At 29.0% G+C, this 57,671-nt stretch carries 64 protein-coding genes (1 of these 64 running past the window's edge); 12 read left to right on the plus strand and 52 right to left on the minus strand.

Annotation, left to right across the window (positions count from 1 at the left end; translation table 11 throughout):
- Positions 1–323: 323 nt before the first annotated feature.
- The 26 genes from CRV03_RS12360 to CRV03_RS12485 all read right to left on the minus strand — a co-directional run bounded on the left by CRV03_RS12360 (position 324) and on the right by CRV03_RS12485 (position 22,177).
- Positions 324–1,019: a 5'-methylthioadenosine/adenosylhomocysteine nucleosidase gene (locus CRV03_RS12360; RefSeq protein ID WP_129085452.1), complete on the minus strand. Its 696-nt coding sequence runs from the start codon at positions 1,017–1,019 to the stop codon at positions 324–326.
- On the minus strand, positions 1,012–1,944 hold the full coding sequence (gene fabD / locus CRV03_RS12365) for an ACP S-malonyltransferase (protein WP_129085453.1): 933 nt from the start codon (positions 1,942–1,944) through the stop codon (positions 1,012–1,014). Before fabD ends, CRV03_RS12360 begins: the two co-directional genes overlap by 8 nt.
- Positions 1,945–2,056: 112 nt before the next feature.
- Entirely contained in the window at positions 2,057–2,629 is a 573-nt protein-coding gene (locus CRV03_RS12370) for a peptidylprolyl isomerase (RefSeq protein WP_129085454.1), read from the minus strand.
- 20 nt (positions 2,630–2,649) lie between these two features.
- Entirely contained in the window at positions 2,650–3,639 is a 990-nt protein-coding gene (locus tag CRV03_RS12375; RefSeq protein ID WP_129085455.1) for a tol-pal system YbgF family protein, read from the minus strand.
- A 4-nt stretch (positions 3,640–3,643) separates the two neighbouring features.
- Positions 3,644–4,186, minus strand: a complete 543-nt coding sequence (locus tag CRV03_RS12380; RefSeq protein ID WP_129085456.1) for an OmpA family protein — start codon at positions 4,184–4,186, stop codon at positions 3,644–3,646.
- A gap of 116 nt (positions 4,187–4,302) precedes the next feature.
- Complete coding sequence (locus CRV03_RS12385) at positions 4,303–4,746, minus strand: SRPBCC family protein (protein ID WP_129085457.1); 444 nt, start codon at positions 4,744–4,746, stop codon at positions 4,303–4,305.
- Entirely contained in the window at positions 4,743–5,603 is an 861-nt protein-coding gene (locus CRV03_RS12390; protein WP_129085458.1) for a TIGR01777 family oxidoreductase, read from the minus strand. The genes CRV03_RS12385 and CRV03_RS12390 overlap by 4 nt, the downstream gene beginning before the upstream one ends.
- Positions 5,604–5,615: 12 nt before the next feature.
- Positions 5,616–6,326, minus strand: a complete 711-nt coding sequence (locus tag CRV03_RS12395; protein WP_129085459.1) for a LytTR family DNA-binding domain-containing protein — start codon at positions 6,324–6,326, stop codon at positions 5,616–5,618.
- A gap of 4 nt (positions 6,327–6,330) precedes the next feature.
- Positions 6,331–7,320 carry a sensor histidine kinase gene (locus tag CRV03_RS12400; protein WP_129085460.1) on the minus strand — a complete coding sequence of 330 codons (990 nt, stop codon included), beginning with the start codon at positions 7,318–7,320 and terminating at the stop codon, positions 6,331–6,333.
- Positions 7,313–8,728 carry an NAD(P)/FAD-dependent oxidoreductase gene (locus CRV03_RS12405; protein WP_129085461.1) on the minus strand — a complete coding sequence of 472 codons (1,416 nt, stop codon included), beginning with the start codon at positions 8,726–8,728 and terminating at the stop codon, positions 7,313–7,315. The genes CRV03_RS12400 and CRV03_RS12405 overlap by 8 nt, the downstream gene beginning before the upstream one ends.
- Positions 8,715–10,058: a deoxyribodipyrimidine photo-lyase gene (locus tag CRV03_RS12410; protein ID WP_129085462.1), complete on the minus strand. Its 1,344-nt coding sequence runs from the start codon at positions 10,056–10,058 to the stop codon at positions 8,715–8,717. Before CRV03_RS12410 ends, CRV03_RS12405 begins: the two co-directional genes overlap by 14 nt.
- Positions 10,055–11,008, minus strand: a complete 954-nt coding sequence (locus tag CRV03_RS12415) for a DUF523 and DUF1722 domain-containing protein (protein ID WP_129085463.1) — start codon at positions 11,006–11,008, stop codon at positions 10,055–10,057. Before CRV03_RS12415 ends, CRV03_RS12410 begins: the two co-directional genes overlap by 4 nt.
- A gap of 71 nt (positions 11,009–11,079) precedes the next feature.
- The gene (gene tolB / locus CRV03_RS12420; protein WP_129085464.1) at positions 11,080–12,348 is read right to left on the minus strand and encodes a Tol-Pal system protein TolB; all 1,269 of its coding nucleotides are present in this window, start codon (positions 12,346–12,348) and stop codon (positions 11,080–11,082) included.
- 1 nt (position 12,349) lies between these two features.
- A complete protein-coding gene (locus tag CRV03_RS12425; RefSeq protein ID WP_129085465.1) occupies positions 12,350–13,078 on the minus strand; it encodes a TonB C-terminal domain-containing protein in 729 nt (242 codons plus the stop codon).
- 2 nt (positions 13,079–13,080) lie between these two features.
- On the minus strand, positions 13,081–13,470 hold the full coding sequence (locus tag CRV03_RS12430) for a biopolymer transporter ExbD (RefSeq protein ID WP_129085466.1): 390 nt from the start codon (positions 13,468–13,470) through the stop codon (positions 13,081–13,083).
- 2 nt (positions 13,471–13,472) lie between these two features.
- Positions 13,473–14,033 (minus strand): MotA/TolQ/ExbB proton channel family protein, encoded by a 561-nt coding sequence (locus CRV03_RS12435; protein WP_129085467.1) that lies wholly within the window; start codon positions 14,031–14,033, stop codon positions 13,473–13,475.
- Positions 14,034–14,044: 11 nt separating this feature from the next.
- On the minus strand, positions 14,045–14,422 hold the full coding sequence (gene atpC / locus CRV03_RS12440; RefSeq protein WP_129085468.1) for an ATP synthase F1 subunit epsilon: 378 nt from the start codon (positions 14,420–14,422) through the stop codon (positions 14,045–14,047).
- A gap of 16 nt (positions 14,423–14,438) precedes the next feature.
- Positions 14,439–15,833, minus strand: coding sequence for a F0F1 ATP synthase subunit beta (atpD, locus tag CRV03_RS12445; RefSeq protein WP_129085469.1), 1,395 nt, complete (start codon positions 15,831–15,833; stop codon positions 14,439–14,441).
- Positions 15,834–15,851: 18 nt separating this feature from the next.
- Positions 15,852–16,739, minus strand: a complete 888-nt coding sequence (atpG, locus tag CRV03_RS12450; RefSeq protein ID WP_129085470.1) for an ATP synthase F1 subunit gamma — start codon at positions 16,737–16,739, stop codon at positions 15,852–15,854.
- Positions 16,740–16,749: 10 nt separating this feature from the next.
- Positions 16,750–18,267, minus strand: a complete 1,518-nt coding sequence (gene atpA, locus CRV03_RS12455; protein WP_129085471.1) for a F0F1 ATP synthase subunit alpha — start codon at positions 18,265–18,267, stop codon at positions 16,750–16,752.
- A gap of 21 nt (positions 18,268–18,288) precedes the next feature.
- Positions 18,289–18,819: a F0F1 ATP synthase subunit delta gene (locus tag CRV03_RS12460; RefSeq protein WP_129085472.1), complete on the minus strand. Its 531-nt coding sequence runs from the start codon at positions 18,817–18,819 to the stop codon at positions 18,289–18,291.
- On the minus strand, positions 18,819–19,337 hold the full coding sequence (locus tag CRV03_RS12465) for a F0F1 ATP synthase subunit B (protein WP_129085473.1): 519 nt from the start codon (positions 19,335–19,337) through the stop codon (positions 18,819–18,821). Before CRV03_RS12465 ends, CRV03_RS12460 begins: the two co-directional genes overlap by 1 nt.
- Positions 19,338–19,351: 14 nt before the next feature.
- Positions 19,352–19,774 carry a F0F1 ATP synthase subunit B' gene (locus tag CRV03_RS12470; protein WP_129085474.1) on the minus strand — a complete coding sequence of 141 codons (423 nt, stop codon included), beginning with the start codon at positions 19,772–19,774 and terminating at the stop codon, positions 19,352–19,354.
- 104 nt (positions 19,775–19,878) lie between these two features.
- The gene (locus CRV03_RS12475) at positions 19,879–20,739 is read right to left on the minus strand and encodes a ParB/RepB/Spo0J family partition protein (RefSeq protein WP_129085475.1); all 861 of its coding nucleotides are present in this window, start codon (positions 20,737–20,739) and stop codon (positions 19,879–19,881) included.
- Positions 20,740–20,768: 29 nt separating this feature from the next.
- On the minus strand, positions 20,769–21,545 hold the full coding sequence (locus CRV03_RS12480; RefSeq protein ID WP_129085476.1) for a ParA family protein: 777 nt from the start codon (positions 21,543–21,545) through the stop codon (positions 20,769–20,771).
- On the minus strand, positions 21,542–22,177 hold the full coding sequence (locus CRV03_RS12485) for a biotin--[acetyl-CoA-carboxylase] ligase (RefSeq protein WP_129085477.1): 636 nt from the start codon (positions 22,175–22,177) through the stop codon (positions 21,542–21,544). Before CRV03_RS12485 ends, CRV03_RS12480 begins: the two co-directional genes overlap by 4 nt.
- A gap of 69 nt (positions 22,178–22,246) precedes the next feature.
- Here CRV03_RS12485 and CRV03_RS12490 point away from each other — a divergent pair, with 69 nt between their 5' ends.
- A complete protein-coding gene (locus tag CRV03_RS12490; protein WP_129085478.1) occupies positions 22,247–23,140 on the plus strand; it encodes an AEC family transporter in 894 nt (297 codons plus the stop codon).
- An 8-nt stretch (positions 23,141–23,148) separates the two neighbouring features.
- Here the strand turns inward: CRV03_RS12490 and fmt are convergent, their stop codons facing one another.
- The 7 genes from fmt to dnaG form a co-directional block, all read right to left on the minus strand.
- Positions 23,149–24,069, minus strand: a complete 921-nt coding sequence (gene fmt, locus CRV03_RS12495) for a methionyl-tRNA formyltransferase (RefSeq protein WP_129085479.1) — start codon at positions 24,067–24,069, stop codon at positions 23,149–23,151.
- A gap of 51 nt (positions 24,070–24,120) precedes the next feature.
- Positions 24,121–24,891, minus strand: coding sequence for a glutamate 5-kinase (proB, locus tag CRV03_RS12500; RefSeq protein WP_129085480.1), 771 nt, complete (start codon positions 24,889–24,891; stop codon positions 24,121–24,123).
- Positions 24,891–25,982, minus strand: coding sequence for a GTPase ObgE (obgE, locus tag CRV03_RS12505; RefSeq protein WP_129085481.1), 1,092 nt, complete (start codon positions 25,980–25,982; stop codon positions 24,891–24,893). Before obgE ends, proB begins: the two co-directional genes overlap by 1 nt.
- Before the next feature lie 153 nt (positions 25,983–26,135).
- Positions 26,136–26,390, minus strand: a complete 255-nt coding sequence (rpmA, locus tag CRV03_RS12510; protein WP_129085482.1) for a 50S ribosomal protein L27 — start codon at positions 26,388–26,390, stop codon at positions 26,136–26,138.
- Between the two features lie 16 nt (positions 26,391–26,406).
- A complete protein-coding gene (gene rplU, locus CRV03_RS12515) occupies positions 26,407–26,724 on the minus strand; it encodes a 50S ribosomal protein L21 (RefSeq protein ID WP_129007578.1) in 318 nt (105 codons plus the stop codon).
- Positions 26,725–26,828: 104 nt separating this feature from the next.
- A complete protein-coding gene (locus CRV03_RS12520; RefSeq protein ID WP_129085483.1) occupies positions 26,829–27,212 on the minus strand; it encodes a RidA family protein in 384 nt (127 codons plus the stop codon).
- Positions 27,213–27,271: 59 nt separating this feature from the next.
- Positions 27,272–28,906: a DNA primase gene (gene dnaG / locus CRV03_RS12525; protein WP_129085484.1), complete on the minus strand. Its 1,635-nt coding sequence runs from the start codon at positions 28,904–28,906 to the stop codon at positions 27,272–27,274.
- A gap of 81 nt (positions 28,907–28,987) precedes the next feature.
- Between dnaG and CRV03_RS12530 the strand changes: the two genes are divergently transcribed.
- Genes CRV03_RS12530 through aroC form a run of 4 tightly spaced genes read left to right on the plus strand, consistent with a single transcriptional unit; the run spans position 28,988 to position 32,204 of the window.
- Complete coding sequence (locus CRV03_RS12530) at positions 28,988–30,037, plus strand: lipopolysaccharide assembly protein LapB (protein ID WP_129085485.1); 1,050 nt, start codon at positions 28,988–28,990, stop codon at positions 30,035–30,037.
- A complete protein-coding gene (rnhA, locus tag CRV03_RS12535; RefSeq protein ID WP_129085486.1) occupies positions 30,012–30,461 on the plus strand; it encodes a ribonuclease HI in 450 nt (149 codons plus the stop codon). The genes CRV03_RS12530 and rnhA overlap by 26 nt, the downstream gene beginning before the upstream one ends.
- Positions 30,454–31,131, plus strand: a complete 678-nt coding sequence (rnc, locus tag CRV03_RS12540) for a ribonuclease III (protein WP_129085487.1) — start codon at positions 30,454–30,456, stop codon at positions 31,129–31,131. Before rnhA ends, rnc begins: the two co-directional genes overlap by 8 nt.
- On the plus strand, positions 31,131–32,204 hold the full coding sequence (gene aroC / locus CRV03_RS12545) for a chorismate synthase (RefSeq protein WP_129085488.1): 1,074 nt from the start codon (positions 31,131–31,133) through the stop codon (positions 32,202–32,204). The genes rnc and aroC overlap by 1 nt, the downstream gene beginning before the upstream one ends.
- Positions 32,205–32,303: 99 nt before the next feature.
- On the opposite strand, the gene CRV03_RS12550 is transcribed toward aroC, so the two are convergent.
- On the minus strand, positions 32,304–32,639 hold the full coding sequence (locus tag CRV03_RS12550; protein WP_129085489.1) for a hypothetical protein: 336 nt from the start codon (positions 32,637–32,639) through the stop codon (positions 32,304–32,306).
- 372 nt (positions 32,640–33,011) lie between these two features.
- Here CRV03_RS12550 and CRV03_RS12555 point away from each other — a divergent pair, with 372 nt between their 5' ends.
- Entirely contained in the window at positions 33,012–33,602 is a 591-nt protein-coding gene (locus CRV03_RS12555; protein WP_129085490.1) for a DUF134 domain-containing protein, read from the plus strand.
- A 13-nt stretch (positions 33,603–33,615) separates the two neighbouring features.
- Here CRV03_RS12555 and htpX read toward each other — a convergent pair whose 3' ends face one another.
- Both htpX and CRV03_RS12565 read right to left on the minus strand, forming a co-directional pair.
- The gene (gene htpX / locus CRV03_RS12560) at positions 33,616–34,467 is read right to left on the minus strand and encodes a zinc metalloprotease HtpX (protein ID WP_129085491.1); all 852 of its coding nucleotides are present in this window, start codon (positions 34,465–34,467) and stop codon (positions 33,616–33,618) included.
- Between the two features lie 58 nt (positions 34,468–34,525).
- Positions 34,526–35,452 carry a 5'-nucleotidase gene (locus CRV03_RS12565; RefSeq protein ID WP_258239086.1) on the minus strand — a complete coding sequence of 309 codons (927 nt, stop codon included), beginning with the start codon at positions 35,450–35,452 and terminating at the stop codon, positions 34,526–34,528.
- A gap of 58 nt (positions 35,453–35,510) precedes the next feature.
- Between CRV03_RS12565 and CRV03_RS12570 the strand changes: the two genes are divergently transcribed.
- A complete protein-coding gene (locus CRV03_RS12570) occupies positions 35,511–35,999 on the plus strand; it encodes a histidine phosphatase family protein (RefSeq protein ID WP_129085492.1) in 489 nt (162 codons plus the stop codon).
- An 88-nt stretch (positions 36,000–36,087) separates the two neighbouring features.
- Positions 36,088–36,567 carry a histidine phosphatase family protein gene (locus CRV03_RS12575; protein WP_129085493.1) on the plus strand — a complete coding sequence of 160 codons (480 nt, stop codon included), beginning with the start codon at positions 36,088–36,090 and terminating at the stop codon, positions 36,565–36,567.
- Here the strand turns inward: CRV03_RS12575 and CRV03_RS12580 are convergent.
- From CRV03_RS12580 to CRV03_RS12630, 11 genes are all read right to left on the minus strand, one after another.
- Positions 36,564–37,802 carry an NAD(P)/FAD-dependent oxidoreductase gene (locus CRV03_RS12580; protein WP_129085494.1) on the minus strand — a complete coding sequence of 413 codons (1,239 nt, stop codon included), beginning with the start codon at positions 37,800–37,802 and terminating at the stop codon, positions 36,564–36,566. The two genes, CRV03_RS12575 and CRV03_RS12580, sit on opposite strands and share 4 nt — an antisense overlap.
- 6 nt (positions 37,803–37,808) lie before the next feature.
- Positions 37,809–39,149: a tRNA uridine-5-carboxymethylaminomethyl(34) synthesis GTPase MnmE gene (gene mnmE, locus CRV03_RS12585; protein ID WP_129085495.1), complete on the minus strand. Its 1,341-nt coding sequence runs from the start codon at positions 39,147–39,149 to the stop codon at positions 37,809–37,811.
- Positions 39,150–39,151: 2 nt separating this feature from the next.
- The gene (locus CRV03_RS12590; protein WP_129085496.1) at positions 39,152–40,033 is read right to left on the minus strand and encodes a Jag N-terminal domain-containing protein; all 882 of its coding nucleotides are present in this window, start codon (positions 40,031–40,033) and stop codon (positions 39,152–39,154) included.
- Between the two features lie 9 nt (positions 40,034–40,042).
- Positions 40,043–41,644 carry a membrane protein insertase YidC gene (yidC, locus tag CRV03_RS12595; RefSeq protein WP_129085497.1) on the minus strand — a complete coding sequence of 534 codons (1,602 nt, stop codon included), beginning with the start codon at positions 41,642–41,644 and terminating at the stop codon, positions 40,043–40,045.
- Between the two features lie 4 nt (positions 41,645–41,648).
- On the minus strand, positions 41,649–41,984 hold the full coding sequence (gene yidD, locus CRV03_RS12600; protein WP_129085498.1) for a membrane protein insertion efficiency factor YidD: 336 nt from the start codon (positions 41,982–41,984) through the stop codon (positions 41,649–41,651).
- Positions 41,977–42,321 carry a ribonuclease P protein component gene (rnpA, locus tag CRV03_RS12605; protein ID WP_129085499.1) on the minus strand — a complete coding sequence of 115 codons (345 nt, stop codon included), beginning with the start codon at positions 42,319–42,321 and terminating at the stop codon, positions 41,977–41,979. The genes yidD and rnpA overlap by 8 nt, the downstream gene beginning before the upstream one ends.
- Positions 42,309–42,443 carry a 50S ribosomal protein L34 gene (gene rpmH, locus CRV03_RS12610; RefSeq protein WP_044417745.1) on the minus strand — a complete coding sequence of 45 codons (135 nt, stop codon included), beginning with the start codon at positions 42,441–42,443 and terminating at the stop codon, positions 42,309–42,311. Before rpmH ends, rnpA begins: the two co-directional genes overlap by 13 nt.
- 87 nt (positions 42,444–42,530) lie before the next feature.
- Entirely contained in the window at positions 42,531–45,107 is a 2,577-nt protein-coding gene (locus CRV03_RS12615; protein WP_129085500.1) for an ATP-dependent Clp protease ATP-binding subunit, read from the minus strand.
- 58 nt (positions 45,108–45,165) lie between these two features.
- Positions 45,166–47,301, minus strand: coding sequence for an ATP-binding protein (locus CRV03_RS12620; RefSeq protein WP_129085501.1), 2,136 nt, complete (start codon positions 47,299–47,301; stop codon positions 45,166–45,168).
- Positions 47,294–48,400, minus strand: coding sequence for an ABC transporter substrate-binding protein (locus CRV03_RS12625; protein WP_129085502.1), 1,107 nt, complete (start codon positions 48,398–48,400; stop codon positions 47,294–47,296). Before CRV03_RS12625 ends, CRV03_RS12620 begins: the two co-directional genes overlap by 8 nt.
- Positions 48,401–48,409: 9 nt before the next feature.
- On the minus strand, positions 48,410–49,510 hold the full coding sequence (locus CRV03_RS12630) for an ABC transporter substrate-binding protein (protein ID WP_129085503.1): 1,101 nt from the start codon (positions 49,508–49,510) through the stop codon (positions 48,410–48,412).
- A 73-nt stretch (positions 49,511–49,583) separates the two neighbouring features.
- Here CRV03_RS12630 and CRV03_RS12635 point away from each other — a divergent pair, with 73 nt between their 5' ends.
- On the plus strand, positions 49,584–50,150 hold the full coding sequence (locus CRV03_RS12635; protein WP_129085504.1) for a ribonuclease HII: 567 nt from the start codon (positions 49,584–49,586) through the stop codon (positions 50,148–50,150).
- Here CRV03_RS12635 and CRV03_RS12640 read toward each other — a convergent pair.
- Entirely contained in the window at positions 50,142–50,456 is a 315-nt protein-coding gene (locus tag CRV03_RS12640; RefSeq protein ID WP_129085505.1) for an MTH1187 family thiamine-binding protein, read from the minus strand. The genes CRV03_RS12635 and CRV03_RS12640 overlap by 9 nt on opposite strands.
- Positions 50,457–50,539: 83 nt before the next feature.
- On the opposite strand from CRV03_RS12640, the gene CRV03_RS12645 reads away from it, so the two are divergent.
- The 3 genes from CRV03_RS12645 (at position 50,540) to CRV03_RS12655 (ending at position 54,720) form a co-directional block, all read left to right on the plus strand.
- Positions 50,540–52,249, plus strand: a complete 1,710-nt coding sequence (locus CRV03_RS12645; RefSeq protein WP_129085506.1) for an ankyrin repeat domain-containing protein — start codon at positions 50,540–50,542, stop codon at positions 52,247–52,249.
- A gap of 126 nt (positions 52,250–52,375) precedes the next feature.
- A complete protein-coding gene (locus CRV03_RS12650; protein WP_129085507.1) occupies positions 52,376–54,295 on the plus strand; it encodes an ankyrin repeat domain-containing protein in 1,920 nt (639 codons plus the stop codon).
- An 86-nt stretch (positions 54,296–54,381) separates the two neighbouring features.
- Complete coding sequence (locus CRV03_RS12655; protein ID WP_129085508.1) at positions 54,382–54,720, plus strand: hypothetical protein; 339 nt, start codon at positions 54,382–54,384, stop codon at positions 54,718–54,720.
- Between the two features lie 21 nt (positions 54,721–54,741).
- Here CRV03_RS12655 and CRV03_RS12660 read toward each other — a convergent pair whose 3' ends face one another.
- The 4 genes from CRV03_RS12660 to CRV03_RS12675 form a co-directional block, all read right to left on the minus strand.
- Positions 54,742–55,599 carry a bifunctional methionine sulfoxide reductase B/A protein gene (locus CRV03_RS12660; RefSeq protein WP_129085509.1) on the minus strand — a complete coding sequence of 286 codons (858 nt, stop codon included), beginning with the start codon at positions 55,597–55,599 and terminating at the stop codon, positions 54,742–54,744.
- An 84-nt stretch (positions 55,600–55,683) separates the two neighbouring features.
- Complete coding sequence (locus CRV03_RS12665) at positions 55,684–56,298, minus strand: fumarylacetoacetate hydrolase family protein (protein ID WP_129085510.1); 615 nt, start codon at positions 56,296–56,298, stop codon at positions 55,684–55,686.
- A gap of 10 nt (positions 56,299–56,308) precedes the next feature.
- The gene (locus CRV03_RS12670; RefSeq protein ID WP_129085511.1) at positions 56,309–56,962 is read right to left on the minus strand and encodes a CoA pyrophosphatase; all 654 of its coding nucleotides are present in this window, start codon (positions 56,960–56,962) and stop codon (positions 56,309–56,311) included.
- A gap of 32 nt (positions 56,963–56,994) precedes the next feature.
- A protein-coding gene (locus CRV03_RS12675) for an ABC transporter substrate-binding protein (RefSeq protein WP_129085512.1) crosses the window boundary here: on the minus strand, positions 56,995–57,671 show its final stretch. 1,927 nt of this gene lie beyond the right edge of the window; 677 of the gene's 2,604 nt are visible here — the last part of the coding sequence; its start codon lies off the right edge, out of view; its stop codon occupies positions 56,995–56,997.

Here is a 57,671-nt window from a genome sequence, read left to right on the forward strand (position 1 = left end):
TTGTAAAAGCATAAGCTTTGTTATTAAAATAGACAAGGATATATTTACAATATATTCTTGTTTGTTGTAATTTCATATTCGGTTTATAAAAGTTATTTACAAACCTTCTAAATTTTAAAAGATCTCCTATTCCTTCGCAACTCTTTCAATCATTTTTGATGTCGTTCCTCTGAAATTGGACGGGAATTATAATAGATTTTTCTCCTCTTGTCAAGGGTTTCTTCTTAATTGAAGCTTAAATTTTGAAAGTTTTAGGGTTTTTAGGGTTTTCGCCATAAATATAACTAAATAAAGTTATATTTATGACTTTAATAATAGTTTTATTATTTTTGAAGTTTATTTACTATTTTTACTAAATAGTCAGCTGAGTTTTTTGCAGAAGATTTTAAAAACTCATCAAAGTCAATATCAGCACCACCATCTGCAGTATCAGAAATTGCTCTTAATATAAAGAATGGAATATTTAAAGAATCACATACTACTGCAACACTTGCACCTTCCATTTCTAATGCATCAGCATTAAATGTTTTTTGAATGAAATCTTTTCTTTCAGATGAATGAACAAATTGATCACCAGTAGCGATAGTTCCTTCAATAACATTAATACCATTTTCCTTTGCTACTTCAATAGCAACATCTCTAAGTTCTTTTGTTGTGTCAATTAAAACATTTCCACCTGGAACAAATCCGTGTGGGTGTCCAAATGCTGTAATATCTAAATCATGTTGACATAGTTTATCTGCAATAATTAAATCTCCAATTTTAAGCTCAGGGTTAATTCCACCTGCAACTCCAGAGAATAATAATGTATCACATCCAAATTTCTGAATCATAGTGCTTGCTGTTAATGAAGCAAATACTTTTCCAATCTTTGAATATGCAATAACAATATCTAATCCATTATGTGATACTTCATAATATTTGTTATCAGCATATTCTGTAACTTTAGCTTCACCAAAATGAGCTAATAGAGGTTCAATCTCTTCCTCCATTGCTCCCATAATTGCTAATTTAGTCATTTAATTCACCTAATACTTTCTCTAATGATGCAAAATCACTTACATTTAATGTAGCAGTACCTTTACAAATTTTTCTATTAAGACCTTTTAATACAATTCCATTTCCAAATTCGATAAAACAATCTACTTTATCTGCATTTGCTGCAATTGACTGTTTGTATTTTACTGGGCTTGTTAATTGAGAAGATAATAATTCAACTGCTTCATCTTTAGTTGAGTAAGCTTCCGTAGTTACATTTGAAATAACTGGTGAAAACTCATCTTTTAAATACTCTTCTAAATATGGTTTTAAATTCTCTACAGAACTTCTTAATAATTCGCAGTGAGAAGCAACTGACATATCTAATACAATAGCTCTTTTTGCTCCAGCTTCTTTAAATGTATCAACTAAGCTTTCTAAATCAGCTTTAATTCCAGCTAAAACTAATTGACCATCCATATTATAGTTTGCTGGCCAAACTTTTTTACCTGCTTCTTGTTGTTCTTTACAAATATTTTCAACTGTTGAATCATCTAGTCCTACTAAAGCCATCATTCCTGCATCTTGTCCACTACAAGCTTCAGTCATAAATAAACCTCTTTTATGAACTAATTCTACTGCATCTAAATAATCAATTGCACCAGCACTTACTAAAGCAGAAAATTCACCTAATGAGTGTCCTAATACAAACTCTGGTTGAATATCACACTTCTCTTTGAATATTGCATTTGCAATTGAACTTACAAGTAAAATTGCTGGTTGAGTATATTCAGTTTGCCCTATTTTATCATTTTCTTCAAAAAGTAATTTTTCAAAATCTATATTTAATCTTTGACTAGCTTTAGAAATCATCTCTTTTGCTAATTCACTATTTTCAAAAAAATCTTTTCCCATACCAATAGATTGACTTCCTTGACCTGGAAAAATGAAAGCTACTTTTTTCATTGTAAACCTTTAAAATTAATTTAGTTGTTATTATACTTAAGTTTTTTAGTTAGTAAAATAAAAAGGCTCAGAAGAAACTCCTGAGCCTTTTATATTTGTTAATTTGAGTAAATTAGTGGCTACAACCACATCCTCCATGAGAAGGCTGTTGTGGTTCAGTACTACAACAACCACCTTCTGAACCATGGTCATGGCTTCCACCACCACAACAACCACCGCCCATAGCAGCCATTCCACCAACAACACCAGTTTGAATCTCTTCTTCTGTTGCATCTCTTAAAGTTAATACAGTTACTGAGAACATTAATGTTTTACCAGCTAATGGGTGGTTATAATCAATAGTTACATCAGTATCAGTAAATGATTTAACTGTTACTTGTACAGTTTCACCTTGCTCACCTGTACCATATAAAGACATACCTTCAGTTAATTCAATACCAGCAAATTGCTCTTTTGGTAAAGTTTGAACAGCTTCTTCATTAAACTCACCATATGCATCTTTAGCTTCAACCATAACATCAGCTTGCTCTGATTCTGACATTTCAACAAGTTTAGTTTCTAAACCTGGAATAATTTGACCTTTTCCAGAAACGAACTCTAATGGTGCTCCACCAACATTTGAATCAATTTGCTCACCTGAGTTAGCATCTTTTAAAGTATATTCAATTCCAATTACTTTTGACATTTTTTCTCCTAAATTATTAATTATTTTATACTTGATAAATTTTTTGTGGCAATTTTTGCTTCTTTAGAATCTGGATAAATACCAATTAAAGAGTTGTAAAAATTTGCCGCATTGCTATAGTCTTTTATTTTTTCAAAAGAAATAGCACTATGTAATAAAAGTTTTGGCATATAGTCCGCTTTATCATATAACATAGCTGATGTTTTAAAATATGAAATTGCTTCTTCATATTTTTTTCTATAATACCACATTTCACCTAAATAAAAATTACCCTCTGCAGGTTTAAAGTTTAACTCTACTAGCTCTTCAAACATAGGAATAGCTTTTGTAAAATAATCTTTTTTAAATAGCTCTTTCGCTTCTGCTAACATAGCATCTTTATCTTTGTAGGATAATACCTTGTTAGACTTTTTTTTAGTTGTAGTTTTATTACTAGTTTTTACACCTAAAGATTTTTTTAAGGCTTCAAACTCCGCTCTAGTAATAAACTGATTCATATTAGACTCAAGTTCCTTTTCAGAAACATAAGTTTTATTTAGCTTATTTACTGAATTTGTTAATTTAGAAATTGCTTTCTTTAAATTTGTAATATTCTTTTTATTTTGAGAAGAAATTTCTTCTTGCATAGTTAAAATTTGAGTTGATACTGTTTTTAAACTTTGAATATCTGAACTATTTTTTTCAGATATACTTGAATTTTCTTCAAGTTTTTTAATTACTTCATTTAATTTAATTACTGTTTTATTAAGTTTCTGAGAATCACCTTCATAGATTGATTCTAAACCATCAATTCTCTCACTTAATGAGCCAACTGTATATTTAACATCTTTTACTTTTGAATCGATGCTACCTAAAGTTTTTTTATTTTTTAAGATATTCTTTTCTGCAGAATTTAATCCATATGGATTTTTAGAGTCTAAATCTCCAGCACCAAAAACTGAAACTTCATCTGCTGTTACAGTTAAGGTACTAGAAATAAAAATACTAGTTAATAGTAGTTTTTTGATCATTTAATTATTTTACTAATTTATGCTCTGATCTTCTATTTTTTTGCCAACAAGTAGAGTTTTTGTCAGTACATACAGGATTACTTTCACCGAAACTTACAACTTTAATTGCATTTGCGTCTACTCCATCCATAACTAATGTATCTTTTACAATCTTAGCTCTTTTTAAACCTAATGCATAGTTATACTCATCAGTTCCCCACTCATCGCAGTTACCTTCTACTTTAATAGTAGTTCCTGCTTGAACACCTGATAGTTTAGATGCATTCTCTTTTGCAACATTTTTCATTTCTGTTGTTAAGCTATATTTATCAAAACCAAAATAAATATTTTGAATAAGTTCTTTTTTACCATTAATCATATAGTAATAACCATTGTCAGAACTCTCTACTAATGAGTCATTTACAACCTCATTTTGAATATTTGAGTTGTCGATGTTGTTTAATGCAGATTCAGAATTATCTGCACCAGAAACCTCAACTTCTTTTTGACTACATCCAGTAAATAATACTGCTGCAACTAGAAAAGTATAGATGCTTAATTTTTTCATAACCAGTTCCCTTTTAGAAAATTTCATTTGATTTTACTAAATCTAAACTTAATGGTACATTACTTAGTTTATGTTATTTCTTAATGAAAAATTCATTTATTTTGTTTATGTTGATATTATTTTTCTAAGAGTTTTTTTGTTTTATTATGCCTAAAAGTAAACATAGCATCTAACTCTTTTTTAATAAAAAAGTCAAATAACCCTCCTACTTTACCAAAGGGTAGTTCATACTCTACAACATCTCTTAACTCACACATATTACCTTTTTTAGTAAAAACATGAGAATGCTTCCAATATTTAAAAGGTGACTTTAGTGCCAAGTCAACTAATATATTAGGTCTTTGTAACTTTTCAATCTTTACTTCCCATCTTATCGGAAGGAAGTTTTTTACTGTTTTTATTTTTAGAACTCCGTTTTCTTTAGGAGTAAAGTTTTCTTCTAAAAAAGTTATTTGTATATTATCTGGAGTGATTGCTTTTAAATTATTTACATCCAAATGAAAATCAAATAACTCTTCTAATGTACAATCTATAAATGAAGTTTTTTCGTATTTTTTCATTTTTTATTTACTATACTATTAATTGTTTCATCAATGGTTGTATGTTTAAAAACAAAGCCACTATCAACCAATCTTTTTGGCTCAACACACTGTCCATCTGTTAAAACTTTTGCACCTTCACTAAAGATAAGATTTAACATAAATTCAGGAACTGGTAATAAAGTTGGTCTATTTAGAGCTGTTCCTAAAGCTTTTGTAAGTCCTTTATTCGTTGTTGGCATAGGAGAAGTAAGATTAAACACTCCATTTAAATCTATATTTTCAATTAAGAACTTATATGCATTTAATAAGTCTTTTATATGTATAAATGAAAAATGTTGCTGTCCAGCTCCAATAGTTCCACCTACTCCCATTTTAAAAGGAAGCAGCATTTTTTCTAAAGCTCCACCTTTTCCTAAAACTATTCCAAATCTAAAAATTGCTGTTCTTATTTCTAACTCTTTTGCCTTTAATGCTTCTTTTTCCCAGTCTTTACAAAGGTTTGCTAAAAAATCATCTGAATATTTAAAATACACTTCATCATAGCAGTCTTTATTACTATAAATACCTACTGCTGAAGTTGATATAAAAAGCTCTGGTTTTACTTTTGCTTTTGTCATTGCATGAATTAAAGCTTTTGTTGTATCAATTCTACTGCTATACAATAATTTTTTGTAAGAGTCAGTCCATCTATTTATTATATTTGCACCAGCTAAATTTATAACAATATGAGCTTTTTCTATAATTGATAGTAACTTTGCTTTATTTTTTAAATCTTCTCTTTTGATTGAAATAACTTCAAAATCTTTTTTAGAAAAAAAACTTTTTATATTTGTTCCAACAAATCCACTTGAACCAGTTATTGCTATAGTTTTCATCTAAAATCCTTTTTATATAGTTTTATTATCTAAATATTCTCTAAACTCTTTTGCACCATCTTTTGATGTTGTAACTAAGTCATCTATATCAACAAACGATATTTCTAGTTTTGATTGTTCAATACTTTGCATTGATTTAATCTTATCAACATTAACTATATATGACCTATGAACTCTAAAGAAGTTCTTATCTGAAAGAATCTTTTCCATATCACCAATTTTTTTTCTAACATAGGCATCGGTTTCTTTGATTTTTATAATAACTTCATCTAAATCTGCTTTTATATAGTATATATCATCTAAAGAGATTAAATATATTTTATTTCCTCTTTTTGCAACTATCTTTTTGGTTTCATTAACCTTAGTATCTATATATTTTCCTATTTTTTCTAAACACTTATTAACAGTTTCATTAGATATTGGTTTTAATAGATAATCCATCCCTCCACTTTTAAAAGCTTCTAAGGCATACTCTTCATGCGCTGTTTGGAAGATAATAAAAGTATTTGGATTCATCTCTAAAAGAGTGTTTGCTAAATCAAGACCACTCATTGTAGGCATAGAAATATCTAAAAAAGCAATATCAAACTTTGATTTTGTTGCTTCTTTAATAGCATCAAGAGGTGTTGAGGCCTCAGTAATATCACTAATACCCTCTTCTACTAAAATTCTTTTTAGTCTACTAAGAGCTAATTTTTCATCATCTACTATAAGTGTTTTCAAAACTTTACCTTTTTATCTTTATTATAAAACTCATTTTTTCATTTTCTATCTTATATTCTAGCTTTCCTATGTTTAATAAGTGCAATCTTTTCTGTAAATTACTAAGTCCAGTACCAAATTTTACTTCTTCTGGTAAAACACCATCATTTGTAACTACAATTGAGTTCGCATCAGCTTTTATATCTATATTTAAAGCTTCAGACTTATATCCATGTTTTATTGCATTTTCTACTAATAGTTGAATAGAAAACTTTGGTACTTGAATATATCCTGTATCTTCATCAAAAGAGCTTGTCATTTTTATATTATTATCAAATCTAATATTTTCTATATCTAAATAGGTTTCAACCATTTTTATTTCTGTTTCTAAAGAGATAAGACTATCTTTAGTAATTGCATTTCTTAAAAAAGTTGAAATATCCAGTGTTGCTTTTTCTGCTTTCTTTTGATCTATATATATTAATTCAGAAAGAGAGTTTAAGGCATTAAATAAAAAATGAGGATTAAGCTCACCTTCTAAAGCTTTAATCTTAGTTTCTAAAACTTCACTTGTGATTGACTCATTTCTATATTTCATTGAAATAAATTGATGAAGAATCATACCTACTAAAAAAGTTAAAAAACCTATTGTAATACTAATATAAAACCAATAAGGCTTAATCATGTTAATTATATTGTATTCACTTAGAGAAAAGATATAGTAAGAAAAAGAGAAACCTAAAAAGCCAGAAAAGAAAGAGAAAATAAAACTAATTAGATACCAAAACTTTTCATTAACTCTAGGTAATATATAGTCATTTGAAATAGTAATTAAAATAAAAGCAAAAAAAGAAATAGATATAGCACTTAATGTACTAAAAAAAATTGTAGAAAAGTTTTGTAAGTTTTCATTCATAAAATAAAGGAATAAAGATATTAAAAAACCAAAGCAAGCACCAATTAAAATGATATATAACCAATCAATAATTGATATTTTTAATTTTACACTATCCATCTAATTCTTCCTTCAATATATTTACACCTAAAGCAACTCCTGGCCAACCTTGTCCTGCAAATATTGTATCTCCAACATTATACAAACCTTCAAATGGTGTTCTACAACTTGGCACTTGAATCAAAGTTTTTAAAGTTATAGCTTTTCCACCACAGTTGTTTCTATTTATAAAACGATTAAATGTTTTTGCTGTTCCACTAAAAGAGATTTGAATATCCTCTTTACTTATGTTATCAAAGTTTTCTAAAAAACTATTTATTATAAACTCTTCTGTTATAAATTTCTGTCTTTTGTATTCATCTTTATTTAAATTACTCCAAAATCTTGCTTTAGTATGAGTTGAGATAGTTATATTTATTCCATTTTCAGACATTTTTCTATCCTCACTAGAACTTAGAGATACAAAATAAGAGTTAGAAATAGAATTTGGAATCTCATTTTCTAAAATTATTTGATAATGGTGTAGCAAATCTTCTTTTTTGTTTATTGTCATGTGGATTACAAAAGCACTTTGGTCATTGAATGAAAACTTATTATAATATGACTTTATCTTTTCATCTTCAAATAACTTAGAACTATCATAAACTGTAGAATTTAATATCACATTTTTTGCTTTATACTCAGCTTTTCTTGTTTTTAAAAGATATACGTCATTTTGTTTTGTTATAGACTTTACTTCTTCTTTATTATGAGTCTCTATATCTTTTAAAAGCTCATCAAAAATTGAACCCATTCCACCATTTACATAAAATACATCATGGAAAGGATAAGCTAAACCTAAAGCTAATGATAACAAAGAGATATCTTTTGATTTAGTTTGCAAAGTTATCAAAAGCTGTGAATCTATAAAGTCTTGATACTCCTTTGAAATATCACCTAAAGTATCTTTTATAAAACCACTTGCAGTTTTAAATAAGTCAAATTTAAAAGTTAAAAAAATCTCACTTACTGATTTAATTGTTTTTACATAAGAAGATAATGAGTATTTTGAATAATATACATTTTTTAGTTTCCAAAACTTATCATCTAGTTCTTTTATTGTTTGCCAAAAGACTCTATTGTTTTTATTTGGATAAGCTTTGTCTATCTGAGATAAAAACTTTTCAAAATCTTTTACTCTATCAATTGTTTTACCATTTTGAAGAACTCTTATTGCTATATCGCTTTTTTTTAAATCTAAATTTACATTAACTTTATCAAATATCTTTTTTAAAGGATGATTTTCTTCATATCCAACAAGTGTTGTTGCACCACTATTGTAGTAGTTACCAAATCTTTTAAAAGTACTTGCACAGCCTCCAAGATTAGTATCTTTTTCAAAAACTATTACATCTTTTTGCTTATTTAAAGAGGCAATCATACTACCTCCCATTCCAGAGCCAACAATGGCTAAATCATAAGTTTTCATCTTTAGCCCTTTTGAAGTTTTCTATTGCTCTTTTTCTTGATAAAGATATATCAACTATTGCTTTAGGATAATTAAAAAAAAGATTTGAAGAAAGTGCATTTTCTATATGGAAAAGTTTTGGGTCCACCTCTTCTAACTCTTTAATAACTGATTTTATAAAAAGACCATCTTTATCAAATTTTGAAGATTGAGTATAAGGATTAAATACTCTAAAGTATGGAGCAGCATCAGCACCTGTACTTGCAGCCCATTGCCATGAACCAATATTTGAACTTGCTTCATAATCAAGAAGTTTTAAAGCAAAATACTTCTCGCCCTTCTTCCAATCAACAAAAAGGTTTTTTGTTAAAAATGAAGCAACAATCATTCTTAATCTATTATGCATAAGACCTGTTTTATTTAAATGAATCATAGCTGCATCAATTATAGGCACACCAGTTTTTCCTTCACACCATTTTTGAAAGTCATCTTCATTTTCATTCCAAGAAATATTTATGCCATTGAAGTTTTTACTTTCAGAATTTGGAAAATGAAAAAGTATATAATTATAAAATTCTCTCCAAAAAAGCTCTCTAATAAAAAATTCACAATCATTTACATTTGATTTTTTTACAATATTAAAAATCTCTTTAGGGGAAATAAGACCAAATCTTAGATGAACAGATAGTTTTGATGTGGCATCTTTATAAAAAAAGTCTCTATTTACTTGATAATCATCTATTTCTAATAAAAACTCTTTTAATAAATCCCTTGCATCTTTATATAAAAAAGATGGTAATTCTTGTTTTTCAAAACCTAAGTCTTCTAAAGATATGATTTTTTTATAATTAAAGCTTGTAAGTTTGAGTTTTTCATTTCTTTTATACTCTTCTATAGAAAAAGATTGAGTAATTAAATTCAATGATTTATAAAAAGGAGTAAATACTTTATATGGAGTATTATCTGCTTTAAGATGTTCATTTGGATTTAAAATAAATGAATCATTAAATCTTTTTAAAGGAAGAACCTTTTCAACTTCCTTATCTCTTTTAATAGCATATGCGTCAAAATCTATGGAGCATAGAACTTCATCAAAATCTTTTGCTAAAGTTTTAAAAACATTTAATGGTTCATCATAAAATATTGCTAAGTCTAAACCTAAAGATTGAAGCTCTCTCTTTAGGTTTAATACTGATTCATAAATAAAAGAAACTCTTTTATCATCTTTAGGCAAAGAGTTTAGAATATTTTTATCGAAGATAAATATTGGTAGTACTTCATCTTCTGCATATTGTAATAATGCAGAATCTGTAACTCTTAAATCTCGTCTAAACCAAAGTATTTGTTTCATCTGTAAGCCTCAACTTTAGAACGAAGTGCTAAATCTTTTGGATATGGATTTATAAATACTTGAGTTTTAAGATACTCAATATCAAATTTGTTTGTATAAAGTTTTATTATTTTTATAACAGCAATTAAAGGAACTATTCCTTTTTTGAAGTCTTCAAGAGTCTCTAAAATATCATCTTTTTCCTCTTTTGATATAACTTTTTTGAAATAACCATAAATATGAAGTAAAACATTATAGGTATTATTAATCGTACCTTTTTGAGCAATTGTCTTTAAAAACAACTCTTTATACTCATCAAGTATAGTCTCCAATGGCTTTTTATCTCTATTTGCAACTATATTTCCTAGCTCTTTATATGCATTATGTGATTTTGCATAGATTAAATATTTGTAAGAAGTATGAAACTCAACTAAATCATTTATATTTGGCTTTTTTTCTAAAAATTCAAATAATGATTTATATGCAAATACTTGCATTAAAAAGTTTTCTCTAAGCCATGGATCGCCTAATCTACCTTCTTCTTCAATTGGTAAATAAGGGAATCTTTCTTTTAGCTCTTTTGCAAAAACTCCAACACCTACATTTTCACTTTGACCATTTTTTTTATCAGGATAGATTTTAACTCTTTCCATACCACATGTTGGAGATTTAGATTTTAAAATAAATCCACATAATTGATTATCTTCAATCTTTTTTACAAGCTCTTTAGATATCTCAGTAATAGTATCTGTAACATCTTCATTGTCATTTGATGTTCGAATAGTTACTTCACCATCACTTTTAACTAACCTTATTGCAGGTCGTGGAGTTGGAAAAACTAATCTTTCAGGACAAAAAGCCTCAAAATCAAAGTAGTTAGATAATTCATTAACAATAAATTTGTCTCGTGAATGACCGCCATCATATCGGCACGTAGTACCAAGTAGGCAAGATGATATTCCTAGTTTCATTTTAAACTCCTTTTAGGAAATTATAATAAAACTAGTATATCTTTGTATATATAAAATGTAAGTTTATAATATTACCAGTCGATTGACTGGATTTTTCCATTTGCTAATGGGAAAGTAAATGACTTAGAATAATTAAGTCTAAGGATTCCTATTGAACTTCTATTATTTACAGTCTTTAAGAAGATAATAGATTCTCCATCTTTTGAAAATTTAGGGAATTGATTACTTCCATTTGAAGTAAGTCTTTTCAGGAAATCACTTTTTGTTGACATTAAATAAAGATTGAATGTATAAGAACCAAACTCATTGTTTCTATCTCTACTTGTATATACTACATAATCTTTATATGTAGTTGCAGATGAGTTGTTATTTCCATGGTAAACTAATCTTTCAACTCCTCTTCCTCCAATATCTTTTGCAAAAATATTTGGATACTTTAATCTATCAGATACGAAAACAATTCTTTTTTCATTATCAACAAAATGAGCTCCTACATCAATACCTTTATATGTAGTTAGTCTCTTTTTTGTTTTATTAACAGTATTGTATAAATAGATATCTGGTTGATGATTTGGTGAAGCTGTAATTAAAACTTTCTTTTCATCTTCACTTACATCAGAAGCAACTATCATACCTTCACTTCTCATAATAGTTTCTCTTTGTCTAGTGTAGATATTTGTTTTAATTAAAGTTGGAATTCCACTATCATATGTTGTGTAATAAAATGAGTCTTGTTTACTATTTGCCCATTTAGGGAAAATATTAAGTCCACCTCTTATAACTGGCATTTGAAAAGTAAGAGTATAGTCAGCAATTATAATATCTGCTTTTTTTGCACTTTTATATTGAGAGAAAATTACAAACTTATCCATCCAGTCAATTGGTGGTGCATTTAGATATTTATTAATTCTAATTGCAATTCTATGAGCTACAAATGGATATCTATCCTCTTTTGATGTAGAGAAAGTTCGATTAAATACCATTTTCTTAGAGTTTGAATCATACATTTTAACCATTACAGAATAGCCACCAAAACTACTTACATTTGAACTAACATTTACAAAAAGGTCAGTTCCTTTAATTGATAAAACTAACATGTCTGGATTTGAGTTGTAATCAACAACTTGTGAAGCTTTAACTACTTCAAAGTGTCCACTTACCATTAAATCCTTTTCAATCATCTTTGCTACTTTTTGAGTAAGTGGCTTATTCATAGCATTAGGTGCTACTGAAACTTCGATTTTAGGCATAGAACCTGATTTTTTAACGATATCTAACTCTGCATCAGCAGCAAAAACAAATGTTGTAATTAGAAATAAAATTGATAATACTTTTTTCATATTAACCTTCCGATTTAAAGTTTATAATAATATCAACTTTACTGTTAATATTATGTGTAGGGAAAGTCTCCCTAACTTGAGAATTTAAAAACTCTTTTAATGACTCATCAAATCGTACATCATTTGAATACTTTATAACACGGTAATCAAAATCTCCACTATTTGTAATCATTACAAGAACTTTTACAACTAAACCATCTTCTAATAGTTTAGGATTCCATCTCTCCCATAAAATCTGTTTTATTTTTGAAAAGTATTCATGTTCCTCACCTTTACTAGTAGAGTTAACAACAGGTCTATTTGTACTAGTTTTAACATCATTTAAAAGTTTAGAAACCTTTAAATTATCTGTATTTTTCTCTTTTTGAAATTTAGACCTAAATCTACTTGGGTCAATAGATGCTTTTTGCGTAGTTGTATCTTTTTCTACTACTTTTTTAGATTTAGTTTTAACATTAGCAAATAGTGATTTAAAATCTGCTTTTTGTTTATTTGATTGAGATGTAGATTTTTTAACAATCTTTTCTTGTTTTGACTCACTCTTTTTAGCAACTCTTTTTTCAGTTGATTTAGTAGAAATAAGTTCTAATTCTAAAACTGTAGTTTTAGTATTAATATCAAACTTTTTTGGTGCAGGGGCATTTATATAAAAAAGAAATAGAAAACCAAAAATAAGGTATATAAAAACAGATATTACACCTGATAGATAAAAGTAATTTTTATCTTGCATAATTATCCATCTGTAATAAGTGATACTTTAGTAAATCCAGCTTCTTTTACTGATTTAAGTATATAGATTACATCATTATACATCAAAGTTTTCTCAGCTCTTATGTGTATAGGAGTTTTTCTATCTTTATTTTGTGCAAATAAAACAAAGTTATCTGCAAAAGTATCAAATTCAAAACTTTTTTTATTGATTTTTATCTTTTTATTTTTTGTAAGTAATATATCAATTTTTTTAACTGATTGTATTTGTTGAGATTTGCTTCCTTTTGGAAGATTTACAGGTTCTTCAAACTCAACTACTGGTGCAGTAACCATTAAGATTGCAAGAAGCACTAGCATAATATCTACTAAAGGAGTAATATTTAAATCAGGTTTTTGGTTGTAATCAAACATGATTAACCTTTAGCAATTAAGATTTTAGCTTGTGCCTTGATATAAGTATTTAACTCATAAACTTTTCTTACTAATATTTGATGGAAAGTATATGCAAAAATTGCCACAAAAATTCCAGCTGCTGTTGCAACTAAAGCTTCAGAAATTGCAGGTGCAATTACAGAAAACCCTACTTTTGAATGACTTGAAAACTTTGCAAATGATTCAAGAATACCTACTACTGTTCCAAATAGTCCAATAAAAGGAGCAGTTGATGCAATAATTGACATCCATGATATTCCAACACTAGCATCTTTAATAATATTTATTTCACATGCACTAAGAATCTCTTTATTAGTAACTCCGTTTGCACATTTATTAAGTGCAGACATAGGACTTAAAGTTGAACTTCGTGATGTTAATGCTTCTAGTGATTTTTTTTCAGTAAGAATTGAAGATTTCAAAGATAGAAATCTGTAGATGAATATCCAAAAAACGATAACCATATATAATGAAAGTGACCACAACACTAAAAGTGTTATGGCACTACCATTACTTAAATAATTTAAAGCTGAATCAATCATTATCTACTTTTTTAAGCGAATGAGTTGATTTTAGCCTCAACTGCTGCTAATGATACGTTTGCATCTTTAACAGAGTTAACTAAATCTTTTGCAGCGTCAATGTTTTTCGCAATTTCAGAGTCAGCACCTGAAGTAAGTGCTACAGCTCCGTCAACTAATACGTCAACAGAACTTTCACCCACTTTAACGTGACCCCAGTTAATTGCTACTGCTTCAGTTGAATCTGCTTTTTCTATTATAATTACGCCAACAGTTAATGATGATACTAAAGAAGCATGTCCTGGTAAAACTCCGAACTCTCCCTCTTTACCTGGAAGAGTTACAGATTTTACTTCATCACTAAAGATTTGACCATTTGGTGCAACTATTGATAATTTTAGTGTATCCATAAGCATGCCTTATTTGTTATTTCATATCCTCAGCTTTTGCTAATACCTCGTCGATTCCACCAACCATATAGAATGCCATTTCTGGAATGTTGTCATATTTACCATCAAGGATACCTTTGAATCCAGCAATAGTATCTGATAATTCAACATACTTACCTGGAGATCCTGTAAATACTTCTGCAACGAAGAATGGTTGAGATAAGAATCTTTCGATTTTTCTAGCTCTTGCAACAACAAGTTTATCTTCTTCAGATAACTCGTCCATACCAAGAATTGCAATAATATCTTGTAAATCTTTATATTTTTGTAATACAGATTGAACACCTCTTGCTACTGCATAGTGCTCTTCACCTAATACGTCTGCAGATAAAATTCTAGAAGTTGAATCTAGTGGATCAACCGCTGGGTAGATACCTTTTTCTGCAATTTTTCTGTTAAGTACTGTAGTTGCATCTAAGTGAGCAAATACAGAAGCTGGAGCAGGGTCAGTTAAGTCATCCGCAGGAACATATACAGCTTGAACAGAAGTAATAGAACCTTTTGCAGTTGAAGTAATTCTCTCTTGTAATGCACCCATTTCTCTAGCTAATGTTGGTTGGTAACCAACAGCTGAAGGAATTCTTCCTAATAATGCTGACATCTCAGAACCTGCTTGAGCAAATCTAAAGATATTATCAACGAACATTAATACATCAAGACCTTTTTCATCTCTAAAGTACTCAGCCATAGTAAGACCAGTTAATGCAATTCTATTTCTTGCACCTGGAGGCTCACTCATTTGACCATAACATAATGCAACTTTGTCAAGTACATTAGAGTCTTTCATTTCGTAGTAAAGGTCATTACCTTCTCTTGTTCTTTCACCAACACCTGCAAATACAGAGTAACCTGAGTGTTTGAACGCAACGTTATGGATAAGCTCCATAATAATAACTGTTTTACCAACACCAGCACCACCGAATAGTCCTACTTTACCACCTTTTGAGTATGGTGCAAGTAAGTCAACAACTTTGATACCTGTTTCAAACATTTCAGTTTTTGTAGATTGCTCTTCAAAAGTTGGAGCAGCTCTATGGATTGACCATCTTTCAGTATCTTCAGAAATTGCTTCACCTTCATCAACTGGGTCACCAATTACGTTAAAGATTCTTCCAAGTACAGCTTCACCAACTGGAACCTTAATTGGTCCACCAGTAGCAGTACACTCTTGTCCTCTTTTTAAACCTTCTGTCATATCCATAGCAATAGTTCTAACTCTGCTATCACCAATGTGTGCAGCAACTTCTAGAACTAATCTATCTTGGTTAACGTCCGCTAATGTAACTTCAATAGCTTCGTTAATTTCTGGTAAATATCCGTCGAACTCAACGTCTACAACAGGACCCATTACCTGAATAATATTACCTTTCATACGGGCAGCTCCTTTAAATTATTTTAATGCTTCAACACCACTGATAATCTCTATCAGCTCTGTTGTAATTGCAGCTTGTCTAGCTTTATTATATTCAACTGTTAACGAATTAACTCTGTCTTTAGCATTGTTAGTTGCAGCTTCCATAGCTTGCATTCTTGCAGAGTGCTCTGCTGCTAAAGAGTCGATTAAAGAATAATACATATTGAAATCAATATATTTATTCGTTAATTCTTCTAACACTTCTTCATCATCATCTGGTTCAATCTCTAGCATAGATGTTTCATCTTGTGTAGTTTCTACATCTTCTAGGCTAATTGGAAGTAGTTCTCTTACTCTAATTTCTTGAGTAAGCATATTTAAGAATCCATTGTAAACTAAAACTACTTTATCAGTTTCACCTTTTTGGAAATCTTCTACTACATCTTTAATAAAATCTGCAGCTCTATCATAATCTGGTGCAGAAGATAAATCAGTTACCTTCTGAGATAATTCAACACCTTGGAAAGAGAAGAAATCAACTCCCTTTCTTCCAGCAGCTCTGTATCTTACATTTGCACCTTTAGATGTATAATCAGCGGCTAATTCATTAACTTTCTTAATCGTTGCCATGTTAAAACCACCACAAAGACCTTTGTCAGCAGTAACAAAAACAATATCAACTGTTTTTGGGTTCTCGTTAGGGATAAACGCTTTATTGTGATTACCACCATCTTGAACTTTGCTAACTCTGTTTGCGATCTCAGAAAGAACTTCATTAATCTTCTTAGCATAACTTCTAGATTGCTCAGACAGTTGTCTAGTTCTAGTAAGTTTTGCAGAAGATACAAGCTTCATAGCTTTTGTAGTCTTCTGAGTGTTCTTAACACTTCCAATTTTTAATTTAATTTCTTTTAAGTTAGCCATAGACTAATCCTTATTTAGCATTAAAAACAGTTTTAAACTCTTCTAATGCAGCTTTTAATGCTGACTCAGTCTCATCATCTAATTTTTTCTTAGATTTAATGTCATCTAAAATATTTGCATATTTTTGTTCAATGAATGAGTGTAACTCTTCTTCGTATTTAACTACATCAGATACAGCAACATCATTTAAGTAACCTTTTGTACCAGCATAGATAATAACGATTTGTTTTTCAATAACTAATGGCTTATTAACACCTTGCTTTAATACTTCAACCATTCTTTGACCAAGCTCAAGCTCTTTTCTTGTAGACTCATCAAGATCTGATGCGAATTGTGCGAATGCTTCTAGCTCTCTATATTGTGCAAGAGATAATTTTAATGTACCAGCAACTTGTTTAGTAGCTTTAATTTGTGCAGCACCACCAACTCTTGATACAGAAAGACCAACGTTAATTGCAGGTCTGATACCAGAGTTAAATAGGTTAGTTTCTAAGAAGATTTGACCATCTGTAATAGAAATAACGTTTGTTGGAATATATGCAGCAACGTCACCTGCTTGTGTCTCAATAATTGGTAATGCAGTCATAGAACCACCACCATTTTCATCAGACATTTTTGCAGCTCTTTCTAATAATCTTGAGTGTAGATAGAATACATCCCCTGGGAATGCCTCTCTACCTGGAGGTCTTCTTAATAATAAAGACATCTCTCTATATGCAACTGCGTGTTTTGATAAATCATCATAGATAATTAAAGCATGCTTACCATTATCTCTGAAGTACTCACCAATAGTAACACCTGTATATGGTGCTAAGAATTGAAGTGCTGAAGACTCAGAAGCACCTGCATTAACTACAACAGTATAATCCATTGCTCCACCCTCTTCTAAAGTTCTAACAACGTTAGCTACAGAAGATGATTTTTGACCGATTGCAACATAAATACATACTACATCTTCACCTTTTTGGTTAAGAATTGTATCAATTGCAACAGTTGTTTTACCAGTTTGTCTATCACCAATAATAAGCTCTCTTTGCCCTCTTCCGATTGGAACTAGTGCATCAATTGCTTTAATACCAGTTTGTAATGGCTCATGAACAGATTTTCTAGCCATGATTCCAGGAGCTTTTTCCTCAACGAATCTTGACTCAGCTGCTTCAATAGTACCTTTACCATCAATTGGCTCACCAAGTGCATTAACAACTCTTCCAACCATACCTTCACCAACTGGTGTTTCTAATAGTTTTCCAAGTCTCTTACAAGAAGAACCTTCTCTTAATCCTTCACCAGAACCAAGAACAACAACACCAACAGAAGCTTCTTCTAAGTTAGATGCTAATCCTCTTTCTCCGTTTTCGAATTCAACAAGCTCCCCAGCCATTACATTTTTAAGACCATAAACTTGAGCAATACCATCTGCAAATGAGATGATCTTCCCAGTTTCGTTAACGTCTACATTTAATTCAAAGTTATCAATTCTTTCTTTAATGATAGAACTGATTTCATCTGCTTGAATTTTTACACCCATTCAATATCTCCTTTATAAGTTCTAAACTGCTTTTAAAATATGTTCAATCATTTGTGACTTAAGTCTATCTTTTGAGAATGAAATCTCAACACCTAGACTATCAATATCAACTTTGATACCGTCGTAATCACAAACATTTTGTGATAGTGATAATTGTACATTGAATTTTTCACTAAATTTTTTCTCAATAGTAGAGATATAATCAGTTGATAATTCTTTGTTACAATATACTACACCAGTATATGAATTATTCATTTTTGCAACTTGTGATTCTAATTCACTTGTAATTGCAGGAATAATTTCAAGTCTTTTCTTTGTTCCTAATAATTTAACAAGATTTGTTAATTCAGCACTTGCATTATCTACAAATGATAAAACTAATTTAACCTTATCTTCTGAGTTTACTTCAGAAGAAGTAACAATAGAAATAAACTTATCTTCTCCATAAGCTGAAGAAATAGTTTTTAAATCATTACAAATAGCAGTTGCAGACTCAACGTCTCTACCATCTATTAATGCTTTTACATATCTTTTTGCTATTAAATCATTCATTATGCAACCTTCTTAAGTACGATGTTAGCTAACTCATCTTGAGTTAATGAAACATTATCAGAGCTTAATAGCTCTTCAAGAACTTCAGAAACAATTTGTTTCTTAGCTTTTGACATTTCAATTTTTACTTTCTCATCGAAACCTTTATCAAGGTTTGCAATTTCTGCATCTACAGCATCTGCAACTCTTTTCTTAACAGAGTCAACATCAGCTTTTGCATTTTCAACAATTTCATTTGCTAATTTTTTTGCTTCTTCTAACTTGTTAGCAGCATCTTCTACTTTATCTTGAGAAGCTTTTAAAGTATCTTGTACTTTGTCAAGTTCTGCTTGAATTGAAGCAGTTCTACCAGCAAAAAAAGCTTTTAACTTATCTGCTAATAGGTACCATATGATACCAGCAAAAATAATAAAGTTAACGGTTCTTTGTACGATATCGTAATTTGTCTCCGCACCTTCAGCTGAAGCTAATAACGCCATAGGAGTTAAAGCTAATCCAAGTAATAATAATTTTTTCAACCCTAACCTCCTAATTAAATCGAGCTAATCTTAGCTTTTAAGCTCTCATTAAATTGAGGCATTGCAGCAACTAATGATTCTTTTAAAGCTCTTGTTTCGTCTTCAAGCTCTTTAGTGAACTTAAGAGACTTAGCTTCTAATTCCTCTTTAGCACTCGCAAGTTTAGCATCAGCTATTTCTTTAGCTTCATTGTATGCTTGGTCTCTGATAGCAGCTGCTTCTTTTTTAGCTTCAGCAATCACGTGGCTTGCTTCTTCTAACATACCGTCTACGTCAGCAGAGTTTGATTGAGCATTTTCTAAATCTTTCTTAATAGATTTATCTCTATCATCCATATGCTTTAATAGGGGTACAAATAGACAACTGTTAAGTCTTGCAACAACAAAAAGAAAGATTATTGCTGTGCTAAGCAATAATACAGGACTTATGTCTAACATTCATTCCTCCATATTTTTTACAGTTTAGTTTGACTAAAACTGCTTAAATTTTATCTAAAACAAGTATAAAATTATATTAAAAGGAGGAATTCTAAGAAAGAATTTTAGAAAGTGTTACGAAAGTAATTAGAAATCTTCTCAATATCCTCTTGAGATTTAATTTCTATCTTAAAATAGTTCTTTTCAGCTTTAACTTTTAGGTCACTTTTTTGTAGGTTTTCAATTACATTATCAAGTGGTTTAAAGTCATAGTTTTTTGAAGATTTTGGATTCTTCTTTGCAGGCTTTTTATCCCCCGTTTTTAGGCTTCTGATTAAACTTTCAGTCTCTCTTACTGATAGTTTTTGGCCGATAATAGAATCTGCAATTTTTACTTGTGTTTCATCATCAAGTCCAAGCATAACTTTTGCATGTCCAGCAGTTATTTTATCATTTGCTAAAAGCTGTTGTACATATGAGCATAATTGTAACAGTCTTAAGGTATTAGTAATTGAAGCTCTACTTTTAAATACTTTTTTTGATAACTCATCATGTGTAATATTATGCTCATTGATTAATTGAGCATACGAGAATGCTAATTCAATAATATTTAAATCATCTCTTTGAATATTCTCTATTAATGCTAATTCTCTTAGTTTGAAATCTTCAATATTTACAATTGTAGCTTTGATAGTTTCTAAGTTAGCAAGTTTATGAGCTCTTAATCTTCTTTCACCTGCTACTAAAATATAACCATCATCTTCTTCAATTACAGTAACTGGCTGAATTAAGCCATGTTCTACAATAGAATCTGATAGCTCTTTTAATTTATCTTGATCAAATATTTTTCTAGGTTGATTTGGGTTTGGCTTTACTTTTTCAACTTCAATCTCAATAATTTTTCCATATCTAGATTCACTATTTGAGTTTCCATAAGCAGTCTCAACTTCACCTAATAATTCTCCAAGTCCTCTACCTAATGCCATATTATAATCCTAATATTAAATTAAATAAATTATCCAGCAATTGCACGTGCTAGATTTGTATATGCTTTTGTTCCTGCAGCCATTGAATCATAAAGCATGATTGGCTTACCAAAACTTGGGCTTTCTGCTAGTTTGATATTTCTAGGAATAACAACATATGAACTTTCATCTACTTTAAATAGTTTACTCTCAAAATGCTGTGCTAAGTCTGCAAAAACTTGCTTAGACAGGTTGTTTTGAGCACTATACATAGTAGGAAGGAAACCTCTAATTTGTAACTGTCTATTAATAGTTTGCTTAACTAACTTAATAGTATTTAATAGCTGTGCTAATCCTTCAAGTGCAAAGAATTCACACTGAATTGGTATTAAAACAGAATTAGATGCACTTAATGTATTAATTGTAATTGGTCCTAATGCAGGAGGTGAATCAATTATTATATAATCATAATCTTTTTTAACAGGGTCAATTTTTCTTTTTAAAACTAACTCTCTGTCTTTCATATTTTTATAGAACTCTTTTTCAATTCCTACTAAGCCAATATTTGAAGGTGCTACTTTTAAGTTTTCAATTTCAGAGTCAAGTACGATTTCTGTTAACTCTTTTGTTCCAAGCATAACATGGTAAATATTGTACTCATATGTATCTCTTTGAAAACCTAATGATGTAGTTGCATTAGCTTGTGGATCAGCATCTATTAATAAAACTTTTTTACCTTCTAGTGCTAGTGCAGCACTTAGGTTTACAGCAGTAGTAGTTTTTCCTACCCCACCTTTTTGATTTGCAATTGCAATAACTTCAGTCATCTTAAACTAAAAACCTTTTTATCGTCAATTTGTATAGAACCATCACTATTTAAAATGGCATTTTCCAATGAAATTTTTTTATTTTCAATTGTAGCTTTGTATTTTCTACTCTTTTGGAATTCTATCTGAAAATAGTTAAAGATTTCCTTCCAAGATGATTTTTTTTCTAAACTTTTAAAATATAATTTTAATATATACATTTTATCAATTTTTATGTCTAAAGCACCAAAATCACTATTTATATGCTCTAAATTTAAGCCTATGCCACAATAAAGTAAATCTTTTGTTGCAGTTGTAATTGTTCCACCTATTTTTTTATTATCAATGTAAAAATCATTTGGCCACTTCAACCAAAGTTTTGAACCTTGACTTTGTAAAACTTCTTTTAATATATATGAAAAATAGATTGAAGCACTTTGCAGTTGTAAATCATCTGGCAAATCATTTTTAGATATAACAAAAGAGAAAAAAAGATTACCTTCCTTCCCTTCCCATGAGTTTCCTCTACTTCCAATTCCATTACTTTGATAATCTGCTGAAACACAAATAGCATTTGTAAAACCATCTTTTTTAATAAGCTCTTTTAAGTAAGTATGTGTTGAATCAACTTCTTTTAAATTTATTATTTCCATAAATCATTATACATAATTATTTTTCAAGACATTATTAAATATAATCGTTATAAAAAGAGAAGACACACTATGCTAGATCCAGTTTTACCAATAGCTTTATACTTAGCTTTTGGTTATTTATTCAAAATCTTTTTCAAAGACAATTCTAAAGACCTTGTAGAGTTTATTATCTACTTTTCTCTTCCTGCAATTGTATTTGCTAAAATCTATCCTTTAGAGTTGACATATGAAACATTAGAACTGATTTTTATGTTTAATACAATCATTTTAGGTAACCTATTATTAGCTTATTTTGTAGGGAAATTACTCAAACTAGATAAAAAAGTACTTGCTACATTTATGATTGTTGCAACTTTTGGAAACACATCATTTATAGGTCTGTCTTATATAGATACTTTCTATGGGCAAGATTATGTAGTATATGCTCTTATTTATGACCTATTTGGTTCATTCTTACTTCTTGTTAGTTTAGGTATGATTATTATCAATTGGGGAAGTGGACAACATGTAAACTTTAGAGGAATTGCAAAAAGTGTAATCTTCTTCCCACCTATTATTATGTTCTTTTTAACAGTATTTGCTAAAAACTTTGAGATGCCTCAGTTTGTTATGAATACAATGGAAACTATTGGTGCCACACTAGTTCCTATTGCTATGATTGCAATTGGTATGAAATTAGAACTTAAAAATATTTTTTATAAATTAAATGTAGTGACAACTGCCATTGTTATAAAAATGTTTGTTGTACCAGTAATTGTACTAATAGCTTTCTCAATTTTCTATAACTTAGATGATACTTGGAGTAAAACTACTATTTTAGAAGCAGCAATGCCACCTATGACTATGGCTGTAGTTTTAGCTATAAAAGGTGGACTTGATGAAAGATTAGCAATAAATGCTTTAGTTATTGGAGTATTGTTATCTTTACTAAGTGTTACAGGATTTTACTACTACCTAGGGTAGTAGTAAACTTACTGTAAAATATCACCAGCAGATACTCTTTTCCCCTTTAAAAAATCCACTGCGTTAATAGCTTTTTTTGATGGAGCTTGTAGAGTCTTAACTTCAATAGAACCTTTTTTACAAGCAATTACTACAGAGTCTTTATTTAGTTCAAGGATTGTTCCTTCTTCATTTGAAGAGTTTTCTTCTACTAGTTTTACATCTTTTAATTTTAAGCCACTCTCTAAGAAAATACCAGGCCAAAAAGAATAAGCTTTATACTTTAAATATAGTTTTTTTGCACTTGATAAATCTACTAAGCCATGCTCTTTTTTGATTTTTTTACAAAAACTCACTTCTGCTTCATTTTGCTTTTTAGGATTTATCTTTTCATAGTTATCTAAAGTTGTAATAGTTAAGTTTGCAGCTATATCTGATAACTTATTAAATGCTTCAACAACATCCATAGTAGGAGTTATTTTTAAGTACTCTAAACCTAAAATATCTCCACTATCAAGCCCTTCTTCCATTAGCATAGAAGTTACACCTGTATATTCATCATCATTTAATAATGATTCTTGAATAGGACTTGCACCTCTATACTTTGGTAAAAGTGAAGCGTGAAGATTAATACAAGGAGCAATATCTAAAATCTCTTTTGGTAATATTTGTCCATATGCAGCAACGATAATAAAATCAGGATTTAAAGCTTTAATCTCTTCTTCTACTTCTTTATTTCCTCTTAATTTTAAAGGCTGAAAAACTGGAATATCTAAAGAGTTATCTAAACAAAACTGTTTAATATGTGGTGCTGTTAAAACTTGTTTTCTTCCAACTGGTTTATCTGGTTGAGTATATAAAGCAACTACTTCATAAGAGCTATTAAGTAATCTCTCAAAAATTTTAGTTGCATAGTCTGGTGTACCCATAAATACAATTCGTTTAGACATACTTTCTATCCTTTTTGCTAGCTTCTCACAGAAGGAGAAGCTTATAAAATATTAGATTTGTTTTTTAAATAGTGTTCCGCTTTTATGATTTTCATCAACTAAAAAATCATATGCATTTGTTAAATCAAAACCAGATGATAGATACATCATCTTATTTCTCTTTAGTAAGAAGTTTGCAGCTTTTAGTTTTGTAACTATTCCACCTGTTGCAAACTCAGAGTTTGGAGTATGTTTCATTTCTAATTCTTCATCTTCAATGAAATTAACTACTTTTCTCATTTTAGCATCTGGATTCTCATGAGGGTTTGAATCATATAAACCATCTACATCAGAAAGTATTGCTAAGATGTCTGCATCAAAGAAGTGCGCAGCATGGGCTGCTAATTGGTCATTATCCCCAAATAAAAGCTCTTCATTTGCAATAACATCATTTTCATTTAAAATTGGAATAATGTCATTACTTAAAAGTATTTCCATAACACCTTTTGCATTTGCAGATCTTTTTCTTGAATCAAAATCATCTTCTACTAAAAGCATTTGAGCACATTTTAAACCATGTTCTCTAAATCTTTTTTTATAATGTTTCATCAGTAAAGGTTGCCCAATAGCAGCTAATGCTTGTCTATTTAAAATCTGAGTACGGTCTAAATCTAAAGCTGTATTTCCAGCAGCTACTGCACCAGATGAAACTAAGATAACTTCTAATTTTTTTTCATTTTTTAATTTTGCTATTAAATCAACTAAATTGTTTAATCTTTCAATTGCTAAAACACTGCCTTCTCTTAGAACAGCACTTCCTACTTTAATAACAACTCTTTTCATTACTTTTTTTGTCCTATTAATTCATATAAAGCAAATCTAATTGACTCAGTATTTAAATGAGTCACAGATGAGATTGGCAATACAAAAAATGGTTTATTCTCATCAAATTTTGAGTAAGTTAAATCTTGTACATAATATGGTAATGATTTATCAAAACCATAAGAGTTTTCACTTGATACTTCTAAACCAATAGCTTCAATAAACTCTTTAATATCAGCTTCTAAATCTTCTCCATAATATGCATCAGTTTTAGTTAATGCAATTGCGAAGTTTCTTCCACTTAATTCAGTTGAGAACTTTTTAACCTCTTCTTTTAAAACTTCATACTGCTCTGTAGTCGTTCTATAATTTGCAATATCAATCGTAAATAATAAAGTTTTTGTTCTTTCTATATGTCTTAAGAACTCTAAACCTAATCCTTTTCCATCACTTGCACCATCAATAATTCCTGGAATATCTGCCATAACAAATGAGTTGTAATCTCCAACTTCAACAACTCCAAGTTTTGGAGTTAAAGTTGTAAACTCATAGTTTGCAATTTCAGGTGATGCATTTGATGTAGTAGAAATAAGTGTAGATTTCCCAACATTTGGATAACCAACTAATCCTACATCTGCAATAAGTTTTAACTCAAGTCTAATCTCTTTGCTTTCACCTGGTAATCCTGGTTGAGAATAAGTAGGTCTTTGATTTCTTGAATTTTTAAAGTGAGTATTACCTAATCCACCTTTTCCACCTTCTAGGAAAACTTCTCTTTGTCCTTCTTCTAAAAGGTCAAGTAATACTTCATTTGTTTCATTATCAATTATTTGTGTTCCAGGAGGTACAGCTAAAACCATTGGCTGAGCAGATTTTCCAGTTCTTCTTCCACCTTCTCCTTGCTTACCATTGTCAGCTTTTAATATCTTTCTTCCCTTATACCATGATAGAGTATCTGTATTACTATCTACTAGAAATACAACATCTCCACCTTTTCCACCATCTCCACCATCAGGTCCACCTTTGATAACAAACTTTTCTCTTCTAAATGAAGAACAACCTTGTCCACCTTTTCCTGAGGTTACGGTAAATTTTACACTATCTACAAACACATTAAATCCTTTTTTAAATGTTTATTAAATAAGGCTCCTTATAAAACCCATTAGTAAGGGGACTTACAAGGAACCTAGAATACTTTTTAAACTAAAAAAGGGTGTAGGCAAAATGCACTACACCCTTTGAGAAAATTGTTTTGATTAAACTTTTTATGAAGCGTATACAGAAACTTTTTTTCTAGTTTTACTTTTTACTTCAAATTTAACAACACCATCAACTAGTGCATAAATTGTATGATCTTTACCGATCCCTACATTTTCTCCACAGTGTACTTTTGTACCTCTTTGTCTAATAATGATGTTACCAGCTCTAACTGTTTCTCCACCAAATTTCTTAACACCAAGTCTTTTTCCAGCTGAATCTCTATTATTTTGAGTACTTCCTTGACCTTTCTTGTGAGCCATTTCTTATCTCCTTAAATTATGCAGCGATTTTAGTAATTCTAATTTTTGTGAAGCTCTTTCTGAAACCTCTTTTTAACTTAGAATCTTTTCTTCTTCTTTTTTTGTAAATGATAACTTTTTTAGCTCTATTTACACCAGTTCCATCTAATACAACTTCTGCTTCTACTTTTGCAGAAGAAACAGCATCACCAGTTTTTAATTCACCATCATTAACAGCTAAAACATCAGTGATTTCAAGAGTTTCTTTAGCAGCTTGACCAGTATAATCGATATCTAAAACATCACCTTCAGTTACTTTATACTGCTTACCACCACACTTAATAATTGCGTACATATTTATTCCTCTAACTTATCAATTCTTTATTAACTTTTTTGCTTTAACGGGACGAAATACTATCTAATTGTAGTTTAAAGTTTCTTTAAGCGTAAAAGTTTATTTTAATAATAATCGTAAGGTTGAGCAATTGCATCAACTACAATCATTGAGTTCATCGGCAAACCTTTTGCTGAAACTGTAGTTCTAACTGGTTTATGTTCCCCAAAAGCTTCTGCACAAAGAACATTTACAACACCAAAATCTTCGATATTTTCTAAATAAATTGTTATTTTAATTACTTTATCCATTCCACTTAATGCATCATCTAGTAAGTTTCTTAAGTTCTCAAATACTTGTCTAGTTTGTACCTTAATATCTCTTTCTACCATGTTTCCATCTACATCTAAAGGTACTTGACCTGAAGTATAAATTAAACCATTTGCTTTAACAGCTTGAGAATAAGGACCTATTGCTTCTGGTAACTTCTTCGAGTTAATTTTTTCCATCTATTTTTCCTAAAAACTTTTATTTAGAAAAATTATATACTATTTTTTTAAATATTTTATTAAAGATTGTAACTTACAAGTTTACCTTGTTTTAATTGTCTTAAATTGTCTTGAACTTTTCTCAATTTAAAACCTTTTTCTCTTAAGTTTAAAGTTTGATCATACTTTAAAGAAGTCAATTTTTTAGTGTAAAATGTATATAGTAAAACAATTAACTCTTCTTTTAACCTTTGATCGTCATAAACTTCAAGTTTATCGTTTAATAAAATTCCATTTAAAGATATATTTTGAGGATCATTGATTAATAATTCAAACTCATTTTTGTGATATTCAAACATTGAGATATCAACAATATCAAGAACCATGTCTAGTCTTTTTGGATTTTCTAAAATTGACCTTATAATACACAGTTCTGCAATATCAATTTTACTTAAATTTACGTCAGTTCTTCTAACAACATCAGAGCTAACTTTAATCAGATTTTCTCTTACATTTAGTTTTTGTGCTAGATATCTTTTATATTCATCTTGATATAACTCATTTAAAGTCTTTAAATAATCATTTGTTTCAACAAGTGCTTTTTGTTTTTGACTTGGAATATTAATATCATATTTTGAAATTATATAATCAATTGTATATGAAATAAAATTTTGTGGATTAGAGAAGATTTTATTTAACTCTTCTATTTTCCCTTCATTTACCATGTCAGCGGGATCTTTTCCTTCTCCAAAGATAACAACTCCACCTTCAAAATCCCCTTGAGAAAGCATCACAGAAGCTTTATATGCTGCATTTAAACCTGCTTTATCTCCATCATATGCTAAAATGACCTGTGGTTCACCTCTTCTTAAAAGAGGTAAATGATCTTTTGTTAAAGCTGTTCCTAGTGTTGCAACAGCAGTATTAAAACCTGCTTGATGAAGCATAATAACATCCAAATAACCTTCTGTAACTATCATTCTATTTTTTTTATAGATATTCTCTTTTGCTAAGTTGTATCCATATAAAAGTTTTGATTTATTAAATAGTTTTGTTTGAGGAGAATTAATATATTTTGCATTATGTCCAGAAATAGTTCTTCCACCAAAACCAACTATTTTCCCACTAATTGAATAAATAGGAAAAGTGATTCTTTCTATAAATCTTGCATATAGACCATTATGTCCTGTATCAATAAGTCCTAAGTCTTTTGCTTCTGCAAGATTTAAGTGATTATTTTTTAAAAAATTGATTGTATCATTTGAATAAGGAGCATAACCTATTTCAAACTTTTCAATCGAAAACTCTGAGATTCCTCTGCTTTTTATATAATCTTTTGCAGTTGTATTTGACACAAATAGTTTTTGATAAAATTTATTTGCTTCTTCTAAAACTCTTGTATCTTGTCTTTGCTGATTTGTATTGTCATAAGTTAATGTAACATTGTACATTGAAGCAAGTTTTTCTAAAGCTTCTGGGTATGAAAGTTTTTCATACTCCATTACAAATTTTATTGAGTCACCACCTGCTCCACATCCAAAGCAATGATAGATTTGTTTTTGTGGACTAACCACAAAAGAAGGAGTATCTTCACCATGAAAAGGACAACAAGCCTTAAAGTTTGCACCACTCTTTTTTAACTCTAAAAATTGAGATACTACATCTACTACATCAAGGTGGTTTTTTAAATTTTCTATTGACTCTTTTGTTATCATTTTGGGATTATACCTAAAAATTTATAATAGTATATGTGCTTTTATGATATGATATTTTATATTTTATAATTAAGGCATTTTTTGGATAGTTTTATTATTGAATATAGGGACCCACTTTTTGGTGTAATTATATTTTTTACTCTTATTTTTACCATCTCTTTTTTAACATACTCATTCTCTTTATATAAAGAAAGAAGAGCAAGAAAAGATTATAGAGAACTTCTTAAAAGATTTGAAATTGGTAAATTAAAAGAAGAAGATTATGTACACCTATATAAAACTTACAATCTACCATTTGATTCTATCATACTATTAGCATCAACTTTTATTCATAAAGGTAATTACAACAAAGCAATTTCAGTATATCTTGCCCTATTAGAACATGTAACTGATAGAGTAAAAAAAGAAGAGCTTTTAGAGTTATTAGGAACTACTTATTTTAAAGGTGGTTTCATGCAAAGAGCAAAGGAGATTTTCTTAAAAATCTTAAAGTTTTCTCCTAGAAATACTTATGCATTAAAATATTTACTTGTTGTAAATGAAAAACTAAATGACTATAAAAGTGCAAAAGAGATTATTGATTGCTTAAGTGAACTAGAAGAAGAGGTTTCAAATGATAATTTATTTATTGAAACATTAATAATAATAAATGACCCTATAAAATCATTTGAAAAGAAAAGTGATGAACTACTAGAAGTTTTAAAAGAAAACCCACAAGTTCAAAGACTAATAGCTAAGTTTTATCTGACATACAATAAAGAGTTTTTCTGGGAAAATATAAAGCTGTTTAATACTTCAAAACTAATTGATTTAATGTGGTATCTAAATTTTGAAGACATAGACTTTGAAAAGATTTCAGAAGATAAGTTTTTAACAGAACTATTTAATGCAAAAGGATATTTAAACAATATAAATCATAGTGATGATTTTGTTTTTGATATTTTAATTGCACTAAATAATCATGAACATAAAATCCCTGCAACTATTGATTTTGAATTTATTTGTTCATCATGTAAACATGTTCACCCTATGTTTGAGGCTAGATGTCCAAACTGCCAAAGTATATTAACATTTGATGTAAAACATCATCTAACAAAGGATTTAGTTGAAAGAAATCAATCTTTACAGTGATGGTTCCTCTTTAGGAAACCCTGGACCTGGTGGTTGGGGTACAATCCTAGACTATAAGGGAAATGAAAAAGAGCTAAGTGGCGCTCAAGATAATACAACAAATAACCAAATGGAACTAAAAGGTGTTATTGAAGGTTTAAAGGCTTTAAAAGAACCTTGTATAGTTAATATTTATTCTGATTCTACTTATGTTGTAAAAGGAATAAATGAATGGTTAAGTGGTTGGGTTAGGAACAATTGGAAAAACTCTGCAAAAAAACCAGTAAAAAATGTTGAATTGTGGCAAGAATATATAAATGTTTCAGAAAAACACACTATAATAGCAAATTGGGTTAAAGGGCATGCAGGACATTTTCATAATGAAAGATGTGATATACTTGCACGTACTGAAGCGGAAAAATTAAAAGGAGAGAATAATGGATGATTATTCAAAATTAGAAAAGTGTTTGGATTATCAGTTTAAAAACAAGGATCTGATAATCGAAGCACTTACACATAAAAGCTATAAAAAGCCTTATAACAATGAAAGGTTAGAGTTTTTAGGTGATGCGGTATTAAACTTAATAGTTGGAGAATATTTATTTAAAAAGTTCCCAAAATCAAATGAAGGTGAACTTTCTAAAATTAGAGCAAGTTTAGTAAATGAAACAGGTTTTACAAAACTAGCTAACCAAATTAAGTTAGGTGATTATATTTTTATTTCAAATGCAGAAGAGAGAAACAAAGGAAGAAGTAAAGCTTCTATTCTTTCAGATGCTTTTGAAGCAATCATGGGTGCAATATATTTAGAATCAGGCTTAGAGGTTTTAAAACCTATTATTTTAGAACTTTTAGAGAGCTCTTATGACAAAATCAATTTAGATGTATTATTTAGTGATTACAAAACAGCTTTACAAGAAGTTACTCAAGCACAATTTGGAACAATTCCTGAATATAAAATTGAAGGTTCATATGGACCAGACCATAAAAAAGAGTTTGAAGTATCAATTTGGATTGATGGAAAATCTTATGGTAAAGCTATTGGAAAAAGTAAAAAGTTAGCGCAACAAGCAGTTGCAAAAATTGCTATTGATACATTAAAAGGAAATCAATAATGAATAGTTTTGGAAGCAAACTAAGATTTACAACTTTTGGAGAAAGTCATGGTAGAGCTTTAGGTTGTATTGTAGATGGTGTTCCCGCTGGAATTAGTGTAGATGAGTCTTTTATTCAAGCAGAAATGGATAGAAGAAAACCAGGACAAAATGCTTATGCAACTCCTAGAAAAGAGTCTGATAAAGTAGAGATTTTAAGTGGTGTATTTGAAGGTAAAACAACTGGAACTCCTATTTCAATGGTTATTTTTAATGAAAACCAAAAAAGTAGAGACTACACAAATGTAAAAGACCTGTTTAGACCAGGACATGCTGACTTCACATATTTTGAAAAATATGGTTTAAGAGACTATAGAGGTGGAGGAAGAAGTTCTGCAAGAGAGACAGCAGCAAGGGTTGCAGCAGGAGCTATTGCTAAACTTCTATTAAAAGAATTAGATATTGAAGTTGTAAGTGGAATTTGTGAAATTGATGGAATCAAATCTTCTCAACTAGATTTTGAATTTGCTAAAACTTCTGAAATCTATACTTTAGATAAAAACAAAGAAGAGTTCCAAAAAGAAGCTATTATTAAAGCAAAGAAAGAACACAACTCTGTTGGTGGTGTTGCTTTTGTAAGAGTTAAAAATGCTCCTTCAGGTCTTGGGGAACCACTTTATAATAGACTTGATGCTCAAATTGCAAATGCTATGATGGGAATCAATGCTGTTAAAGCTGTTGAAATTGGGGATGGAACAGAATCAAGCTCTAAAAAAGGTGATGAGAACAATGACCAAATGAGAGCTGATGGTTTCAAAACAAATCATAGTGGTGGTATTTTAGGTGGCATTAGTACAGGAGCTGATATTGATGCTAAGGTTTATTTTAAACCAACACCATCTATTTTCATTAAGCAAGAAACTGTTGATGTGAATAACAATGAAGTTGATTGTGAACTAAAAGGAAGACATGACCCTTGTGTTGCTATTAGAGGAAGTGTTGTAGCTGAATCTATGATGTCTTTAGTTATTGCAGATTTATTACTTTTAAATATGAGTAGTAAAATTGAAAATGTAAAAAAAGTTTACAATTAATCCAATAATTTACTTATTATTTAAGATTCTTTTTGTACTATTCTTCTAATCCTTTACTTTGGTCAAGTTGAAAGGACAGCGGGGTTTTCCCCGCTTTTTTTATGCTCGTTTTAATTTGTCTTGAACAAAATCACTAAATGTACTTAATACATTTTTATGTTCTGAAGCAATAAAAACTGAAGTACCATTTTCTTTTAATTTATCTACAGGAAGTTTATCTTCTTTAGGAAGAATTAGAATACTATAGTGGTTATCTTTACACTCTTTTATAATCTCATCACTTGTATGAGGATGAGGGTTTTTAACTAATTCAACTTCAGTTATATTTTGTCCAGTAACATGTAGTACAGTAAGGTAATTTGATTCTTCAAATGAGCTTTCTACTTTAGATAAGTAACTCATGTTTTCATTTGTTGGGAACACTATTCTATGCATAGCAACTCCTTGTTATCATTGATATGGGATTGTTTAAAGAAAGTTTCAAAACATCAGTACAAATTAGAAAGAGTGAAAAAAAAGTAATGACTAGGGAAAAGACAATTATATATTTTGTTCCTAATTGTAACTGATGTTTAAAAATATATTCCATATAAGTAAATATAATATATTTAATTTGTAAAATAAGAAAACCAATTAAGGTCACACTAAAAAAGAAGATCACACACACTTACTTTACAAATATGTAGGAATGAATGTTATATCACTTTATGAACATATGACCGAATTATAACAATTTTCTGAGCATATGTCAAGTATATTTTAAATATTTTATGATAAAATCTGATTATATAAATTACAAGGTAATAAATGGCTAGAGAAAAACTTCAAAGAAAACTTGAACTAAAGCCCGTGTCCAAGTATTTTGGACCTAAAGATCATAAGGCTAAACAAGATGTAATTTTACTACATGAAGAGCTAGAAGCAATTCATTTAATGGACTCATTTTGTATGTATCAAGAAGATGCAGCAAAGAAAATGAATGTATCAAGAGCTACTTTTGCAAGAATAATTAAAAGTGCCAGAAAGAAAATCTCACTTGCATTAATTACAGGTAGTAATATCAAAGTACATGAAATTAAAAATGAATTTCATATTGCTGTATGTTCACATAGTAATACAGAACTAGAATATGCAGATGCAACAGCTAAATATATCTGGGTATACTTTATAAAAGACTACAAATTAAAATCTTCTAACTGCATAAATAATCCAATGTTTGAAAATGAAGATGAAGCAGCATGTAACATACTTCCAGATATTTTATATGACTACAAAACGAACTACTTCTTACTTGAAGATGTAGATTATGATTTAAAAATCTCGTTAATTGCTAAGGGTATTTACCCAATTTTACAAGAAGAAATTACTGAAGATAAACTAGTAGATATATTTCAATAAGAGATAATAACTCTTATTGAAATTCATATTTTAACTCTTCTAATCTAGCTATTCTATCCTCTGTAGTAGGATGTGTCCTAAAGAAATCACCAAATGAAGTTTTTTTACCAGAAAATGGGTTTACTATAAACATATGAGCTGTTTGCTCTGTAGCATTGTTTATTTCGTGCCCTCTTCTAGCATAGTTTTCTAATTTTGATAAAGCACTTTGAAGTCCTGCAGGGTTTCTAGTCATTCTTGCAGCACCTTCATCAGCCATATACTCTCTACTTCTGCTTACACTCATTTGAATAATTGAAGCAGCTAGTGGTAAAATTATAGCCATGATTATCATTACAATTGGATGTACACCTTGTCTGTTATTTCCTCCAAACATTGCACCAAACTGCATCATATTTGCAATCATAGCTATTGCCCCTGCAAATACAGCAGCAATAGTTCCAATTAAAATATCATAATGTTTTATATGTGATAACTCATGGGCAATTACTCCTTCAAGCTCTTGCTCATTTAACATTTCATATAAACCCATAGTAACAGCAACAGCTGCATTTTCATGGTTCCTTCCTGTTGCAAAGGCATTTGGTGTATGATCAGGTATTAAATAAACCTTTGGCATAGGCAAATCTGCTTTTTGTACAAGTTTTTGCGTTATTCTATAAACAGGATGTGAAGTATCTTCTATTGGTGTTGCATTATAATGCTTTAGAACCTGTTTATCAGAATAATAATAAGCATAGAAGTTCATTCCTCCTGCTAATAAAAAGGCGATAAGCATACCATTTGAGCCACCAAACGAGTAACCTATAAATACAAATAATACTGTTAAAAGAGCTAATAAAAATACTGTTTTTGCTTGTTCCATGTTTCTCCTTTAATCTTTTTATTAGTTTAGCATCTAATAATTAATAAATTTTAAATAATTATATCTTTTTTAATATGGAATCATCGTGGTAAGGAACTTTTGCACTTGGTGTTCTCTTTGAAGTACTTTCTAAATGAACATCTTGATCATCAAAGAAAATATCAGCACCAAAAGCTTCTACAACCTCATATTTGTCAACTCCACCTAAAAAGAATGACTCATCTAACCTTACTCCCCATTGTGAAAGTGTTCTAATTACTCTTTCATGAGCTGGAGAGTTTCTAGCAGTGATTAAAGCTGTTCTAATAGGTGTTTGTTCCTCTGGATATTTTGATTGGATATTAGAAATCACTCTTAATAACTGCGCAAAAGGACCTGATTGTAAAGCATTCGAGGCATTCTTCTTTTCATACTCTAAAAATGCTTCTAAACCTTGAGTTTTATATACAATTTCTGACTCTTCAGAGAAAAGAACAGCATCACCATCAAAAGCAATTTTAACTTGGTTTGAATAGTTATCTTTATCTTCTTGATATGGTAAGATTCTAGCAGCTGCTATTCCTTCATTTATTGCATTTTGTACATCAACTTCATTTGCTGATAAAAACAAATCAACTTTAAAAGGCTTAAGATATTTAGCAATATCACTTCCTCCACTCCAAGCAGACCTTGCAATATCTAATTCATATTTTTCAATTGATTTTGTAATTCTTAAAGAAGTTGCCGCATTGTTTCTAGAAAGAATGATTACTTCAACTTGTTTATCATCTGGAAAATCATCATTAATCTTTAATAAATTTTTTACAAGTCTAAAACCTGTTCCTTTTTGAATAACTTCATCTTCTTTTTCAATTTGATGTTTATAGTATTCATCAAGACCTTTATTTTCAAAAATTTCATTCTCATCTTCTAAATTAAATAAAGCTCTCGAAGAGATTGCAATAACTAATTTTTTTTCTAAATCATAACCCAAAATAAACTCCAATTTTATATCTTTGATAATTATACAAAAAAAGATATAATACTTAAGCTTAGGAGAAAAGATGAAAAAGCTTTACTTAATAAGACATGCAAAATCTGATTGGTCTAACCCTAGTTTAGAAGACTTTGATAGACCCTTAAATAAAAGAGGTGAAAAAAATGCACCTTTTATGGCTACAATTTTAAAACAAAAAAATGCTAACCCTGATTTAATAATCTCAAGCCCAGCATATAGAACAAAAAAAACTGCAAAACTCATCAAAAAAGGTATTGCCTTTAAAGGGGAAATACTATTTGATGAACACTTATATGAAGCCTCATTAAAAACAATGTTAGAAATAGTAAACTTTATAAATGATGATTATGACAAGGTATTTATAATTGGTCATAACCCTACATTAAATATGTTGGCTTTTTATTTAGTTGGATTCAATGAAAACATTCCTACTTGTGGAGTATTGGAAATAGAGTTTGACTGTGATAGCTGGAGAGAAGTAAATAAAAAGAGTGCAAAACTTATATCTTTTGATTATCCTAAAAAAAAGTATTAAAACTTTTACTTTTTTCACCTATTTTTATTACTTTTCAAGTAAAAACTATTTAAAATTATTTAATTATAATTAATTGCTAGGTAAACAAATGAAAACACTTTATATTATGAGACATGCAGATAAGGACATATCAAACCCAAATACAGATGACTATGACATTCAAGTAACCCCTAAAGGTTTAAAAGATGTAGAAAATGTTTCAAAAAAATTAAAAGAAAAAAATGTTTTACCAGATTTATTAGTTGCGAGTCCAGCTCTTAGAACTAAACAAACAGCTGAAGTTGTTGCTAAAGAGTTAGAGTACACAAAAAGTATTATGTACAATGAAGTACTTTTTCAAGCTTTTGTAAATGAAGTTATTGAATCAATTACTTATACTTTTGATGATGTTAATACATTAATGATAGTAGGACATAATCCATCACTAACTGCCCTTGGAGTTAGCCTTGTTGGATTAAAAGAAAAAATACTTATGGGAGAAGTTCTTAAAATAGAGTTTGATTGTAACTCTTGGACATCTATTGATATTTCAAATGCAAAATTAATTTATCAAATAAAGCCAGACTAATCTAGAAGCTTCCCTGCTAGGTTACCACTTGCAAATGACCATTGCAAATTGTAACCGCCACATGGACCATCTAAATCTACAACTTCCCCACAAAAGTATAATCCTTGTACAAGTTTACTTTGCATTGTTCTTGGGTTTATCTGCTTTAAGCTAATTCCACCTCTTGTAATCATAGCTCTTTCAAAACCTAAATGATTACTAATTGTTAAAGGAGTATTTACTAAAATCTTTACAAGGTTTTGTCGTATTTCACCTTTTAAATCTTTGAATTTTAATTCATAATCAGCCTCAACTAACTTACATAACTCTTTAATAACAGAGCTTGGTAATAGTGTTTCTAAGGTTTGTAATATATTAAAATCCGGATTAGCTAATGTTCTTTTTTTTATATATGAAAAAAGTTCTTCTTCATTCATTCCTTTTAACATATTTATTAAAATAGGAACTTCGCCATACTTCTCAAGTAAAGGAGTTACTTCCCTTGAAAAGTCTAAAACAACTGGACCTCGAACACCTTTATTTGTAAAGATTAAATCCCCAGTCTTTTTAAGATTTTTATGTTTTTTTATATTTACACTAACTTGTGCTTTTGCTATTGTATCAGCTCGGCATTGGGCAACCCAAGTGTCCTTTGTAAGTAAAGGAGTCATTGCAGGATGTAGAGAAGTTACTCTGTGTCCTGAAGCTTTTGCAAAAGTATAACCATCACCATTTGCTCCAAGTTTTGGATAACCTAATCCTCCTGTTGCTACAATAACTTTTGTTGTAATAACTTCGCCTTTTGAGGTACAAACTTTCTTAACACAGTTATCTTCAAAAACTATATCATCTACTTTTGTACTATAAGCAACTTCTACTCCTACATTTATAAGCTCTTGTTCTAAAGCTTTTATTATAGTTGAAGAGTTGTGAGTTACAGGGAATACTTTAAAACCATCGGGAATATGTGTTTCTACTCCAATTTGTTCTAAAAAGTTTATAAGGTCTTGATGATTGAAATCTTTAAGTGCATCAAACATAAACTTACCATTTTTTCCAAATGAATTCATAAAATCTTCATTTGAAAGTGTATTAGTAAGATTACATCTTCCTCCACCAGTAGCTTTTAGTTTAGGTCCTAATTTTTCTTGTTGCTCACATAGAAGAACATCTTTGCCATTTCTTGCTGCTACAATTGCAGATATCATACCTGCTGCACCAGAACCTATGACTACTAAGTCATAACTATTTTTCATAAACTATTATTTTCCTAGACAGAAAGAACCAAACATAACATCTAACATCTGGTCATGTTCATATGGTCTAGTAATATTTGAAATTGAAGCTAAAGCTTCATTTATATGGTGGGCAAAAAACTCTAACTCACCAGTTTCTAAAGGCATAAATGCTTGTTTAATATGAGAATAAGTATTCTCTACTTCATCTACTTGTCTTTTTGAAACTAAAGTCATATCATCACTATGAGTATTAGAATCTAAAATTATTTCTATCTTTTGCACTAAAGGAGTAATAGTCTCTTTAGTACTCAAACTAACATAATTTTCTAAACTATTCTTTTCAAACTTATTTTTTAAATCACATTTATTTAAAACTGTGATTATCTCTTTATGAGAATTATCTTCTAAAATATTTAAAATCTTTCTATCTTCATCATCTAAAGACTTACTATTATCAAAAAGTGCAATTACAATATCTGCTTCATTAACTGCTTCAATAGATTTTTCAATACCTATTTTTTCAATTACATCATCAGCTTCTCTAATACCAGCAGTATCAACTATTTTGATTATATGAGTTCCAATCTTTACAGACTCTTCAATAGTATCTCTAGTAGTTCCTGCAATATCAGAAATAATGGCTCTATCAAAATTTAGAAGTTTGTTTAAAAGTGAAGATTTACCAACATTTGGTTTTCCAACTATTGCAACTTTAAAACCTTCTATAAGACCTTCTCTTCTTTTACTTGCATCAAGGGTATTTGATAGTTTTTCTTTTATTTTATCAAGCTTATTTTGAATCTGTTCAAAAATATCACTTGGTAAATCCTCTTCAGCATAATCAATATTTACTTCTGTATATGCAAGCATAAATAGTAAATCTTCTCTAATATCATTTACAAAGTTTGTTAACTCACCCTTTAGCTGTTTTGCTAATAGTTTAACTGCATCTTCACTTCTTGCTTCAATAATTTTTGCAATAGCTTCTGCTTTTGTAAGGTCAATTTTTCCATTTAAAAAAGCTCTTTTTGAAAACTCACCTGGATTTGCAAGTCTTGCACCACATTTAAGAACTTCTTGCATAATGATATTAGAAATAGCAATTCCACCATGACATTGAAACTCTACTACATCTTCACCAGTAAAAGAGTAAGGGTTTTTAAAATATATTAAAAGTGCTTCATCTATGATTTCATCATTTGAGTTATAAATAGTTCCAAGAGTTGCGACTCTTGGGTTAAGTTCTTTTTTCTTTGAAAGTTTTAAAGCAATGTTAAGAGCATCTTTACCACTAACTCTTACAATAGAGATTGAGCCTACGCCATTTGCAGTTGCAATGGCTACAATTGTATTTTCATCTAACAATTTTATTGCTCTTTGCTTCTGTACTCATTTACAAGTACGTATTTATCTCCTCTGATATTTGTTTTAACAGCTACATATTTATCAGGGAATTCTTCTCTTAGTTTTTTAAGTGCAATATGCACTAAAATACCATCAAGTGGTTTTGTTTTATAAGAACCTTTTTCTTTGATTGTTTCAATTACAGGCTCTAGGTATGTATGAATTGCAGCTTCTTGATTTTTTAAGAATTCTGCAACTTCAAGTCTTAGCATAAGTCCATATTTCTCATTAATCCAGTTGAATAAAATATATGATAAAGCTTTATATCTATACCCTTCTTTACCAATAAGTAAAGCAGAATCAGCTCCTGTAAACTCTATATAAAGTGTACTTTCATCATAAAACTCTACTTTGATATTATCAATTTCATAACAAGTATCTGCGAAAAGTAAATTAAGTCCATCTTTAACTTCATCTAAAACTTCTTGTGATTCTTTCTTTACAATAATTTTAGACATTTCGTTTTGTTTTTCTGATTCGCTATAGAAGTTATCAAAAATCTTCTCTTTTGAATCAACATTAGGAACATCGTTTAATTTCTTTTCAGTTTTTTTAATATTTGAAGCTTTTTGTTCATTATCGCTTCTATTTGAGTCTTCTATTTTTTTAGAAACATCTTCAATTTTGATATCTTTTTTTCTAAATCTTTGTTCTTTTTGTCTTCTATTATCTCTTTTTCTTCTTCTTGAAGTTGCAGTGATAATAGCAGTTTTTTTACCAAAGCCAAGGAAACCTTTACTTGGCTGTTGGATAATATCAATATCTAAATCTGTTATAGAACATTCAAATTCTGATGTTGCAAGCTCGTAAGCTTCTTCTAAACATTTAGCTTCAAATTTTTTCATTATAGACTCCTATTTTTTAGCAGCTCTTTTTTTCTCAAACAGTTGATTAATGTAGTATTGCTGAGCAATTGTAAATACATTATTTACGAACCAGTATAGAGTTAAACCAGCTGGGAACCATAAGAAGAAGAATGTAAAGATGATTGGTAACATTTGGAAAATCTTCTTTTGCATCTCATCTTGCATAGTATTTGGAGTAATTCTTTGTTGTAACCACATAGAAGCACCCATTAAAATTGGTAATACAAAATATGGATCCATTTCTGCTAAATCTTGTACCCAGAAAATCCACTCAGCACCTTTTAATTCAATTGCATTTAAAAGTACTCTATAGATTGCGAAGAATACAGGGATTTGTAAGATTAATGGTAAACAACCACCCATTGGGTTTGCATTATGCTTTTTATAAAGCTCCATCATGTGCATAGATTGTTTTTGTTTGTCATCTTTATATTTTTGTTGGATCTCTTTCATCTTAGGAGCTAAATCTTTTAGCTTGTTCATAGATACCATACCTTTGTATGATAATGGATATAAAACAAGTTTAATTAAGATTGTTAAAATAACAATTGTCCAACCCCAGTTTCCAACATATGATTGAATAAATTGAAGTAATGTAAACATTGGTTTTGCAATAAATGTAAACCAACCATACTCGATTACGTCTGTTAATTCTGGATGTAATGCTTTTAAGTCATTGAAGTTTTTAGGTCCCATATATCCAGAGAAAGAAGTCTTTTCAGTAACATGAACAAAACCTTGTGGGTTACTGTTATTATCTGGCATTAAAGATACTTGTAAAGAGTTATCAAAGTTATAAATAACTGTTGCATAGTATCTATCAAAGTTAGAAACAAATTTGATTCCAGTATAAGATTTAACTTTATCTAAATCTTCATCTGAAGTTAATTCCATTGTTCCATCATTAAGTTTTAAATATAAACCATGGTCAGCATACATATCTGCTAAAACATTTGGTCTAAATCCATTTGTAATAAAGTATTGTTCTTTTTTATCTGTTGAGATATCTAAATCATAGTGTCCATTTGGATAAACAGTAAAGTTTTTAGTTAAAGTAATACCTGATAGTTTTTGAACAAGTGTAAATTTTTGAGCTTCTGTACTTGCATCAACATTTGTTGCAGTAGTTTCATAACTTACTTTGAAAGCTTCGTCATTAATATCAGTATTTGCAAATCTAACTTCTAATGGTCTTAATTGATCAGCTTCAAAAAGTTTGATTTGATCACCATTTTCATCTTTATATTTTGCATCTAATAAAGTTACTTGCGCTACTCTACCTAATTTATCAATTTCAATAATATTTCTATTAGTTTTAATAGTTGTTAAAATATTTGAAGAACCAATTGCTTTTGTTGATAAAGCTTGAATTGACTTATTCATGTCATCTTGTGATTGTCCAGCTGGTGCATTTGCAACATTTGCTACATCTGGAGCACTATTTTGTTTTTGTTCTTTTGCAATTTGTTCTTGTTTAGCCTTCTCTTCTTGTTGAGGCTTTAATACTAAAAATTCATAAGCTATAAAAAATGCAAACACTACAAGTGTCATTATTAGCATTCTTTTTTGCATACCATTATTATTGTTCATACTGTTATTCACCATTATTATTTTTCCACTCCCGATTTTTTACTATGAGGTATTTATTATTGTCTACTGGAATTAGCCAATATTTAATTTTTATTTTTTTAAAATTGATATTATTATGCTTTACTATTTTTACAACTGGATAATCAAATCCACCTTCAAAAAGTTGATTGCATTTTAATATGCGTGATATTGTAAAATAAGTTGCCTTAAAAAAAGTATTGTTTTCGTATTGCCAGATGGCATAATTTGAACAAGATGGGTAATATCTACATGACCCGAAAGATATTACAGATAAATACCTTTGATAAAATTTTATCAAATACTTAAATATTTTATTCATCTGCTTTTAGTAATTGAAGTTTTTTCATAGCATACAAAAAATCTTTTTCTAGAGATTTATAATCTTTTTCAAAAACTCTCTCTTTTGCTACAAAAATATATTTACCGTTTTCTAACCTATTTTCAAACTTCAAGCAAAGTGCTCTTAGTTTTCGTTTTGCTTCACTTCTCTTTACAGCATTTCCTACTTTTTTTGAAGCAACAAATGCAAGATTTAAGTTTTCATCAGACGAAAAAAAAGCGACAAAAGTGTGCGTATGCCACTTTTTGCCGCTTTTATAAAGTCGATTAAAATCTCTTGAATTGTTAAGACGGTGCGATTTACTTAAACAGCTAATCTTTTTCTACCTTTAGCTCTTCTAGCTTTGATAACTTTTCTACCGTTTTTAGTCTTCATTCTGATTCTAAAACCATGCGTTCTTTTTCTTGGCGTGTTATGTGGTTGATATGTTCTTTTCATAATCTTATTCCTCTATTCACAAATTAAGTCGCGTATTATATTTAAACTATACTTAAATTTTGTTTAGTTTAAGTGTCTTTATAAAATTTATTTTATATTTACTACAACTTCTTCATTTACTAAATCAAACTCAACAGACGACCCTTCAGTGATTTTATCTTCTAAAATTAAATCTGCTAACTTATCCTCAACTATCTCATATATTGCTCTTTTTAACGGTCTAGCACCATATACAGGGTCAAATCCAATTTTCGCAATATGCTCTTTGGCACTAGAAGTTAATGAAATAGAGATATCTTTTTGTTCAACTTTTTTCTTAATTGAATCAAACATAATATCTACAATATTTGTAATCGCATCTAATCCTAATTGCTCAAAAATGATTATATCATCAAGTCTATTTAAAAACTCTGGTCTAAAGTGAGATTTTAACTCATTTAGTACTTCTTTTCTTCTATTTTCTTTATTTTCAATCTCAATTATCTTTGAACTTCCTATATTTGAAGTTAAAATAATGATTGTATTTTTAAAATCAACAGTTACACCTTTGTTATCTGTTAACCTTCCATCATCTAAAACTTGTAATAAAATATTAAACACATCAGGGTGAGCTTTTTCAATCTCATCAAATAAAATTACGCTATATGGTTTTCTTCTAACTGCTTCTGTCAGCTGACCACCCTCTTCATATCCAACATAACCTGGGGCTGCACCAATTAGTCTAGATACCGCATGTTTTTCCATATATTCACTCATATCAAATCTAATAAGTGACTTTTCATCATCAAATAAAAATCTTGCAAGAGTTTTTGCACTCTCCGTTTTACCAACTCCTGTTGGCCCTAAGAACATAAATGAACCAATAGGTCTACTATCTTCACTTAATCCAGCTTTATTTCTTTTAATAGCTCTAGAGATTGCTTTTAAAGCCTCATCTTGCCCTATTACATCCTCTTTTAAAACTTGCTCAACTTTTAAAACTTTTTGTTTTTCAGAATCCATCATTTTATTTACTGGAATTCCAGTCCATCTTGAAACAATACTTGCAATTGCTTCTTCATCAACAGAGTTTCTTAAAAGAGTTCCCTCTTCTTGCATCTTTGCCCACTTTTCTTGATTCTCTTTTATTTTTGCTTCAAGTTGTGGAATCTCTCCATACTCAATAGAAGCTGCTTCTTCAAAGTTTGAATCTCTTTTTGCCCTTGCTGCTTTTGTTTTTAGTTCATCAATTTTTGCTTTTAATGTACTTTCAGCATTAAAAGTCTGCTTTTCATTTTCAAATCTTGTTTCTAAAGACTGTTTCTCTTCATTTAAGTTAGCTAACTCTTTTTCAATCTCTTCTAGTCTTTCACTATTTTTCTTATTTTTTTCCATCTTTAATGCTTCTTTTTCCACATTAATAGTTTGGATTTTTCTTTTTATATTTGATAAAGCAATTGGTTCAGACTCAATTTGCATTTTTAATTCTGCTGCTGCTTCATCAATTAAGTCAATTGCTTTATCAGGTAAAAATCTATCTGTAATATATCTATTAGATAATTTTGCTGCACTAACTAGTGCACTATCATTTATAGTTACATTATGGTGTGTTTCTAACTTCTCTTTTATACCTCTTAATATTTGTAAAGCTTCATTTACACTTGGTTCATCTACATTTACAGGCTGAAATCTTCTTTGCATAGCAGCATCTTTTTCAAAATACTTTCTATATTCTTTAAGAGTTGTTGCACCTATTGTATGAAGCTCACCTCTAGCAAGACTAGGTTTTAAGATATTTGCTGCATCCATACTTCCTTCACTTGCACCTGCTCCAATAATAGTATGAATCTCATCAATGAAAAGGATTATGTTTCCAGCTTTTTTAACCTCATCAATAACAGACTTTAATCTATCTTCAAATTCACCTCTATATTTTGCACCTGCAATCATTGCACTCATATCTAAAGTAATCACTTTTTTGTTTTGTAAACTTGTAGGAACATCTTTATTTACTATTCTTTGAGCAAGACCTTCTGCAATTGCAGTTTTACCAGTTCCTGGTTCACCTAATAAAATTGGGTTATTTTTTGTTTTTCTAATTAGAATTTGCATCATTCTATTTATTTGTTCATCTCTTCCAATTACTGGGTCAAGCTCTCCATCAATAGCTTTTTTATTTAAATTTATTCCATATTTTTCTAGGGCATCAAAGTTTTCATCAGAACTAGCACTATCTACTGTAGCTCCTGCTCTCATAGCTTCAAGCTCTTTTGCTGCTTCTCTTAAGTCAATATATTTACCTAAAACTTCTTTTAACTCTTTTGTAGCAAAATTTGCCACAAGCCAAGTATCAATAGCAATAAACTTATCCCCTTGTTTTATAGCTTGTCCTTGTGCACTCTCTAAAGAACTAGCAAAACTTCTTGAAAGTTTAATATTCTCTTTTGATATAGATGATACAGATGTAAGTTTTGCTGCATAAGACTTAGCTTCTAGTTCTATTGCAACTTTATCAACATTCATTTTATTTAATAATTGATTTAAAACTGAATTAGTATTTGTTAATAAAGCCCATAGAAAGTGTATTACTTCTACTTCTTGATTTTTATTATGTAAAGCTAAAGACACTGAAGAATCAACTGTCTCAGCCATTTGATTTGTTAGTTTTTCGAATATTTGTTTCATTTTTAGCACTCCTTTAATTCAACTGCTAATAAAATTATAGCACTTGAGTCATATTTTGTCAAGTACTATTATTTAATGGTAATAAGATTTTAAAAGAAGCACCTTTATAGTGCTTATTATCATAGTTTATATTTATATTTTCTGCTTTAATATTTCCATGCATATGATCAGCAATAATTTGGTGAGACATATATAAACCTATTCCTGTTCCTTGTGCTTTATGTTTAGTAGTAAAGTATGGTTCAAATATTTTATCAATAATATTTTCAGGAATTCCCCCTGCATTATCTTTAATCTCTAAAACGTAATTATTAGCTTCAGTACTCTCATTTATATAGATTACTCTATGCTCTACGTTATTTGCAATAAAGGCATCTTTTGAGTTATTTATAATATTTACAAAAACTTGGATAAACTCATTTGAAAGACCTTCATATAAAAGTTCTTCTTCCAAATAGTTCTCAAATAGTTCTATTTCATGGTTTTTTAAACTTGCATCTAATAGTTTAAGTGCTCTTTTAATTATAAGTCTAGTAATAAACCTCTCTGTCTTTTTATCAGATTTAAAGAAGTTTCTAAAGTCATCAATTGTTTTTGATAAGAATTGAGTATTTTCAACAATAATATCCATAGTATCTGCAACTCTATCATTATTTAAAACACCAAACTCTTTTTCAAACTTAATTCCACTTGCACAAGTACTAATTGTATTTAAAGGTTGTCTCCATTGGTGGGCAATATTTCCTATCATCTCACCCATTGATGCCATTTTACTTTGTTGGAATAATAATTGATCTTTTTGTTTTAACTCTGTTATATCAATTACCGCAGTTAACCTTACATCTTCACCTTCAAACTCTAAAATCTTACCTTGAACTAAGGCTTGGAATCTTTTTCCATTTAATTTTATTAATTCAACCTCATAGGGGTCAGTATTTTTTATCAAGTTTGACTGTACTATTTTGTGGTATTTTTCATCAATAAAATCAAACATTGGTCTATTTATAAACTCTTTTCTACTTCCTGCTTGAAATAGCTTTAAACTTACATCATTTATATCTATAATCTTGCCATCTTTTGATAAGACAATTGATTCCATTGTAGAATTAAAAAGCCCTTTAAAACTATTTAATGACTTTTCTAAATTATCTTCTCTTTTATCAATCTCAATTTGCATTTTATTAAAACTCTCAAGAAGATTATTTAACTCTTCATAATGAAGCTCATCTACTTTCATATTATAATCACCATCAGAAATCCGTGATGTGATTAATTGTAAGTTATCAAAGGCTGTAAAGATTTTTTGTGAGATTCTTATTGCTAGGAAAATTGCAATAATACTAAAAAATAATACTACTAAAACAATAGAAATAATAATTGAACTTAGAGACTTTAAAATATCATCATGGCTTTGTCTAACTAAAATACTCCAACCAGTTTTTTTAACTTTGGTATAAGAACCTAATTGTTTACCTTTTTTAGTAACTCCTGTAAAAATTGCTTGTTTAAAAGGCTTCTCTTTATTTATTAAATCGGTATAAACAGAAGAAGAACTTGCATTATATCTTTGAAGTACATACTGCTTTGAGTCAGGATTTAAAATCATAATTCCTGTTTCATCAAATATTCTTAACATATGAGAATTATCAGTGTTCTTAAATCTTTGTATAAAGTTTGACAACTCAGTTAACTTAATCATAATAACACCAATTTTATCATTCATTTTGAAACTATATGAAATACTTGGTTCTTCATCAACTGAAGATAAAAATACATTACTCCAGTAATATTTTCTATGGTCTTTTATCTTTTTAAAATAGTTTTTATTTGAGTAATCAAAACCTTTATAGATGTTTAGATTAGATATTGCATAAAAATCTTCTATGATTCCTTTTTCATCTAAAACTAATATAGAAGAGATACTTTTATTTGTTTCAACAAGATTTTTAAGAACCATATAGTTATACGAGTAGTTCTCTGACACATATATAGAGATATCCTCTATATCTTGAAGTAGCTGCTCAACTTCTTTTCCCACTTGCTTTAAGATAAGATTTTGATTATGATTAATAATCTCTACTTTTGAACTATAAAGCTTCCATATTGTTAATATTCCAACAATGATAATTACAGAGATTGAAAATAAAACTAAAAGTTGAAGTATCTCTCTTTTTAAACTCTTTATTTTATTCATCTACTTTTACAAACTCCCCATTCTTAACTTTAAAGTTATAATAACTTCTAATAACATCTCCATACTCATCAAATAAAATCTTATCTTGAACACCTTCAAACTCTTTTTGTAATAATAAGTTTCTTTTTATTTGAGTTTCATCACCCTTTTCTAATACTTCCAATAAAATTTTACCAATTTCATAAGCCTTTGAAGCATACATAGAAGGAGATATATCATACTTTCTTTTATAGTTATGAACAAACTCTTTATAGCTTGGACTAGCTGAATTCTCGTCATAATCAATATTAAAAATAACACCCTCCGCTGCTTTACCTGCATTTTCAATAAAAGACGGCGTTCTTGCCCATTCAGCTGATGCAACTTGTGTTTTTAAACCTTTTAATCTAATATATTGAATTACTCTAGCAGAATCAACAGAGTTTGCACAAATAATTATTAAATCAGGGTTTTTCTTTCTTATATCATCTACTAAAAAATCTAAGTTTGAGTTTGTTTTCGAATATGAAAGAAGAGGCTTTTCTCCTTTTGATACTAAACTTTTCTCAAAGTTGATTAAATAATCCTTTGCATAAGTTGCATTATATGGGTCATATATTCCATAAACTCTCTTAAAACCATTATTTATTACATAGTTAGTAAAAGAGTCAAACCTTTGAGCATTGTTTGCAACATGAACTCTAAAAAAGTTATCATCTTTTCCTGAAAATTCATTACTGGCAGAAGATGCTGAAATCATAAACATATCATCATAGTTATTGATTATAGACATCGTTACTTTAGACATAGAACTAGTAACATTTCCTATAATGATTTTTATATCATTTGCCAAAAACTCATTTATGATATTTTTATTTAAGTCTTCATCTTGTTTATCATCTTTAAAAACAATATCTATTTTTCTTCCATTAACTTCATAGTTTGCCTCTTCAAATGCCAATAAAACCCCATTTACCATAGCATTTCCAAGAACTGAGTATTTTCCTGTTAAAGCACCAACAAACCCTATCTTAATAGGTTCTTTTTCTTTATAAAACAGAAGAGAAACCGTAACTACAAATATAACTATTGCTAAAAATAAAATTAAAAGTTTTTTCATAATATTTCCTTACATAGGTTTATATTGACCATTTTTAACTGTCATAAGAATATAGTCTCTTTTTACATCTCCATACTCATCAAACTCAATTTCCCCTTGTAGTCCTTCAAACTTTTTTATACTTAAAAGTGTATTTTTAAACTCTTTTATATTTTCATTTTTCTTTAATACTTCAATTATAATTTTAGTTGTTTCATATGATTGAGAAGCAAAAACAGAAGGTTTTGTTTTATATTTTTTTTCATATTTTTTAACAAAATTTAAATATTTTTCATTCTTTGAACTATTGTTATATGAAGTTAAGAAAATCATCCCTTCTACATACTTACCACCATCTTCAAGTAGTTTAGAACTTTTTGACCAACTTGAACCAATAACTGTTTTTTCAATATCACTAATTCTTAAAAACTGAACTAATTTAGCTGTATCTATTGTATTTGCAATAATTATGATAGCATCGATATCTTCTCTTTTTTTAATATCCTCTGTAATATGTGAAAAATCTTTCGACAATTCTTTTAGTTTTACAAAGGGATTTCCTCCAAGTTTTTTAAAAGAATTCTCGAAATTACTAGCGTAACTTTCACTATAAGCACGGTTGTTAGAATCATAAATTGCATAGATATTTTTTAAGTTATTAGATAAAAGATATTTACTTAGTTTTTCAAAACTTGCTTCTGATTGAGAAACTTGTGTTCTAAAGAAGTTATCATCTTTTTTAGAGAAAGTATTTGAACTAGCTGAGGCAGAAATTAGGGTAGGCATATAATTCTCATCAAAAGACTCTAAAGCTATTTTGGTCATAGAGCTTGTTCCACTTCCTAAAATCAAGTTTACATCTTCTTTTTTAAACTCTGTAACAGCAAGCTTTGCAAAGGTGGGTCTTTGTCTATCATCTTTTGAAATAATTTTTACTTTCTTTTCATTGATTTTGAAATTTTCTTCTTCTAAGGCTAAAGTCATTCCATTTAACAAAGAGTGTCCTAAGTTTGAGTATTTTCCACTTAAACCACCTAAAAAACCTATTTTTATCTCATTATTACTAAAAAAACTAAAATATGAAAATAGACCTAAAATAATAACTGAAACTATCCCTACAACTTTATACATTACTCTTCCCACTTTTTAATAAACAATCTACTATTATACAAAAAAATATTTAATTTTTGGAGTATAGAAAAATATGTCACTTTGTGGAATAGATGAAGCTGGACGAGGTCCTATTGCAGGACCACTTGTTGTTGCTGGTGCAATTATAAATAAAGAAATAGAAGGTCTAAATGACTCAAAGCAACTTACAGAAAAAAGAAGAGAAAAGCTTTTTGATGAAATAAAACAAAACTGTTCTTATCATATTGTATTTACTGATTCTAAAACTATTGATGAAAAAGGTCTAAGTGCTTGTTTGAAAGCATCAATAAAAGAGATCATGGATAATTTAAAAGATGAAACAAGTGATTTTCTAATGGATGGAAATACCTCTTTTGGAATAGAGACTTTACAACACAAAATAAAAGCAGATGCTACAGTACAAGAAGTAAGTGCAGCTTCTATCTTAGCAAAAGTTAGTCGAGATAGATATATGTGTGATATAGCTTCAAAATATCCAAACTACTCGTTCGAAAAACATAAAGGTTATGGAACAAAAGCTCATGTAGAAGCTATTAAAGAGTTTGGAAGATGTGAAGAACACAGATTTAGTTTCAAACTAAAAGGAGTAGATGATCAAAATCAGCCTAGCTTATTTTGATACTTCTCCTATCTTATTCTCAATAGATTGAACTTTTGTTTTCAGTCTATTGTCTTTTTCTTTTCTGATATCAAAAGTCAAAGTAGAATAAACCCTATTACAACCTAACTCTTCAAGCTTTTCATAACATTTTTGAACAACTCCTAAAGCCTCAGACATTTTATCTGTTTCTATTGTAGTTGACATAGAAGTTAACTGATAATTAAAACCTGATTCTCTAATAACTTTTATAACTTCAGATACATATTCACTTTTGCTCTCTGTTTTATCCGTTGGAAACATTGCCATACTTAACAAAACACTCATATTTTTCCTTTTAAATTGATATTTTATGACTTTTTTTATCTATTGATTATATAATATCTATACATTAGATAAAAGAAACAACGATGCTAAAAAATATTTTTAACAAAAAACAACCTTCTGCTGAAGGTTTTAAAAATGCCTTATTTAATAAAATATTTAATCCAGATGAGATTGAATTTCATTATAGCAATAAAATTAATCTATTTAAAACTACTGAAAAAAAAGAAACATTATTACATCTTTGTGCAAAATTCGCTTATCTAGAATCTATAAAATGGCTTCTAAATAAAGGTTTAAGCCTTGAAGCTCAAACAGAAGATAAAGAGACTGTACTTTTTTATGCAGTAAAATCAAATAATCTATTAACAGTAAAATATTTAGTGGAACAAGGTGCAAATGTAAACCACAAAAACTTTTACAACCGTACACCTTTACAAGAAGCAATTCTTTTAGAAAGTAGAACATACAAATATCTACTAGAACATACAGAAGAAGTTAACAATAAAGACTTTTATGGAAATAGTATACTTTTTCATGCCGTATCAAGTAGCAATGATGAAGTTTTAGATAATGTTCTAAAAAATAAAAATGTAGATATTAACTGTATAAATAAAAATAGAGATACAGTATTAAGTTATGCTGTTAATAACTATTTAAAAGAGAAAAACTCTAACTCAGCTCTTTCTTATTTTAAAACTATTAAAAAACTATTAGATTTTAATATAGATATAAACAATCTAGATAAAAGAGAAGAAAATATACTTTTTCAAGCTATAAAAGAAGAAGACACAAAACTAATCAATCTTTTTTTAGGTATTGAAAATATAAATATTAACCAACAAAACTATTATGGTGAAACTGTTTTAATGGAAGCTTGTTTAAAAGGTTTTAGAAATATTGAAGTTATCAAAGCTTTGTTAAACTATGGGGCTGATGTTAATATTAGAGACAAAAAAAATGTAACTCTTATTGAGAAACTAATAGAACTAATTCTTCACTATAAAAACCACAAAGAAATAGATTTACATTTACTTGAGAAAAGTTCTTCTGAAAATAACTATTTTGAACTAGTAAAATACCTATTAAGAAATACAAAAATAAATCTAAATAACTTTACATCAAAATCTAAACCTATATTTTTTGATGTAATAACTCACTATAACTTTGAGCTTTTTAGTCTGCTTAAAGCAAATGGAATAGATTTAAACCAAAAAGATTTAAATCAAAACAGCGTGCTTTCATATTTGATTGAAAATGCTGATACCTCTACAACTCAAAAACAAAAGCTTTATTTAAAAACAATGCAAAGTTTGATAAATCTAGGAGTTAATGTAAATGCCAAAAACGATACTGGTGCAACAGTTGTTCATCAAGCTATTTTAAATGGCTCAATTCATACAGTTAAACTTTTACTTGACTCTAAACCAAACTATAGAAGTGTTGATAATAAAGGTAGAACATTTATTCATAATGTTGTATGGAGAGACTGTACAAAAACCTTTAAACTTATTCACTCTTATGATAATGAGGTTATTAATATTGCTGATAAATATGGTATTTTACCAATTAATTATGCTGTTTTTATGGGAAGATATGACTTAGTAATTAGTATGATTGAAGAGTTTGCCCATGTAAATAACACAAATAAAATTGACCCTAAAATGAAAGACTTCTTTAAAAAATTCCATAATAACTTAGATGAACTTACTAAACATGCAAAAACAAAAGTTGACTTTAAAAACTTACGAATCTTAAGTGAGAATATGAAAAAAGAGTTTTCTATTGCAAAATAACCTTTAAAAGCTTTTTCTTTTTATAAAATCAAAAATTATTTAAATTTATAATTTTTTACTCTATTTTTTAATAATTATTTTAGCTATTAGTTATATAATATCCTTATCTATTAAAAAGTAATAACGATGCTAAAAAAAATTTTCAATAAAAAAAAGCCTTCAAAAGATGGCTTTAGGGACGCACTACTTAACAAAGTCTTCAATCTAGATGAACTAGAATTTCATTACACAGAAAATATTAACCTTTATGAAACAAATGAAAATCAAGAAACTCTCTTACATCTTTGCGCCAAATGTGCATATCTTGAATCTATAAAATGGCTAATGGACAAAGAGTTAAGTTTAGAAGCACAAAACAAAGACAAAGAGACAGTACTTTTTTATGCAGTAAAATCAAATAATCAAGCAGTTGTGAAATTTTTAGTTGAAAAAGGCGCAAATACTAACCATAAGAATTTTTATAATCGTACAGCTTTACAAGAAGCTATTATAGAGGGAAGCAAAACATACAAATATTTATTAAGTAAAACAGATGATATAAGAAATAAAGACTTCTATGGAAATAACCTAGTCTTTGATGCAGTATCAAATGGAAGTAGTGAAATACTAGATAGTGTTTTACAAAATGAGAAAATAGATATTAACTGTGTTAATAAAAATAAAAATATAATTTTACATAAAGAAGCTGCATATAACAACTACGAATTAGCAACAAAACTTTTAGAGCATGGAGCTAATCCTACTTTAGGGGATAAAGATGGAAAAAACTTTCTATTTTATGCTGTTAACAAAGGTATTGAAAATATAAAAGTAATTGAAAAAGCTATTGAGTACGGTTGTGAGGTAAACAATAAAGACTTTGCAGGAAATACTGTATTAAACTATATTGTAAAAAACTATCTTGATGCAAAAGAGAAACTTAATATAATAGAAAGCCTTACTCATTTTAAACTAATCAAAAGACTAATTAGCTTCGATATCAATGTAAACTCTTTAAATAAAGATGAAGAGACAATTCTTTTTCAAGCAATAAGAAGTGAAGATGATGAACTAATTGAATACTTTATTTCACTGGAAAAATTTAATATTAATCAAAAAAACCACTTAGGACAAACTGTATTAACAGAAGCTTGTTATAAAGGTTATCAAAATATAGAACTAATCAAAAAACTAATTGAATTAGGAGCTGATGTAAATATCAGAGATAATAATGACTCAACTATAATTGAAAAACTAATTGAGCTAATATTACACTATAAGAATCAAAAAATAATAAGCTACTCTTTACAAGAAAAAAGCTCTTATGAAAATAATTATTATGATTTATTAGAGTATTTATTAAAAAATACAAAAGTTGATTTAAAGAAATACAACTCAAGGGCAAAGCCACTGTTTTTTGATACAATTATTTACTATAATTTTGAACTTTTTAAACTTCTAAAAAGATATGGAATCAATATAAATCAAAAAGATTTAGAACACAAAAATATTCTATTTTACCTAATAGATAATGCAGATACATCAAGTACACAAAAACAAAGGCTTTATTTAAAAACATTACAAAGTTTATTAAACCTTGGAGTTAATATAAATGAAAAAGATGATTTAGGTGCAACTGCACTACATAAAGCTATTTTAAACAATTGTATCTACACAACAAAACTTCTTTTAGAAGCAAAACCAAACTTTAAAAGTGTTGATAACAAAGGTAGAACTGTAATTCATAATATTGTTTGGAAAGATTGTTGTAAAACATTTAAACTGGTAAACTCTTATGACCAAAAAATTGTAAATATTGCAGACCAATATGGAGTCCTTCCTATTAATTATGCTGTTTTCATGGGAAAATATGATTTAGTAATTACAATGATTGACGAATATGCACATATTAACAATACAAATAAGATTGATCCTAAAATGAAAGTATTCTTCAAAAAGTTCCACAAAAACGTAATAAATCTCATAAAATATGCTAAAAGTAAAGTTGATGAAAAGAATTTAAAACTCTTAAGTGAAAATATGAAAAAAGAGTTTTCTATTCAATGATTAATTTGTCTATATAATATATCTTTTTTAATACAAATTTACAATTTTTTTGCTAAGATAAGCAAATATTATAAAAAGGAAGAAACATGCAATTAGAAGTATCACCTGAAGTTTTACTTTCACAATTAGGTTACTCAAAAAGTGACTCATCTCTTAAACAAGCAGAAGAAGTAATGTCACAAACAAAAGATTTTAACAAGTTTTCAAAGCATTTAATTAGTTTAAATGATCATCTAAAAAAAATGAATGCATACATTGGATTATCAAACTCTACTAAATATTTAAAAATCAAATGTGATGAAAATGATGCAGATGAAATCTTAGAAGAGTTTCATGAAGAAGTAAGCCATTGGGCAAATAAATATAATGTAAACTTACAAAAACTAGATGGAAAAGAAGTTTACTATATTTTAGGTACTTTATAAAATAGAGAGATATTCTCTATTTTATTTAAATATTTCTCTACGAGAGTGACAATAAGGAACTTTTCCTGTCTTCTCGTAGTAGTCTTGATGATAATCTTCTGCTTCATAAAATCTACTAGCTTCATGAAGTGAAGTAGCTACTTTGTAATTTAAATCCTCTAATTTATCAATTAACTCTAAAGCTGTATTTTTTTGTTTTTCATCAACATAAAAAATTGCAGATAAATATTGTGGACCAATATCAGGACCTTGACCATTAGTTTGAGTAAAATCATGGATTTCAAAAAATAGTTTTGTTAGCTCTTCAAAAGGTACTTGGCACTCATCATATTCTACTTTTACAACCTCTAAGTGACCCGTTGTTCCAGTACAAACCGCAGTGTAATCAGGATCTTCTAAGTGTCCACCCATATAACCTGAAACTGCACTATGAACACCTTTTAACTTTTCAAAGTAGTATTCAACACCCCAAAAACAACCTGCTGCAAAATATGCTACAGCATGCTCTTTACAGTCACAATTTCTACTTTCAAACTTTAATGAAATAGAGTTTACACAGTGTCTTGTATTTTTAGCAGTAAACCCTTCTCCCTCAAAAACATGACCTAAATGTGCATCACAATTTGCACAAACAATTTCAACTCTTCTACCATCAGCATCTAAAACTCTTTTGATAGCCCCTTTAACTTCATCGTCAAAACTTGGCCAACCACATCCTGAAGAGAATTTATCACTAGATTTATATAAAGGAGCATTACACTTTTTACACTTATAAAGCCCATCTTCATAGAAGTCATTATATTTACCACTAAAAGGTCTTTCTGTACCTTTATTTTCAATTACATATGCTTCTTCTTCAGTTAGTTCATTGTATTTCATTTTAGAACCCCATTTCTTAAATATTGGACGATTGTAGCTAAATGCAGAAAATCTTTAAATAAAAAATCAAAATAATTTAAACTCTTAAAGAACTTCAAATCTTTGCTCAACTATAGTCTCATTTTTATAGAGAATTTTTCCTAGGAAAATATCACCTATATTAAACTCTCCAACTCCTTGTGGAGTCCCTGTCATAAGAATATCACCATCATCAAAACTTGAAAAACTCAATAATTCATCAATAATCTCTTGTGGCTTGTTTATCATCAAATCAACGCCACCTTTTTGTTTTAACTCATCATTTATATAAAGCTCAACACTTAACTCTTCTAACTCACCATTAAAACTTTTAAACTCAGAGAATACAGCAGAGTTATTAAAAGCTTTTGCTCTTTCCCAAGGTAAACCTTTTTCTTTTAGCTTACTTTGAACTTCCCTTAGTGTTAAGTCAAGACCAAAAGCAACAGCAGAAATTTTATCTTCTTCAATTAAAAAAGATATTTCAGCTTCATAATGGCAACTTTTATTCCCTTTAGGAAAAACAAGGTTTTTTGAAATAGATGAATTAGGTTTAAAGAAAAAAACCATTGAATCAGGAGTTTCATTATTTAACTCCTTAATATGGTCAACATAATTTCTTCCAATGCACACAACCTTTGATGGAAAAATTTCACTTTGATTTATTAATATTGAATTCATATATTTCCTTTTAAAATCTTTTTATTAAATCATTAATTATAACAGCAGTAAGTCCCCAAATAACTTCTTTTTTATATTTGTATACCCACACCTTATGTTTTTTATGTCCCCAAGGTTTATGGTACATCTTTGGAAGATTTAAGTCCTCTACTGGAAAATGAATCTGTTTATCTCCTTTTTCATCTATTGAAAAAGGGTGTACTTCATATCTTAAGGTATACTCTTTAGGTGGATTCTTTTTAAAAAATGATACTGGAACTAAAATAGTTTTCTCAACTTCATTTTTATCTATTTTCATACTTTTTAAAGTCTTTTTCTTTATTCTTCCAACAAAAGGTTCAACTACTGCTCCTATTGGTGCTACATAAGTATCTAGTTGCCCCAATATCTTGATATCCTTAGCATCTATACCTAACTCTTCTTTTGTCTCTCTAAGAGCTGTATGCATATAAGAAATATCATCAGGCTCATATCTTCCACCAGGGAAGCATATATCTCCGCCTTGTCTTATATGAGCTGCTCTTTTTTGAAATAAAATATAATACTTCTTTTTTATTTTAACTAGAGGTATTAATACAGCAGAATTAAAAAACCTATCCCTTGCCATCACACCAGGTTCATGTGGTAAGTTTTTTAGAAGTTTTTTTAACTGTTTTTTTTTCATCTTTACTCTGTAGTTTCTTTTATTGTATCAAACTATTTAAGTTTGAATTTTAAAATAAACTCAGCTCCTACAAACTCTTTGTCATCATGGATGAACTCTCTATTTGAAACAGTAATCTCTCCATCCATATGTTTTGTAATAATCTCTTGACACATAAATAGTCCTATTCCAGTTCCTTGATATTGATGTTTTGTTGTAAAATATGGATTAAATATCTTATCTACAATTGAACTTGGAATTCCTCCTGCTGTATCTTTTATAGTAATTTCTAAAGACTCACCTTCAACTCTAGTTGTAATAAAAATAATTCTATCTTCTATTTGTCTTTCAACAAAAGCATCTTTTGAGTTACTTAAGATATTCATAATCACTTGAATTAATTCACTCTCATAGTTTATTAATTTTACATCTTCAATATCTTTTTCAACTCTAATTTTTCCACTATGCAAGTTATAATCAAAAATATTTAGTGTTTTATTTACTGTATCTTTTATATTAAATACTCTTTGTTCTTCATTTGGTTTAAAAAAGTGCATAAAGTCATCAATTGTAGTTGAAAGGTGAACAGATGTTTCAACAATACTTGTTAAAGTTTCGTCTAAAAATTTATCCTCAATTTTTCCATGCATCTCTTTTTGAAGTTTTAAACCACTAGCTCCTGTAGATATTACAGATAAAGGTTGTCTCCATTGGTGGGCAATATTTTGAA

Source organism: Arcobacter sp. F155 (genome assembly GCF_004116455.1).
In the GTDB taxonomy this organism is placed as follows: Bacteria; Campylobacterota; Campylobacteria; order Campylobacterales; family Arcobacteraceae; genus Halarcobacter.

Excerpts from the sequence above, each read along its gene's own strand:
- fmt (WP_129085479.1), bottom strand. The coding sequence starts at position 24,069 with ATGTCTAAACGAATTGTATTTATGGGTACACCAGACTATGCAACTAAA.
- aroC (WP_129085488.1), top strand. The coding sequence starts at position 31,131 with ATGAATAGTTTTGGAAGCAAACTAAGATTTACAACTTTTGGAGAAAGT.
- CRV03_RS12435 (WP_129085467.1), bottom strand. The coding sequence starts at position 14,033 with ATGATTGATTCAGCTTTAAATTATTTAAGTAATGGTAGTGCCATAACA.
- CRV03_RS12655 (WP_129085508.1), top strand. The coding sequence starts at position 54,382 with ATGCAATTAGAAGTATCACCTGAAGTTTTACTTTCACAATTAGGTTAC.
- CRV03_RS12630 (WP_129085503.1), bottom strand. The coding sequence starts at position 49,510 with ATGTATAAAGTTGTAGGGATAGTTTCAGTTATTATTTTAGGTCTATTT.
- CRV03_RS12400 (WP_129085460.1), bottom strand. The coding sequence starts at position 7,320 with ATGGATAGTGTAAAATTAAAAATATCAATTATTGATTGGTTATATATC.
- rpmH (WP_044417745.1), bottom strand. The coding sequence starts at position 42,443 with ATGAAAAGAACATATCAACCACATAACACGCCAAGAAAAAGAACGCAT.
- yidD (WP_129085498.1), bottom strand. The coding sequence starts at position 41,984 with ATGAATAAAATATTTAAGTATTTGATAAAATTTTATCAAAGGTATTTA.
- CRV03_RS12635 (WP_129085504.1), top strand. The coding sequence starts at position 49,584 with ATGTCACTTTGTGGAATAGATGAAGCTGGACGAGGTCCTATTGCAGGA.
- CRV03_RS12380 (WP_129085456.1), bottom strand. The coding sequence starts at position 4,186 with ATGAAAAAATTAAGCATCTATACTTTTCTAGTTGCAGCAGTATTATTT.
- CRV03_RS12460 (WP_129085472.1), bottom strand. The coding sequence starts at position 18,819 with ATGAATGATTTAATAGCAAAAAGATATGTAAAAGCATTAATAGATGGT.
- CRV03_RS12520 (WP_129085483.1), bottom strand. The coding sequence starts at position 27,212 with ATGGAAAAAATTAACTCGAAGAAGTTACCAGAAGCAATAGGTCCTTAT.
- CRV03_RS12640 (WP_129085505.1), bottom strand. The coding sequence starts at position 50,456 with ATGAGTGTTTTGTTAAGTATGGCAATGTTTCCAACGGATAAAACAGAG.
- CRV03_RS12615 (WP_129085500.1), bottom strand. The coding sequence starts at position 45,107 with ATGAAACAAATATTCGAAAAACTAACAAATCAAATGGCTGAGACAGTT.
- atpA (WP_129085471.1), bottom strand. The coding sequence starts at position 18,267 with ATGGGTGTAAAAATTCAAGCAGATGAAATCAGTTCTATCATTAAAGAA.
- CRV03_RS12550 (WP_129085489.1), bottom strand. The coding sequence starts at position 32,639 with ATGCATAGAATAGTGTTCCCAACAAATGAAAACATGAGTTACTTATCT.
- CRV03_RS12410 (WP_129085462.1), bottom strand. The coding sequence starts at position 10,058 with ATGAAACAAATACTTTGGTTTAGACGAGATTTAAGAGTTACAGATTCT.
- CRV03_RS12430 (WP_129085466.1), bottom strand. The coding sequence starts at position 13,470 with ATGTTTGATTACAACCAAAAACCTGATTTAAATATTACTCCTTTAGTA.
- CRV03_RS12665 (WP_129085510.1), bottom strand. The coding sequence starts at position 56,298 with ATGAATTCAATATTAATAAATCAAAGTGAAATTTTTCCATCAAAGGTT.
- CRV03_RS12660 (WP_129085509.1), bottom strand. The coding sequence starts at position 55,599 with ATGAAATACAATGAACTAACTGAAGAAGAAGCATATGTAATTGAAAAT.
- CRV03_RS12620 (WP_129085501.1), bottom strand. The coding sequence starts at position 47,301 with ATGAATAAAATAAAGAGTTTAAAAAGAGAGATACTTCAACTTTTAGTT.
- CRV03_RS12555 (WP_129085490.1), top strand. The coding sequence starts at position 33,012 with ATGGCTAGAGAAAAACTTCAAAGAAAACTTGAACTAAAGCCCGTGTCC.
- CRV03_RS12405 (WP_129085461.1), bottom strand. The coding sequence starts at position 8,728 with ATGAAAACTTATGATTTAGCCATTGTTGGCTCTGGAATGGGAGGTAGT.
- CRV03_RS12650 (WP_129085507.1), top strand. The coding sequence starts at position 52,376 with ATGCTAAAAAAAATTTTCAATAAAAAAAAGCCTTCAAAAGATGGCTTT.
- rnc (WP_129085487.1), top strand. The coding sequence starts at position 30,454 with ATGGATGATTATTCAAAATTAGAAAAGTGTTTGGATTATCAGTTTAAA.
- CRV03_RS12470 (WP_129085474.1), bottom strand. The coding sequence starts at position 19,774 with ATGTTAGACATAAGTCCTGTATTATTGCTTAGCACAGCAATAATCTTT.
- CRV03_RS12645 (WP_129085506.1), top strand. The coding sequence starts at position 50,540 with ATGCTAAAAAATATTTTTAACAAAAAACAACCTTCTGCTGAAGGTTTT.
- CRV03_RS12425 (WP_129085465.1), bottom strand. The coding sequence starts at position 13,078 with ATGCAAGATAAAAATTACTTTTATCTATCAGGTGTAATATCTGTTTTT.
- rplU (WP_129007578.1), bottom strand. The coding sequence starts at position 26,724 with ATGTACGCAATTATTAAGTGTGGTGGTAAGCAGTATAAAGTAACTGAA.
- CRV03_RS12590 (WP_129085496.1), bottom strand. The coding sequence starts at position 40,033 with ATGAAAAAATTTGAAGCTAAATGTTTAGAAGAAGCTTACGAGCTTGCA.
- CRV03_RS12370 (WP_129085454.1), bottom strand. The coding sequence starts at position 2,629 with ATGTCAAAAGTAATTGGAATTGAATATACTTTAAAAGATGCTAACTCA.
- tolB (WP_129085464.1), bottom strand. The coding sequence starts at position 12,348 with ATGAAAAAAGTATTATCAATTTTATTTCTAATTACAACATTTGTTTTT.
- CRV03_RS12485 (WP_129085477.1), bottom strand. The coding sequence starts at position 22,177 with ATGGAAATAATAAATTTAAAAGAAGTTGATTCAACACATACTTACTTA.
- CRV03_RS12670 (WP_129085511.1), bottom strand. The coding sequence starts at position 56,962 with ATGAAAAAAAAACAGTTAAAAAAACTTCTAAAAAACTTACCACATGAA.
- CRV03_RS12360 (WP_129085452.1), bottom strand. The coding sequence starts at position 1,019 with ATGACTAAATTAGCAATTATGGGAGCAATGGAGGAAGAGATTGAACCT.
- CRV03_RS12385 (WP_129085457.1), bottom strand. The coding sequence starts at position 4,746 with ATGAAAAAATACGAAAAAACTTCATTTATAGATTGTACATTAGAAGAG.
- CRV03_RS12390 (WP_129085458.1), bottom strand. The coding sequence starts at position 5,603 with ATGAAAACTATAGCAATAACTGGTTCAAGTGGATTTGTTGGAACAAAT.
- dnaG (WP_129085484.1), bottom strand. The coding sequence starts at position 28,906 with ATGATAACAAAAGAGTCAATAGAAAATTTAAAAAACCACCTTGATGTA.
- CRV03_RS12415 (WP_129085463.1), bottom strand. The coding sequence starts at position 11,008 with ATGAAACTAGGAATATCATCTTGCCTACTTGGTACTACGTGCCGATAT.
- CRV03_RS12625 (WP_129085502.1), bottom strand. The coding sequence starts at position 48,400 with ATGAAAAAACTTTTAATTTTATTTTTAGCAATAGTTATATTTGTAGTT.
- CRV03_RS12475 (WP_129085475.1), bottom strand. The coding sequence starts at position 20,739 with ATGGCATTAGGTAGAGGACTTGGAGAATTATTAGGTGAAGTTGAGACT.
- CRV03_RS12575 (WP_129085493.1), top strand. The coding sequence starts at position 36,088 with ATGAAAACACTTTATATTATGAGACATGCAGATAAGGACATATCAAAC.
- CRV03_RS12580 (WP_129085494.1), bottom strand. The coding sequence starts at position 37,802 with ATGAAAAATAGTTATGACTTAGTAGTCATAGGTTCTGGTGCAGCAGGT.
- atpC (WP_129085468.1), bottom strand. The coding sequence starts at position 14,422 with ATGGATACACTAAAATTATCAATAGTTGCACCAAATGGTCAAATCTTT.
- yidC (WP_129085497.1), bottom strand. The coding sequence starts at position 41,644 with ATGAACAATAATAATGGTATGCAAAAAAGAATGCTAATAATGACACTT.
- CRV03_RS12480 (WP_129085476.1), bottom strand. The coding sequence starts at position 21,545 with ATGACTGAAGTTATTGCAATTGCAAATCAAAAAGGTGGGGTAGGAAAA.
- atpG (WP_129085470.1), bottom strand. The coding sequence starts at position 16,739 with ATGGCTAACTTAAAAGAAATTAAATTAAAAATTGGAAGTGTTAAGAAC.
- fabD (WP_129085453.1), bottom strand. The coding sequence starts at position 1,944 with ATGAAAAAAGTAGCTTTCATTTTTCCAGGTCAAGGAAGTCAATCTATT.
- CRV03_RS12570 (WP_129085492.1), top strand. The coding sequence starts at position 35,511 with ATGAAAAAGCTTTACTTAATAAGACATGCAAAATCTGATTGGTCTAAC.
- proB (WP_129085480.1), bottom strand. The coding sequence starts at position 24,891 with ATGAAAAGAGTTGTTATTAAAGTAGGAAGTGCTGTTCTAAGAGAAGGC.
- CRV03_RS12375 (WP_129085455.1), bottom strand. The coding sequence starts at position 3,639 with ATGATCAAAAAACTACTATTAACTAGTATTTTTATTTCTAGTACCTTA.
- CRV03_RS12490 (WP_129085478.1), top strand. The coding sequence starts at position 22,247 with ATGCTAGATCCAGTTTTACCAATAGCTTTATACTTAGCTTTTGGTTAT.
- atpD (WP_129085469.1), bottom strand. The coding sequence starts at position 15,833 with ATGAAAGGTAATATTATTCAGGTAATGGGTCCTGTTGTAGACGTTGAG.
- htpX (WP_129085491.1), bottom strand. The coding sequence starts at position 34,467 with ATGGAACAAGCAAAAACAGTATTTTTATTAGCTCTTTTAACAGTATTA.
- rpmA (WP_129085482.1), bottom strand. The coding sequence starts at position 26,390 with ATGGCTCACAAGAAAGGTCAAGGAAGTACTCAAAATAATAGAGATTCA.